Origin of the sequence: Citrobacter sp. RHB36-C18, from assembly GCF_013814485.1 — a bacterium.
Classification (GTDB): domain Bacteria; phylum Pseudomonadota; class Gammaproteobacteria; order Enterobacterales; family Enterobacteriaceae; genus Citrobacter; species Citrobacter braakii.
Genome location: NZ_CP057125.1, coordinates 1 through 56747, shown reverse-complemented (window position 1 = coordinate 56747; position 56747 = coordinate 1). Strand labels below are relative to the sequence as shown.

56 protein-coding genes and 1 other annotated feature (1 of these 57 running past the window's edge) are annotated in these 56747 nt (G+C 52.5%); of the genes, 19 read left to right on the top strand and 37 right to left on the bottom strand.

Features of this window, described 5'->3' with window-relative positions; all coding sequences use genetic code 11:
• Positions 1 to 360: the 5' portion of an autotransporter outer membrane beta-barrel domain-containing protein gene (locus HVZ52_RS00280; protein ID WP_181598733.1), read on the bottom strand. Its footprint begins 2403 nt before the window's first position; only the first 360 of its 2763 coding nucleotides appear in the window; its start codon is at positions 358 to 360; its stop codon lies off the left edge, out of view.
• Between the two features lie 75 nt (positions 361 to 435).
• Positions 436 to 1053 carry a helix-turn-helix transcriptional regulator gene (locus tag HVZ52_RS00275; protein ID WP_016157783.1) on the bottom strand — a complete coding sequence of 206 codons (618 nt, stop codon included), beginning with the start codon at positions 1051 to 1053 and terminating at the stop codon, positions 436 to 438.
• Positions 1054 to 1630: 577 nt separating this feature from the next.
• Between HVZ52_RS00275 and HVZ52_RS00270 the strand changes: the two genes are divergently transcribed.
• The 3 genes from HVZ52_RS00270 (at position 1631) to HVZ52_RS00260 (ending at position 4705) form a co-directional block, all read left to right on the top strand.
• Positions 1631 to 2404, top strand: a complete 774-nt coding sequence (locus tag HVZ52_RS00270; protein WP_181598732.1) for a winged helix-turn-helix domain-containing protein — start codon at positions 1631 to 1633, stop codon at positions 2402 to 2404.
• Positions 2401 to 2865: a hypothetical protein gene (locus HVZ52_RS00265; protein WP_016155024.1), complete on the top strand. Its 465-nt coding sequence runs from the start codon at positions 2401 to 2403 to the stop codon at positions 2863 to 2865. The genes HVZ52_RS00270 and HVZ52_RS00265 overlap by 4 nt, the downstream gene beginning before the upstream one ends.
• A 343-nt stretch (positions 2866 to 3208) precedes the next feature.
• Entirely contained in the window at positions 3209 to 4705 is a 1497-nt protein-coding gene (locus tag HVZ52_RS00260) for a C69 family dipeptidase (RefSeq protein WP_016155025.1), read from the top strand.
• Between the two features lie 36 nt (positions 4706 to 4741).
• On the opposite strand, the gene HVZ52_RS00255 is transcribed toward HVZ52_RS00260, so the two are convergent.
• Positions 4742 to 5644, bottom strand: coding sequence for a LysR family transcriptional regulator (locus HVZ52_RS00255; RefSeq protein ID WP_101700905.1), 903 nt, complete (start codon positions 5642 to 5644; stop codon positions 4742 to 4744).
• Between the two features lie 110 nt (positions 5645 to 5754).
• On the opposite strand from HVZ52_RS00255, the gene HVZ52_RS00250 reads away from it, so the two are divergent.
• The 3 genes from HVZ52_RS00250 (at position 5755) to HVZ52_RS00240 (ending at position 8090) form a co-directional block, all read left to right on the top strand.
• Complete coding sequence (locus tag HVZ52_RS00250) at positions 5755 to 6762, top strand: zinc-binding alcohol dehydrogenase family protein (RefSeq protein ID WP_016155033.1); 1008 nt, start codon at positions 5755 to 5757, stop codon at positions 6760 to 6762.
• Between the two features lies 1 nt (position 6763).
• On the top strand, positions 6764 to 7069 hold the full coding sequence (locus HVZ52_RS00245) for a putative quinol monooxygenase (protein WP_181598731.1): 306 nt from the start codon (positions 6764 to 6766) through the stop codon (positions 7067 to 7069).
• Between the two features lie 118 nt (positions 7070 to 7187).
• The gene (locus tag HVZ52_RS00240) at positions 7188 to 8090 is read left to right on the top strand and encodes a carboxylate/amino acid/amine transporter (RefSeq protein WP_016155035.1); all 903 of its coding nucleotides are present in this window, start codon (positions 7188 to 7190) and stop codon (positions 8088 to 8090) included.
• Positions 8091 to 8118: 28 nt separating this feature from the next.
• On the opposite strand, the gene nlpA is transcribed toward HVZ52_RS00240, so the two are convergent.
• Together nlpA and HVZ52_RS00230 are read right to left on the bottom strand one after the other, a co-directional pair.
• The gene (nlpA, locus tag HVZ52_RS00235; protein WP_016157795.1) at positions 8119 to 8937 is read right to left on the bottom strand and encodes a lipoprotein NlpA; all 819 of its coding nucleotides are present in this window, start codon (positions 8935 to 8937) and stop codon (positions 8119 to 8121) included.
• 171 nt (positions 8938 to 9108) lie between these two features.
• Positions 9109 to 9525: a GNAT family N-acetyltransferase gene (locus HVZ52_RS00230; protein WP_019078024.1), complete on the bottom strand. Its 417-nt coding sequence runs from the start codon at positions 9523 to 9525 to the stop codon at positions 9109 to 9111.
• A gap of 130 nt (positions 9526 to 9655) precedes the next feature.
• On the opposite strand from HVZ52_RS00230, the gene HVZ52_RS00225 reads away from it, so the two are divergent.
• A complete protein-coding gene (locus tag HVZ52_RS00225; RefSeq protein ID WP_019078023.1) occupies positions 9656 to 9949 on the top strand; it encodes a YicS family protein in 294 nt (97 codons plus the stop codon).
• Between the two features lie 92 nt (positions 9950 to 10041).
• Positions 10042 to 11424, top strand: a complete 1383-nt coding sequence (locus tag HVZ52_RS00220) for a glycoside hydrolase family 1 protein (protein ID WP_016157797.1) — start codon at positions 10042 to 10044, stop codon at positions 11422 to 11424.
• A 55-nt stretch (positions 11425 to 11479) separates the two neighbouring features.
• On the opposite strand, the gene nepI is transcribed toward HVZ52_RS00220, so the two are convergent.
• The 11 genes from nepI to rbsK form a co-directional block, all read right to left on the bottom strand.
• Positions 11480 to 12664, bottom strand: a complete 1185-nt coding sequence (gene nepI / locus HVZ52_RS00215) for a purine ribonucleoside efflux pump NepI (protein WP_016155040.1) — start codon at positions 12662 to 12664, stop codon at positions 11480 to 11482.
• Between the two features lie 118 nt (positions 12665 to 12782).
• Complete coding sequence (locus HVZ52_RS00210) at positions 12783 to 13082, bottom strand: helix-turn-helix transcriptional regulator (protein ID WP_016157799.1); 300 nt, start codon at positions 13080 to 13082, stop codon at positions 12783 to 12785.
• Positions 13083 to 13090: 8 nt separating this feature from the next.
• Positions 13091 to 13432, bottom strand: a complete 342-nt coding sequence (locus HVZ52_RS00205) for a type II toxin-antitoxin system RelE/ParE family toxin (protein ID WP_016157800.1) — start codon at positions 13430 to 13432, stop codon at positions 13091 to 13093.
• Positions 13433 to 13532: 100 nt separating this feature from the next.
• Positions 13533 to 13985: a DUF1198 family protein gene (locus tag HVZ52_RS00200; protein WP_016157801.1), complete on the bottom strand. Its 453-nt coding sequence runs from the start codon at positions 13983 to 13985 to the stop codon at positions 13533 to 13535.
• A gap of 148 nt (positions 13986 to 14133) precedes the next feature.
• Positions 14134 to 15525, bottom strand: coding sequence for a hexose-6-phosphate:phosphate antiporter (gene uhpT, locus HVZ52_RS00195; protein ID WP_003023929.1), 1392 nt, complete (start codon positions 15523 to 15525; stop codon positions 14134 to 14136).
• Between the two features lie 142 nt (positions 15526 to 15667).
• On the bottom strand, positions 15668 to 16996 hold the full coding sequence (locus HVZ52_RS00190; RefSeq protein ID WP_049042685.1) for an MFS transporter: 1329 nt from the start codon (positions 16994 to 16996) through the stop codon (positions 15668 to 15670).
• A gap of 9 nt (positions 16997 to 17005) precedes the next feature.
• Complete coding sequence (gene uhpB / locus HVZ52_RS00185) at positions 17006 to 18508, bottom strand: signal transduction histidine-protein kinase/phosphatase UhpB (RefSeq protein ID WP_075848948.1); 1503 nt, start codon at positions 18506 to 18508, stop codon at positions 17006 to 17008.
• Positions 18505 to 19098: a transcriptional regulator UhpA gene (gene uhpA, locus HVZ52_RS00180; protein WP_016155044.1), complete on the bottom strand. Its 594-nt coding sequence runs from the start codon at positions 19096 to 19098 to the stop codon at positions 18505 to 18507. The genes uhpB and uhpA overlap by 4 nt, the downstream gene beginning before the upstream one ends.
• 195 nt (positions 19099 to 19293) lie before the next feature.
• The gene (locus HVZ52_RS00175) at positions 19294 to 20307 is read right to left on the bottom strand and encodes an aldose 1-epimerase family protein (protein ID WP_181598730.1); all 1014 of its coding nucleotides are present in this window, start codon (positions 20305 to 20307) and stop codon (positions 19294 to 19296) included.
• 11 nt (positions 20308 to 20318) lie between these two features.
• The gene (gene fucP / locus HVZ52_RS00170; protein ID WP_181598729.1) at positions 20319 to 21635 is read right to left on the bottom strand and encodes an L-fucose:H+ symporter permease; all 1317 of its coding nucleotides are present in this window, start codon (positions 21633 to 21635) and stop codon (positions 20319 to 20321) included.
• Positions 21636 to 21662: 27 nt separating this feature from the next.
• The gene (gene rbsK / locus HVZ52_RS00165; protein ID WP_003827124.1) at positions 21663 to 22583 is read right to left on the bottom strand and encodes a ribokinase; all 921 of its coding nucleotides are present in this window, start codon (positions 22581 to 22583) and stop codon (positions 21663 to 21665) included.
• Positions 22584 to 22908: 325 nt separating this feature from the next.
• Here rbsK and HVZ52_RS00160 point away from each other — a divergent pair, with 325 nt between their 5' ends.
• Entirely contained in the window at positions 22909 to 23694 is a 786-nt protein-coding gene (locus HVZ52_RS00160; RefSeq protein ID WP_019078017.1) for a DeoR family transcriptional regulator, read from the top strand.
• A gap of 1 nt (position 23695) precedes the next feature.
• Here the strand turns inward: HVZ52_RS00160 and ilvN are convergent, their stop codons facing one another.
• From ilvN to ivbL, 3 genes are all read right to left on the bottom strand, one after another.
• Entirely contained in the window at positions 23696 to 23986 is a 291-nt protein-coding gene (ilvN, locus tag HVZ52_RS00155) for an acetolactate synthase small subunit (protein ID WP_003023914.1), read from the bottom strand.
• A 3-nt stretch (positions 23987 to 23989) separates the two neighbouring features.
• Positions 23990 to 25678 (bottom strand): acetolactate synthase large subunit, encoded by a 1689-nt coding sequence (gene ilvB, locus HVZ52_RS00150; RefSeq protein WP_016155049.1) that lies wholly within the window; start codon positions 25676 to 25678, stop codon positions 23990 to 23992.
• Positions 25679 to 25785: 107 nt separating this feature from the next.
• Entirely contained in the window at positions 25786 to 25884 is a 99-nt protein-coding gene (gene ivbL, locus HVZ52_RS00145; RefSeq protein WP_003827118.1) for an ilvB operon leader peptide IvbL, read from the bottom strand.
• A gap of 523 nt (positions 25885 to 26407) precedes the next feature.
• Here ivbL and tisB point away from each other — a divergent pair.
• The 3 genes from tisB to emrD all read left to right on the top strand — a co-directional run bounded on the left by tisB (position 26408) and on the right by emrD (position 28832).
• A complete protein-coding gene (tisB, locus tag HVZ52_RS00140) occupies positions 26408 to 26497 on the top strand; it encodes a type I toxin-antitoxin system toxin TisB (protein ID WP_003023909.1) in 90 nt (29 codons plus the stop codon).
• Positions 26498 to 26620: 123 nt separating this feature from the next.
• Positions 26621 to 27454, top strand: coding sequence for a DMT family transporter (locus HVZ52_RS00135; protein WP_181598728.1), 834 nt, complete (start codon positions 26621 to 26623; stop codon positions 27452 to 27454).
• A 193-nt stretch (positions 27455 to 27647) separates the two neighbouring features.
• Entirely contained in the window at positions 27648 to 28832 is a 1185-nt protein-coding gene (gene emrD, locus HVZ52_RS00130; RefSeq protein ID WP_016157807.1) for a multidrug efflux MFS transporter EmrD, read from the top strand.
• Here the strand turns inward: emrD and HVZ52_RS00125 are convergent.
• Both HVZ52_RS00125 and dsdC read right to left on the bottom strand, forming a co-directional pair.
• A complete protein-coding gene (locus HVZ52_RS00125; RefSeq protein WP_181598727.1) occupies positions 28759 to 29841 on the bottom strand; it encodes a cellulase family glycosylhydrolase in 1083 nt (360 codons plus the stop codon). The genes emrD and HVZ52_RS00125 overlap by 74 nt on opposite strands.
• Positions 29842 to 29919: 78 nt before the next feature.
• Entirely contained in the window at positions 29920 to 30846 is a 927-nt protein-coding gene (gene dsdC, locus HVZ52_RS00120; protein ID WP_016155054.1) for a DNA-binding transcriptional regulator DsdC, read from the bottom strand.
• Between the two features lie 229 nt (positions 30847 to 31075).
• Between dsdC and dsdX the strand changes: the two genes are divergently transcribed.
• Together dsdX and dsdA are read left to right on the top strand one after the other, a co-directional pair.
• Complete coding sequence (dsdX, locus tag HVZ52_RS00115; protein WP_016157809.1) at positions 31076 to 32413, top strand: D-serine transporter DsdX; 1338 nt, start codon at positions 31076 to 31078, stop codon at positions 32411 to 32413.
• Between the two features lie 17 nt (positions 32414 to 32430).
• Positions 32431 to 33753, top strand: a complete 1323-nt coding sequence (dsdA, locus tag HVZ52_RS00110; protein ID WP_103928770.1) for a D-serine ammonia-lyase — start codon at positions 32431 to 32433, stop codon at positions 33751 to 33753.
• 12 nt (positions 33754 to 33765) lie between these two features.
• Here dsdA and HVZ52_RS00105 read toward each other — a convergent pair whose 3' ends face one another.
• From HVZ52_RS00105 to HVZ52_RS00085, 5 genes are all read right to left on the bottom strand, one after another.
• Positions 33766 to 34878: an anaerobic sulfatase maturase gene (locus HVZ52_RS00105; protein ID WP_160312099.1), complete on the bottom strand. Its 1113-nt coding sequence runs from the start codon at positions 34876 to 34878 to the stop codon at positions 33766 to 33768.
• Complete coding sequence (locus HVZ52_RS00100) at positions 34875 to 35237, bottom strand: DUF202 domain-containing protein (protein WP_019078012.1); 363 nt, start codon at positions 35235 to 35237, stop codon at positions 34875 to 34877. Before HVZ52_RS00100 ends, HVZ52_RS00105 begins: the two co-directional genes overlap by 4 nt.
• Positions 35227 to 35574, bottom strand: a complete 348-nt coding sequence (locus HVZ52_RS00095; protein WP_016157812.1) for a DUF202 domain-containing protein — start codon at positions 35572 to 35574, stop codon at positions 35227 to 35229. Before HVZ52_RS00095 ends, HVZ52_RS00100 begins: the two co-directional genes overlap by 11 nt.
• Positions 35575 to 35672: 98 nt before the next feature.
• Positions 35673 to 37166, bottom strand: a complete 1494-nt coding sequence (locus HVZ52_RS00090) for a sulfatase-like hydrolase/transferase (RefSeq protein WP_046276199.1) — start codon at positions 37164 to 37166, stop codon at positions 35673 to 35675.
• Entirely contained in the window at positions 37163 to 38878 is a 1716-nt protein-coding gene (locus HVZ52_RS00085; protein WP_046276207.1) for a solute:sodium symporter family transporter, read from the bottom strand. The genes HVZ52_RS00090 and HVZ52_RS00085 overlap by 4 nt, the downstream gene beginning before the upstream one ends.
• 167 nt (positions 38879 to 39045) lie before the next feature.
• On the opposite strand from HVZ52_RS00085, the gene HVZ52_RS00080 reads away from it, so the two are divergent.
• The gene (locus HVZ52_RS00080; protein WP_029139706.1) at positions 39046 to 39939 is read left to right on the top strand and encodes an AraC family transcriptional regulator; all 894 of its coding nucleotides are present in this window, start codon (positions 39046 to 39048) and stop codon (positions 39937 to 39939) included.
• On the opposite strand, the gene HVZ52_RS00075 is transcribed toward HVZ52_RS00080, so the two are convergent.
• Positions 39936 to 41258 carry a 6-phospho-alpha-glucosidase gene (locus HVZ52_RS00075; protein ID WP_019078008.1) on the bottom strand — a complete coding sequence of 441 codons (1323 nt, stop codon included), beginning with the start codon at positions 41256 to 41258 and terminating at the stop codon, positions 39936 to 39938. The two genes, HVZ52_RS00080 and HVZ52_RS00075, sit on opposite strands and share 4 nt — an antisense overlap.
• A complete protein-coding gene (locus HVZ52_RS00070) occupies positions 41255 to 42874 on the bottom strand; it encodes an alpha-glucoside-specific PTS transporter subunit IIBC (protein ID WP_047415679.1) in 1620 nt (539 codons plus the stop codon). The genes HVZ52_RS00075 and HVZ52_RS00070 overlap by 4 nt, the downstream gene beginning before the upstream one ends.
• Before the next feature lie 223 nt (positions 42875 to 43097).
• On the opposite strand from HVZ52_RS00070, the gene HVZ52_RS00065 reads away from it, so the two are divergent.
• Positions 43098 to 43814, top strand: coding sequence for a GntR family transcriptional regulator (locus tag HVZ52_RS00065; protein ID WP_046276201.1), 717 nt, complete (start codon positions 43098 to 43100; stop codon positions 43812 to 43814).
• On the opposite strand, the gene HVZ52_RS00060 is transcribed toward HVZ52_RS00065, so the two are convergent.
• On the bottom strand, positions 43815 to 45476 hold the full coding sequence (locus HVZ52_RS00060; protein ID WP_016155061.1) for a putative transporter: 1662 nt from the start codon (positions 45474 to 45476) through the stop codon (positions 43815 to 43817).
• 71 nt (positions 45477 to 45547) lie between these two features.
• Between HVZ52_RS00060 and HVZ52_RS00055 the strand changes: the two genes are divergently transcribed.
• Positions 45548 to 45769 carry a hypothetical protein gene (locus HVZ52_RS00055; protein WP_181598726.1) on the top strand — a complete coding sequence of 74 codons (222 nt, stop codon included), beginning with the start codon at positions 45548 to 45550 and terminating at the stop codon, positions 45767 to 45769.
• On the opposite strand, the gene ibpB is transcribed toward HVZ52_RS00055, so the two are convergent.
• Together ibpB and ibpA are read right to left on the bottom strand one after the other, a co-directional pair.
• A complete protein-coding gene (gene ibpB, locus HVZ52_RS00050) occupies positions 45758 to 46186 on the bottom strand; it encodes a small heat shock chaperone IbpB (RefSeq protein ID WP_003827096.1) in 429 nt (142 codons plus the stop codon). The two genes, HVZ52_RS00055 and ibpB, sit on opposite strands and share 12 nt — an antisense overlap.
• A gap of 92 nt (positions 46187 to 46278) precedes the next feature.
• Positions 46279 to 46692 (bottom strand): small heat shock chaperone IbpA, encoded by a 414-nt coding sequence (gene ibpA / locus HVZ52_RS00045; RefSeq protein ID WP_003023882.1) that lies wholly within the window; start codon positions 46690 to 46692, stop codon positions 46279 to 46281.
• Positions 46686 to 46758 (bottom strand) — a sequence feature (ROSE (Repression Of Heat Shock gene Expression) occurs in the 5'-region of heat shock genes and acts as an RNA thermometer to modulate expression.). Its footprint overlaps the gene before it by 7 nt.
• A gap of 238 nt (positions 46759 to 46996) precedes the next feature.
• Here ibpA and HVZ52_RS00040 point away from each other — a divergent pair.
• Positions 46997 to 47329, top strand: coding sequence for a YceK/YidQ family lipoprotein (locus tag HVZ52_RS00040; RefSeq protein WP_172864455.1), 333 nt, complete (start codon positions 46997 to 46999; stop codon positions 47327 to 47329).
• Position 47330: 1 nt separating this feature from the next.
• Here HVZ52_RS00040 and HVZ52_RS00035 read toward each other — a convergent pair whose 3' ends face one another.
• Positions 47331 to 48557, bottom strand: a complete 1227-nt coding sequence (locus HVZ52_RS00035) for a DUF3748 domain-containing protein (protein WP_181598725.1) — start codon at positions 48555 to 48557, stop codon at positions 47331 to 47333.
• Positions 48558 to 48656: 99 nt separating this feature from the next.
• Here HVZ52_RS00035 and cbrA point away from each other — a divergent pair, with 99 nt between their 5' ends.
• The gene (gene cbrA / locus HVZ52_RS00030; RefSeq protein ID WP_181598724.1) at positions 48657 to 49775 is read left to right on the top strand and encodes a colicin M resistance lipid reductase CbrA; all 1119 of its coding nucleotides are present in this window, start codon (positions 48657 to 48659) and stop codon (positions 49773 to 49775) included.
• Between the two features lie 4 nt (positions 49776 to 49779).
• Here cbrA and yidA read toward each other — a convergent pair whose 3' ends face one another.
• From yidA to dnaA, 5 genes are all read right to left on the bottom strand, one after another.
• Positions 49780 to 50592, bottom strand: coding sequence for a sugar-phosphatase (gene yidA, locus HVZ52_RS00025; protein ID WP_016155065.1), 813 nt, complete (start codon positions 50590 to 50592; stop codon positions 49780 to 49782).
• Positions 50593 to 50722: 130 nt separating this feature from the next.
• On the bottom strand, positions 50723 to 53137 hold the full coding sequence (gene gyrB, locus HVZ52_RS00020; protein ID WP_047498797.1) for a DNA topoisomerase (ATP-hydrolyzing) subunit B: 2415 nt from the start codon (positions 53135 to 53137) through the stop codon (positions 50723 to 50725).
• Between the two features lie 28 nt (positions 53138 to 53165).
• On the bottom strand, positions 53166 to 54239 hold the full coding sequence (recF, locus tag HVZ52_RS00015) for a DNA replication/repair protein RecF (RefSeq protein WP_016155067.1): 1074 nt from the start codon (positions 54237 to 54239) through the stop codon (positions 53166 to 53168).
• Positions 54239 to 55339, bottom strand: a complete 1101-nt coding sequence (dnaN, locus tag HVZ52_RS00010; protein ID WP_016155068.1) for a DNA polymerase III subunit beta — start codon at positions 55337 to 55339, stop codon at positions 54239 to 54241. The genes recF and dnaN overlap by 1 nt, the downstream gene beginning before the upstream one ends.
• Positions 55340 to 55343: 4 nt before the next feature.
• Positions 55344 to 56747: a chromosomal replication initiator protein DnaA gene (dnaA, locus tag HVZ52_RS00005; RefSeq protein ID WP_016155069.1), complete on the bottom strand. Its 1404-nt coding sequence runs from the start codon at positions 56745 to 56747 to the stop codon at positions 55344 to 55346.

Below are 56747 nucleotides of genomic sequence, written 5' to 3'. Positions count from 1 at the left end.
AATCGTCAGGTCGTCACCGAAAATAACGCCCGGGCTACCCGTCGTGCTGTTCTGAATAACGGTAATGGTGTGTTCGAAGGCTTCTCCTCCTGGCCCATTCAGCGTTAATCCATGACCATAAACGGGAATGGTACCGGCACTCCACTGATAAACATAATTCGGCGTATCGCTGGTTTTTTCGAAACTGGCATTCGCCTGTGCAGGAAATAAAGCCTGCAACTCCGGCGAAAGACTGCTCACCATTCCACTGGCAGGAAGACTATCAATATCAATCCAGGCCGCGTGGGTTGAAAATACCATTGACGTTAACGCGGTTGATACCGCTATCGCAATGCGTGAGTAATGCTTAGGTTTTCTCATAATAGCCTCCTGCTTTCGGGCGTAGGGCGTCCACCACATCGCAAAGATGTGAAAATAGTAAAAATCAAAAATACGTTATAAAATATTCGACAGTATTTGATGAATGCTATGGCCTAATTTATCTTCAAGCCTGAGCTTGTAGACATATATTTTCTTAATATCTATATTATCTATTTTGGTAATTTGCTGAATACTTTTTCCTGACACAAATCGCTTCAGTAATATCATTTCTGTATAGTTGAGTGTGCGTCCGCGTTTACTGTTCGCAAGGTGGCCGGTAAATAATCGGCGAATTTTCTGATGCTGAACTTCATCATCATCATCGGAATATATAATCCCTTGTATTTTATTGCTTTTCGACAGCCAGTAGTTGGCTAACGGCGCGAGATTCCTGTCCGCTATCAACACAATATACATACCGCTGTAGGCCAGCCGGTCAACCCATTGCGGATCGGCGAACAGGCGCAGGTTTGGGAAGGAAAAGTCCACAAAAATAAACCCACGCGACAAATGATTTTGATTATTAAGGAGAAGTTTTTCAATAATTCCTTTTTGCAGAAAACTATTTCCCTCTGGCCAGATCGCAAAAGTGGCTCGGTGACAGTAGTTGGCGCGTACCACAGTATCCGGAAATAATTGACAGGATAATTCACAGCTTATGCAACGAACACTCTGTGATGGTGATCTCTTCATCAAAAATGACTCCTGTTATTTTTCCATAAATATTTCATTGGTAAATAAATGTGTCAATCCGACACGTATGACATTCCTTGTCAGTTAATAACAGTGACACTTAAAAAATGTAATAAACTCCTGATACGCTATTATGTATAGGCTGTAAGCAATGCGATTGCGCTAAGCTTTTTTCTGCTTTATCTAAGAATAACAGTCTGGGCATTAGGAATTTTATGCATAAATCCAAATCCCAGAATAAAAATTAAAAAAGCACTATTTGCTAAAAATTAACCAATGAAAGGGGCTCTTATTAATTACACAATCCTGATAACTCAATCCCCCTTGAAGTGCTGTTGATAAATATAATGAGAATTCAGATAAAACTGTAATGAATTCTCATTATTTAACATTAGTTAATACTCACCTAAGAATTTACACACGTAACACATTGTATTTAAAGTGTTTTTAATCCTTAAGTGAAATTCTTATCTTCGATCACGTACAAAGAGTGAGGCATATTCACGATTTGGATGTAAAATTTAAGGTATGTGTAGGCACATGCGGTGATACGTTATAGTTACTGAGGGCTGGGCAATTGTACCTTATCAATCAGTTGGTCGAATTTAATCCTGACAGCAAAAGTCTGGTCAATCGTCAGACCGGGCGCGCAATACAACTTCAGCTCCCAGCTTCGCTTTGCTTTCTCTATTTAATTACTCACGCAAGTGACATTGTTTCGCAGAACACATTGATAAAAGTGGGTTGGGGTGAGAGAAATAATGTGACCACAACCAACACATTTTACCAGGCTATTCTGACGCTACGTAACGCGCTGGCGGATGTGGGTCTGCCACGTGATACGGTGAAAACTATTTCACGACGCGGACTCAGATTAAATGGAAATACGCAGGTAGAGGCGATAACGCATCCTCAGAGTGAAGTTTTCCAGTCACCGCTAATAGAGGAATACGCGCCCCCAAAGATAATTACTCTCGCGACACAACAAACGACGCGGGTCCCCTGGTGGAATATTATATTTAGCGCTGGCATCGTTATTGCCACATTGATTATCTGGCTGGTGTGGTATCAGACACGTCCTGTTATGCCGTTTAGTAAATTCATTTCTGTTTCTATGCAGGTCCCATCTCGGCAAAACTGTAAAATTTATTACTCACTGAATGATCACGATCAGGAAAATTATTTCAATCTGATGCAACTGCACCCTTCTCTCTGTGAAAACAACAAGCATGTTTTCCTTTCCGGCTACCGTAAAGCGGAGAGGATCGTAGCATTTGTTTGTGATAAAGATGCACGGGTAGATGCGTACGCGTTTTGTACTACCCATTATTACTGGATGCGCGGGCAATGAAAAAAATACACCACCTTATTTTAATCGTAATCGGCGTGGCGACATTGCTCGGCTCAGGCGGATGGCTATGGCATTCACGCTATGCCGAAAAGCAGCTAAATTGCGTTGGAAATGTCGAATGGAATATTGGCAGCAACCGCTTTGCAGGTACGGTTTCATTTCGGATGTACAAAGATGCAGGGCTAGCGACCATTACCGGAAAACTGTACGGACGTAATACCTCAGACATTAGCAGGAACATCTATTTCAGTTATACCCGGCAGCACGAAGCCCGAGTGCTACAGGCAATGCAGGTGGTCAAAACCTTCGCTGATAGCGCCGATGAAGCTGATATTAACAACACATTACCCGGATTTTACCGTCAAAGCGGACGAAACCTGAGCCTGGTCATGGAGGAGTATAAGGGCGCATGGATTTTTGCCAGCTCAAATGTCCCCTCGCTGTATTGCCGCAAAAGGTAACGTCATATCCGGATACAAAAAGCACGCCCCCTTCAATAGAATTCATATTTGCCATCATCGACTTACGCGACATGGGTCACTGAATCCACTCATATCCCATTGCTATTCTTCATCCCGAATCAGGAAACATCCTGAATACCACGATATCCATTGCGCAATAATTAAGCGAAATGGGCGTTTTATTTTGCCCAGAAGACTTCAACCTACGGATGGATATTTGGAGAAGACGTGGACAGGGGCGTTTATCTCTCTCGCGAGCAATGTCTGAGCGTTCAGGCGTTATCGCATTTCAGGAAACGGTGTGTTTCCGGTGTATTTTTGGCGTACATATGAGGGATACGTAATGTTTACTTTTAAAAAGTGCCTGATTGCACTTTCTATAAATTTGGCCGTTGTTTCATCAGGTTTTGCTTGTACGACCCTATTGGTCGGTAATGAAGCATCAGCGGACGGCTCCATGCTGGTAGCCCGTAGCGCTGACAGTGATGCCCTGAAAGCGCAGCATTTTGTCATTCATCCGGCCAAGCAGAATCAGACCGGGGTATACAGCACCAAAGCACATAATGGCGCAAATGACTTTACCTGGCCGCTACCCAAAAACTCTCTGCGTTATACCACCGTTCCAAACTGGAAAACCCAACTGCACGGCGCGACCGGATTTAACGAATTGGGCGTTGGCGTGAGCGGTACAGAATCTATTTTTGCCTCAGCAAAAGCGCTGGCTGCCGACCCCTATGTCGAGGATAAAGGGATCACCGAAGATGATATCCCGGATATTCTGTTGTCCCAGAGCAAAACCGCGCGTGAAGCCGTGGCGCTACTGGGTCATATCGTTGAGACCGTCGGCGCTGGGGAAGGTTTTGGCGTGGCCGTCGTCGACGATAACGAAATCTGGTACCTGGAAACCGGCAGCGGTCACCAGTGGATGGCGCAGCGCCTGCCGAATAACCAGTATTTTGCCACCGGTAATCAGGGCCGCTTACAGGATTACGACCCTAAAAACCCGGACATGATGGCGTCAAAAAACCTGATTCAATTTGCGACCGAAAAAGGTCTGTACGAACCGGCAAAAGATGGCAAATTCAACTTCTCCAAAGCCTATACCCGTGATGATGAGCGTGACCGCACGTATAACGATCCTCGCGTATGGACCATCCAGAAAGAGTTCAATCCTTCCGTAAATCAGGATATGGCCAAAGGACGCGAATTCCCGGTGTTCATGACGCCAGAGAAGAAGATGACGCTGGATGATGTGAAGGCCGTGCTGCGTAACCATTACGAAGGCACCAGCCATGACCCGTACACCAACGGTCTGAACGGCAAAGAGCCATGGCGTCCGGTTAGCGTCTTCCGCACCTATGAAGCGCACGTGATGCAGGTCCGTCCGTGGTTGCCAAAAGAGATTGGTGAAACGACCTACATTGGTCTGGGTATGGCCGACCTCACCGCGTTTGTTCCGTACTACAGCGGCCTGAAAGCGTATCCGGCAAACTATACGATGGGCACCGATAAAGCGGACGATCAGTCCATTTACTGGAAATACCGTAAGTTACAGACGCTGACGATGACCGATTATCCGAAGCTCGCGCCAATCGTCAAAAAAGCCTACAAAGCATGGGAAGATAAAGTGGCGAAGGAGCAAAAAGAGGTCGAAGCAAAATATCTGAAGATGGCAAAAACCGATAAACCTGCCGCAGATAAGATGCTGAATGACTTCAACCTGCGCATCATGGCCGATGCCGAGAAGCTGACGGAAGATCTGACTAATCAGCTGTTTACCATCCGCACTAAAGACATTCAGTCTGATATCTTCTTTGCAAACGCTGCGAAAAAAGACTGAGTAACGACACGATGACATGCTGGCGCAAAGCGCTTATTAGCTTTGCGTCAACGTGTCACACCGCGCCTTCACGGCGTCATGCAGCAGACGGACCGCCGTTGAAAGCTGCTTACGATGTGGGCAAATCATATTCAGCGGGGCTTTCTCGCCCAGGTAATCAGGCATCAGTAGCTGCAATCGTCCATCACGCACATCCTCGCTGACATCCAGCCACGACTTGTACGCGATGCCTTCTCCGGCAATCGCCAGCCGTCGGATTACTTCAGCATCGTCGCTCATAATGGTGCCGTTAACCTGCACACTGCTAACCTCGCCGTTATGCGTAAACGTCCAGCGATCGTGCAGGCGTCCGCGTAAGACGAAGGTCATGGCGTTGAGCTGTGTTAAATCATCCGGAGTTTGCGGCGCGCCGTTTTGCACAACCCATTCCGGTGATGCCACCAGCACGCGTCGGTTACCCGGTGCGACAGGCAGCGCAATGTAAGATGCGTCTTCGGTGTTGCCATAGCGAAACGCAACATCGACGGGGTCTTTAAAGACATCCGTCACCTGGTCGGAGAAAAAAATCCGCAGGCGCAGCGCGGGATAGCGGCGTCGAAACGACTGAAAGACCGGCAGCAGTAGGTTCCGACCGAGATCGGAAGGTACGGCGATTTGCAGCGTGCCTGAAACTTCATCTTCCGGGGTCTGAATTTTTTGCAGTCCGGCATGCATCACGTCCAGCATCTGGCGGGCATAGGGTAGCCAGACCTCACCTTCCGGCGTCAGGCGCAGACTGCGCGTGGAGCGGGCGAACAAGCGGATAGCCAGCGTAGATTCCAGGCGCTTAATAGCAGAACTGACCTGAGCAGGCTGAACGCCGACTTCGCGTGCGGCATCGCTAAAACTATTTAGCGCCGCGGCGCGGACAAACAACGTGAGATCTTCAAGCCGGAACATTTTCACTCCCCGAGTATAAGTCCTGTCGCCGAAGGGCTATTTTTCCCGTTCTGCTACCGGTTTACCATCGAATTATTCAACAGATAGAAGGTTTATTAACCGGAGAGATTATGAAAGCCATCGCTATTACCCGCGCCGCAACCGACGGCAGTAACATTGAATTTTTACAAGAGATTGACCTGCCCATGCCCGTCGCCTCCGGGCACGATCTGCTGGTTGAAGTGAAGGCCATTTCCGTCAACCCCGTTGATACCAAGGTCCGCGAAGGTTTTAACGCTGATGTGCCCCGCGTGCTGGGTTGGGACGCCGTTGGCGTAGTGAAGTCCGTGGGTGAAGCAGTCACCCTGTTCGCTCCTGGCGATGAAGTCTGGTATGCCGGTGCGCTGGGTCGTGCTGGCAGTAACAGTGAATTTCAGCTGGTTGATGAACGTATTACCGCGCTGAAGCCGCAATCGCTGGACAATGCTTCTGCCGCGGCACTGCCGCTGACCGCCATCACCGCCTGGGAAATGCTGTTCGACCGTCTGGGCGTTGAGGAAAATGGCAATGAAAATGATGTGTTATTGATTGTTGGCGCTGCTGGCGGCGTCGGTTCTATCCTGACGCAACTGGCCAGTAAGCTGACCAAAATGACTGTCATCGGTACCGCTTCACGTCCACAGAGCCAGAAATGGGTACGTGAAGCAGGCGCTCATCATGTGATTGACCACAGCAAGCCGCTGATGGAAGAGCTGGCTCGGATAGGCATTAAAGAGGTGACGCACGTTGCCAGCCTGAACAATACCGAGCAGCACTACCCGCAAATTATTGCCGCCCTGGCGCCGCAGGGCAAACTGGCGCTGATTGACGATCCGCAAACCCTCGATGCACGTCCACTGAAGGCCAAAAGCATTTCGCTGCACTGGGAATTTATGTTTACCCGTTCGATGTTTACCACCCACGACATCATTGCGCAGCATCAGCTATTAACCCGCGTGGCACAGTTGATCGATGACAACACCATTCGCACCACGCTGGGCGAGCATTTTGGCGCAATCAACGCGGCGAATCTGCAAAAAGCGCACGCGCAAATTGAAACCGGTCGTTCAGTCGGCAAGATTGTGCTGGAGGGGTTTTAACATGTCTGATTCAGAGGTGATTTCAATTATTGCGGTACTGAAAGCCAGACCGGGGAAAATCGACGCACTAAAACAAGCGCTGCAGGCTCTGCTGCTGCCCACGCGCCAGGAGCCGGGCAATATTGACTATGCCCTGTTCCAGTTGCGCGACACACCGGATGTCTTCTACGTTCGTGAATCCTGGCGCGGTCAGGCCGGTCTGGACGAGCATATCGCCCTGCCCCATTTCCAGACGTTTATTCTGCAAATGAACGAGCTGCTGGCCGAACCGCTACGACTGGATTATCTGACGCCGATTACGCCGTAAGATAACTGCAGAAGCCCCCTGCGGTGTGGGGGGCTGTGCCCGTCATGTCTCACTCGCTTCGCTATCTCTGCTATGATGCCTGCACACAAATAAAACAAAACAACATGCAGAGGGAAAGATGAGTTCCACCAGAAGAGGGATGATGAACGTCCTGATTGCCGCCGTATTATGGGGAAGTTCAGGCGTTTGCGCGCAGTACATCATGGAACAAAGCCAGATGTCGTCGCAGTTTCTGACCATGACGCGCCTGATTTTCGCGGGGCTCATTCTGCTGATGCTCTCTTTCGTTCACGGCGACAACGTATTCTCCATTATCAAAAACCGCAAGGACGCCATCAGCCTGCTGATTTTTTCCGTGGTCGGGGCACTCACCGTACAGCTAACCTTCCTGCTGACCATCGAAAAATCCAACGCCGCCACCGCGACGGTGCTGCAATTTTTGTCACCGACCATTATCGTGGCGTGGTTCTCCGTGGTGCGCAAAGCGCGGCCGGGGGTTTTAGTGCTGACGGCGATCTTCACCTCGCTCATCGGTACTTTCTTACTGGTCACCCACGGTAACCCGACGTCGTTATCTATCTCAGCTGCCGCGCTGTTTTGGGGAATAGCCTCGGCGTTTGCCGCCGCGTTCTATACCACCTACCCCTCAACGCTCATCGCGCGCTACGGCACGTTGCCGGTCGTCGGCTGGAGTATGTTAATCGGTGGAATGATCCTACTGCCGTTCTATGCCGGGCAGGGAACTCATTTCGTGGTGAATGGCAGTTTAATTCTGGCGTTTTTCTATCTGGTGGTCATCGGCACGTCGCTCACGTTTAGCCTGTACCTGAAAGGCGCGCAGATGATTGGCGGACCGAAAGCGAGCATTTTAAGCTGCGCGGAACCGTTGAGCAGTGCGTTGCTGTCCCTGCTGCTGTTAGGCATCACCTTTACCCTGCCAGACTGGCTGGGTACGCTTTTGATCCTCTCATCGGTCGTGCTTATCTCAATGGACTCACGTCGCCGCGCCAGAGCGGTTTAACCCCAACCGGCGCGGCAACGGGTGATGATTACCAGCCCGGAACTGCGCCGCCGTTAAAGATAGTTTCTGCCGCCTTCGCCACTTCCGGTGACTGATAAGATTGCAGGAATTCTTTCACATTCTCGGCATCTTTATTGTCTTCTCGCGCCACCAGAATGTTCACGTACGGTGAATTTTTGTCTTCGATAAATACGCTGTCATGTACCGGAGAAAGCCCGGTTTGCTGGATGTAGGTGGTACTGATAATCGCCACATCCACTTTTTGATCGTCCAGCACGCGCGGTAGCTGCGCCCCTTCCAGTTCCATAATTTTCAGATGTCGCGGATTATCCGTAATATCCAGCGCCGTTGGCAGCAGGCCGGTATCCGCTTTCAGAGTGATTAACTTCTCTTTTTGTAGCAGCAACAGCGCCCGCCCAAGGTTGGTCGGATCGTTAGGTATCGCAATCGTCGCACCGTCTTTTAGTTCAGCAACAGTTTTGATTTTCTTCGAATAACCCGCCATCGGGAACACAAAGGTATTGCCCACCGCTACCAGCTTATAGCCGTGCGCTTTATTATCTTGTTCAAGGAACGGACGATGCTGGAAGACGTTGGCATCCAGCTCACCATGATTAGTGGCATCGTTGGGCAGCAGAGAACCGCTAAATCCCACCAACTCCACCTCCAGGCCATATTTTTCTTTAGCGACTTTCTTCGCGACTTCCGCCACATCCTGCTCTGCACCGTTAATCACGCCCACTTTAATATGCTTTGCATCATTGTTCTGCTGATCGCATCCTGCCAGCAATAATCCCGCCAGTAATAACGCCGCCCCAGCCCCGAAATAAGGTATCTTCAGTTTCACGTTTTTTCCTTTTGCAATAACCGCCTGATGAGTAATGAAATGACTATAGCGGGAAGGCCGCTGCGGTTTAAAAAACGAAAAAGCATCAGCAAGAAGAAAAAAGCATAATGCGAAAAGGAAAATGAGTCGGAAGGTGCCGTTAGGTCATCCCTTTTGCAGTCCTTCCGGTCATCAAAACGTTTTCGACAAATAATGGCGCGCGGAACCGGTTTCTGGAAAGTTATCGAGGGTCATTTGCAACTGATAGCCATTTTTCTGATAAAACGGCAGCGCCTGGAAACTCATCGTGTCCACCAGCGCATGCAGGCATCCTCTCTCACGCGCCGTCTGTTCAGCGGCCTGCATCAACTTTGTGCCGTAACCGCCTTTACGCAGCGAGTCATGCATCCACAGGAAATCAATGCACAGCCAATCGCCTTTGATTTTACCGATCAGCCCGCCCAGTATTTGATTGTGCTCATCGCGCCAGTACACCGCCAGGTCGCCAAAATTGGTGGTCCTCAGGAACTGGCGATTGTAGGCGCGCAATCCAACAAGCAGAGCATTTTGATCGTCTTCAGTAATGGTATCTGTAATCTGTATTTGCATCCTATCCTCCTGAAAAACTAAAACTTCTGGCTGATTTTCTTTTTAGAAATTAACACAGGCTGATGAGTGAGGCGCATGCCGTCTACACTTACTCTTGAGATGATGCGCATCGACAACAAGGATTATTATCATGAAACAAGCCGTTTTACCGCTTATTGCCATTCTTTTCATGCTGCCGGGTTTGGCGCAGGCCGATTCGGCTTATGGCTCTCTACAGTCCGTTCATGAAAAAAACACCGTATTGAAGGATTTACGCAAGATTTGTACCCCGCAGGGGTCGCCATCGGATGAGGTGTGGGAAAAAACGATTATGGCTGATACGCGTAATCAGCAACACATCCGCGAAGCCATTCTGGCAATACAAAGAAACAATCAGAACAACTACTGGGAAGCGCTGGGCAAAGTTGAATGCCCGGATTTGTAACTATCGCATTGAAAAACGAGTGCTGTAACCGGTTTCTGTTTTGCAAAATCGCCTATTGTGTAGGGAAATGAAACACATCAAGGAGCAAGATAATGCGATACCGTTTTCCCGAAAACTTTTGGTGGGGCAGTGCCTGCTCGGCGCTGCAAACCGAAGGGGATAGTCTGAACGGCGGCAAAAGCCAGACGACATGGGACGTGTGGTTCGACCGCCAGCCTGGGCGTTTCCATCAGGGGGTTGGCCCGGCGAACACCTCGACCTTTTATCAGCACTGGAAACAGGACATCGCACTGCTCAAACAGCTGAAGCACAACAGCTTCCGCACTTCAATCAGTTGGTCACGACTGATCCCGGACGGTACTGGCGACGTCAACCCGCAGGCAGTTGATTTCTATAACAACGTCATCGATGAGCTGCTGGCGCAAGGCATTACGCCATTTATCACCCTGTTCCACTTCGATATGCCGATGGTGATGCAGGAGAAAGGTGGCTGGGAAAACCGTGATGTGGTTGAGGCGTTTGGTCGCTACGCACAAACCTGTTTTACCTTGTTCGGCAATCGGGTGAAGCACTGGTTCACCTTTAACGAACCGATTGTCCCGGTAGAAGGCGGCTATCTGTATGACTTCCATTACCCTAATGTGGTGGATTTCAAACGCGCGGCCACCGTGGCGTATCACACCGTACTGGCGCATTCCACGGCAGTGCGCGCATATCACGCCGGTAGTTATGACGGTGAAATCGGTGTGATCCTGAATTTAACGCCCTCTTATCCGCGCTCACAACACCCGGCGGATGTAAAAGCTGCGCACCATGCGGATCTGCTGTTTAACCGCAGCTTCCTTGACCCGGTGCTAAAAGGTGAATATCCGGCGGATCTGATAGAGCTGCTAAAAGAGTATGATCAACTCCCAGCATGTCAGCCAGGCGACAGTCAGCTCATCGCCGATGGCAAAATCGACCTGCTCGGTATTAATTATTATCAGCCGCGCCGCGTGAAATGTCGTGATACTGCCGTCAATCCTGACGCGCCGTTTATGCCGGAGTGGCTGTTTGATTATTACGAAATGCCGGGGCGTAAAATGAACCCTTACCGTGGCTGGGAAATTTACGAGCCAGGTATTTACGATATTATTACTAATCTGCGTGATAACTACGGCAACCCGCGCTGTTTTATTTCTGAAAACGGCATGGGAGTCGAAAATGAGCAACGTTTTATTCAGCAGGACCAAATCAACGACAGCTACCGTATTGAATTTGTTTCCGCGCATCTTAAATGGCTACATAAAGGCATTAGCGAAGGGTGTAATTGTCTTGGCTACCATATGTGGACCTTTATTGATAACTGGTCCTGGCTCAACGGATATAAAAACCGCTACGGTTTTGTCCAGTTAGATTTAGATACGCAAAAACGTACAGTGAAGAAAAGCGGCGAATGGTTTGCCCATACCGCCGAAAACAATGGTTTTGATTGATTCAGCCGTCAGATAGCGGTGTTGCCTGAAAGCTGCGCGCCATCAGGCAACAATCTCACTGTATTCTGACCTTCATCGTGACCAGAAGCGCCGTCAGCAGCATCAGGCTGCCGGAAAGCATCAGGGGCGAAAGCAGTCCGAGGTTATCGAGCGCATAGCCTCCCACCGCTGCCCCGCAGGTATTGGCAAGCTGGATCACGGCGACCTGGACGGATCCGGCTTTTTCTGCCTGATCGGCAAGCGATCGGGTGATCCACGTCGACCAGCCGACCGGAACCAACGCAAACGCCAGGCCCCAGATAATCGCAATACCTGCCGCCACAACTTTGTCGCTACCCCACAGGATCAGGACCAGCGCGCTAAGCGCCAGCACCAGCGGCGCACCGGCTAAGGCCAGTTTGACCGAGCGCTTCAGAACTACCGAGGAGAGCGACGTCCCGACAAAGCTGGCGATACCAAAACTCAGCAGCACCAACGTCAAGCCATCAACTTCAAAGCCTGCCAGATTCATATAGATCGGGCGAATATAGGTAAAGAAGGCGAACTGTCCGGCAAAGGACATAAAGATGGCAATCATCCCGGCCATCACCCCTGGGCGCTGCAACAGGCTGAACATATTTTGTTTCTGATGCGAAGGTTCACCTGGCAACGACGGCAGCGCTCTCACCACCCAAATCGTGCACAGCACGCCCATTACCGCCGCCGCATTAAACACGTTGCGCCAGCCGATAATACCGCCCAAAAAACTCCCCAGCGGCGCGGCAATCACCAGCGCGACAGAGACCGCGCCAAAAATCACCGACAGCGCTTTCGGTACCGTACGGGCGGGAACCAGACGCATGGTCAGCGACGCTGACATCGCCCAGAATCCGCCAAGCGCCAGACCGAGGCAGGCGCGGCCAATGAGCAGCAGTGAAAAAGAGTTGGCAAAGGAAACCAGCAGGCAGGAGAGCGTCAGCAGCACCGAAAACACGATCACCACGTAGCGACGATCGGTCGCCTGGATAATTTGCGTCACAAACAGGCTGGCGAACATGGCAACAAATGCCGTCACAGTCACCGATTGTCCGGCAACACCTTCAGAAATCCCCAGATCCTGCGCCATCGGCGTTAACAGGCTAACGGGCAGAAACTCAACGGTTATCAGGCAGGCAACGCAGAACGCCACAGCGAATACCGCCGACCAGTTCGGTCGGGCATTTGCCTCAGCGCGGGATTTTTGTTCAACAGCTTCACTCATTTTGTTACCTGCGTGGGGTTATTGCAGAAAAGTTACGCAGTGTAACACTAAATTTGTGACGCATTTAACGTTTTGGCAACTACTTTCATCTTACACAAAATCCAGGCCACACGGATTTTTAAAGATGAAACGCGACTCTTTTACCTGTCGGTAACTTAACATCAATGCTCAGTTCGCCACCTAACGCTGTGACATAACGCTTAAGCGTCGACAGACGAGGATCGTTATCCGCCTGTTCCATTTTTGCGATTGTTGGCTGCTTAACGCCCATTGCCGAGGCAAGTTCCGCCTGAGAGAGATTCAGTTCTTCCCGTAACATATTTAACGCAATCACCTGACGTAGCACTTCTACTTTTTCAGCAATGCGCTCCTGGCTTTCCGGGCTTTGTTTCGCCATCAATTCTTTAAGCGTCGCCATAATTTTCCTTACTTATTAAGGTGATTTCGGTACTCAGCGTCAGCAAGCCTGATCATCTCTTTATAGAATTTCTTCTCGTTTAACCCTGTTTTATCGCCTGCGCATAACACGATGCCATGGCGAGAAGGATCAAACACGAAGAACGCCCGAATCGGGTTGCCCTGATGCTGCACTCGCAACTCTTTCATATTTGAAAAAGCAGAAGCATTTACCGTATCAGCAAACGGCCTGCCTAACTGAGGACCATACTCGGATAAAATCATCATCGCTGCGAGCATATCTTCCTTGAGCGCCTCGGTCTGTACGTCAAACCATTTATCGAAAACATCCGTTGTTTCCACTTCCCACATCAACGATCCCTCATAGCTAATAAGCTATAGGTAAATTATAGCCCATTAGCTATTAAATCAATTTATATTTGCACAATTAATTCGCCAACAGGCATGACTGTCAGTGCAGCCAGTGCACGCCATCTTCGGGCTGGAAAAAGGCGTTATAGCGCATCTGAAACGCATTAAACTCCTGCATATCCGGCTCTATCTCGCGCAGAAAACCGAGCGCCAGACGCACCTGTGCGTCAGTAATCGGCGTGGCCAATCGGGCTTTTTGCAGCCAACGGTGCCATTGCAGCAGATTCGACTCACTGCCGTCGACAATAACGATTTGCCAGATCAACAACACCTGGGCAGCATTTTGCAGATGCGATTCATCTGGGCGGTGGAGGTACTGTAAAAAAGCCTCACCCTGTACTTTTCCCATCTGATCGATCATCGACTCTACCGGCACAACATCAATATTCAGTCGCTCGCTCAGACGGCGAATTGCCCGTCGAGATCCGGACGTCAACACCCGAAAACCCACTACAAAAACAACGACCAATGTGGCCAGCATTATCCAAATCATGCGCACATCCATTACCAGACAGGATGCCCATCATAACGGCAAATTCCTCTCTGTCGACGACTGAACGTATCAACACGATTCAGGATGGATCCGCGACATAAAAAAGCCCGCCATCCAGGCGGGCAAAAGTTACCAATGCACACTTAACTTAAGCGACTTTCAATTGTTGAATTTTTTTCTCGCGGCGAATTTTACGTTCTTCAAACACGGCCACGATGGCCATCAGGCAGATACAACCGATGGCGGCGGTATCCAGCGCGGCGAACGTGCCCGCCCAGCCGGTCAGACCAAAAATCGGCGTGCCGTCGGCAATCATCCCCAGACCCAGCTTGGCGAAGCTGTCACCAATCAGATATGCGAAGGTGCCTTTAATCCCGTCGGCTGCGCCGATCGCTTTTTTCGGTACGAATCCGACGGCTGCAACGCCGATTAACAGCTGAGGACCAAACACCAGGAAGCCCAGCGCAAACAGCGAAGCCAGATAGACATACTGGTTGCTGGCGTGCTGATAAACGCCCAGGGTCGCGATAATCAACGCCAGCGCCACACAGGCTACCAGCGCACGACGACCGTTAGCCAGGTCAGAGAGCCAACCCCACAGTAACGTGCCGACCAACGCGCCCACTTCAAACAGGGTAAAGCCCTGAATCGCCACCTCTTTGGAGAGCTTCAGCTCCTGGAAAGCGTAGACAGTGGACCACTGGTCGATACCGATGCGCACCACGTACAGGAAAATGTTGGAGAAGCACAGCAGCCAGATCACTTTGTTTTTCAGCACGTATTCAACAAAGATCTGCCATTTGGTCATCTCATTTTCTTCAGTCTCTTTGTCCTCTTCGCTTATCTCCTCGCCGAACAGCTCTTCAGCTTTACCGAGGCCATAAGACTCCGGGGAGTCGCTGCCGTAGCGCAGGCCGATAAAGCCGACAATCAGGGCGATAATTGACGGGAAGATAAACATACCAATGACGTGACCGTCGAACAGATAGTTGGCGCCAAACAGCGCCACGCCAGCCGCACCCGCACCACCGAGGTTATGGGAGATATTCCACATGCCGAGGTAAGAACCCCGCTTGCGACGCGGCGTCCATTTGGTGATGGTGGAATAGCTACACGAGCCACCGGTACTCTGGAAAAAACCGCTCAGCGCGTAGAAGGCGATCATCAGGAACAGGCTGGTTGAACCCGCCCCCATGCTGGCGCTGAAGCCGAGCATACAGATGGCGGAGAGGATCAGCATAAACGGCAGGAACTGCTTGGTATTTTTGCCGTCTGCGTAGTAGGAAACCAGCGTTTTACCCACGCCGTAGGTGATGGAGAAGCCCAGGCCAATCATCCCCAGCTGCGTCATGCTCAGCCCGTAGGTGGAGATCATGTCGTTCTGCGCGATGTTGAAGTTTTTGCGGATCAGATACATGGTCAGGTAGCCAATAAAGACCACCAGATAGGACTGCATGAACGGTTTGAACCACATTTTGCGCCGCACATCGAGCGGCAGATCCAGGGTCGGCTTGCGTACCTGGTTTAGAAAGGCCAGCATTTGACACTCCCGAGCTAATTTTTATACCTGCGAATGGCAGGCATTGTAAAAATCAGCCGGGAGACGCGCCTGAGACAGCGTCCAGGTGAAACCGGGAAAATTTCTTAGTTTTGCCCTACTCAGGGCAAAAAGGTGAGGTGCATCACGCTTCGTTGAGTTCGCGTGGAGCCTGGGCGTTCAAAAACGGCAGCAGCAGCAGCGCGGAAATCCCCGCCGCAATGGCGATCACCACAAAGAATCCGGTCCAGTGCCAGACCTCCATCACCTTCGCCAGCGGCCAGCCGGAAAGCGATGCCCCCAGATAGGCAAACAGCCCGACAAATCCGGTTGCCGCGCCCGCTGCCTCTTTGTGCGAGCACTCCGCCGCCGCCATGCCGATCAGCATTTGCGGGCCGAAGACGAAGAATCCGGTGGTGAAGAAGCACGCCGCCTGCATCACGTAACTGGCGAACGGCATCAGCCACAACGAGCCCACGGAGAGCAAAATTCCGGCAGCAAAAATCAGGTTCATTGGACCGCGGTTGCCGTTAAACAGTTTGTCCGAGCCCCAGCCTGCGACCAGCGCGCCGATAAATCCGCCCAATTCGAACATGGTCACGGCGGTATTGGCGGTCACCAGATCCACGCCGAGCGTCTCCGACATATACAGATTGCCCCAGTCGTTGATGGCGGCGCGGACGACGTACACCAGCACGTAACACAGCGACAGCAGCCAGATATAGGGATTCAGCAATACATAGCGGGTGAGGATCTCTTTACGGCTCAGCCCTGCGCCTTCCTGCTGCTGGGCGATTTCCAGCTCATCATGGCGCCAGTCGCCAATCGGCGGCAGACCAATCGCCTGCGGCCTGTCGCGCAGCCGCCAGCAGAGAAAAACCCCCACCACAATCGCCAGCAGCCCGGCGATCATCATCCCGGCACGCCAGCCGTAGTGCAGCGCCGTCGCCGCCATCACGATAGGGATCAGCGCCCCGCCAACATTGTGCGCAGTATTCCACAGCGCCCACCAGCCGCCGCGTTCGGTACGCGAATACCACGCAGTCAATAAACGCGCGCAGACCGGCGACCCCCAGCCCTGGAAAAAGGCGTTCAGCGCCCAGAGCACCGCAAAAGCCCAGAGCGAGGTGGAGAAGCCAAACAGAATGTTCACCACGCCGGTGGCGATAAGCCCAAACCCCATAAAATAACGAGCGTTGGAACGGTCACTGACGATACCGGAAACAAACTTCGACAGGCCGTAGGTGATGTAAAACAGCGTCGCCAGCAGACCAATGTCGCTGCGGGTCAGCACGCCGCTGGTGAGGATATCCGGTACGGCGGCGTTGAAGCTCTTGCGTGTGAAATAGAACAGCGCGTAGCCGAGCCAGATAGTGGTCAGAATATGCCGCCGCCAGTAGCGGTAGAGGGCATCCACTTCACGCTTATCGGTGATGAGCGGCGCGCTGACTGGGGCTTTTAAAAACGAAAACATGACCGCTCCTTACACATAACGCTGGGGTAACGACACGCTGACCCGCGTGCCGTGCGTACAGGAAATCGAGAGCGATCCCCCGAGGGCGGTAATACGTTCACGCATCCCGGTGAGGCCAAATCCCTGCTGATTCGACCCCGGCGGCAGGCCGCTGCCGTCGTCCTCAATCACCAGCATCAGCCGTTCATCCTGCTGCCAGCCCTGAAGCGTCACCGCGCTGGCGTTGGCGTGCTTAACGATGTTGTTCAGCCCTTCCTGACAGACGCGAAACAGCGTCACCCGCTGACTTTCGCTGAGTGCAGATTCGTCAATTCGCCAGTCAAGGTGGCTGACAATGCCACGGCTTTCCAGCTCCATTTCACGCATCAATGAGCGGATCGCTTGTTCCAGCGTGAGATCATCCAACTGGCGCGGACGCAGACGACCCAACAGACGACGCACAGAATCGTACACGCCAAGAGAAAGTTGTTCGATATGCGCCCCGCTACGCTTCACCCCTGCGTTTTCCGGCGCCAGTCGCTGGACAATGCCCGCCTGGGTGCGAATGGCGGTGATGGTCTGACCGATATCATCGTGCAGTTCGCGCGCCACATCCCGGCGCACGCTCTCTTCCGTCTCCAGCAGGCGTTCAGCCAGACGGTGGTTGCGCGCTAATTCGTTTTGCAGCGACTGGTTAAGCTCGCGCAGACGCTGGATCCCCGCGCCGAGCAGCAGCCCGGTCAGGCTTTGCACCAGCAGGGAGAGCAACAGGTCGACGGGATGATCGTGCCAGGTCTGGCTGGCAATCAGCGCAATGGCGTTCATTAACGTGGCAATCAGCGCTCCCTGCCAGCCGTAGTGCCAGGCGAGCGCAATGATCGGCAGCGCGAGGCAAAACGGCGTGAAGCGCGACAGTTCATCGGGCAGGCCAAGCTGCAACCACAGGCTGACGCTAAACAGTAGCAGATACCAGACCAGATGCCGCCCGCGCCAGTTCACCGGCTGAGACACCACCGCCGGGCCCAGCGGCAACCAGGTGGTGCTGGTAAGATAGTGCCAGAAAACCAGACAGATCGGGGCCAGCGTTAATCCACCGGTGAGCGTCAGCAGTAGGGCATTCCACGCCTCTTCGCCTTGCCCAAGCCAGGGCAGCGATTGCAGCAACGCCGCCGCCGTCAGCGCCGCGCCCTGCAACAGCAGCGTGCGCCAGTCGCGCTGATGGCGGTAGCGCGAAATCAGCATCACCGGGAGTAACGTGAGGAAGCTCCCGATCATCAAAAGTAGCAAGTGAGCCAGCGCCACTTCCTGCGCCAGCCAGAAAAGAAGCAGCCATTCCGCACCCAGCAGCACCGGCCAGTAGCCGCGTGGACATTGCAGCATCAGCCCCAGACGCAGGCCAAACGGAAACAGCAGTACCGCCAGCTCCGGGCGCTCAACCAGGTGCAGGCTGATACTCCACAAGCAGAACCACGCGGCAGAGAAGATAAAGAAGCAGGCAACAACGGTGATTAACCGGGAACAGAGCGTGTTCATTGCCAGCCGTCAAACATCCGGCGGGCCAGTTCGACATCGTTGCTAACGCCCAGTTTTTCCATCAAGTTAGCGCGATGCACGTGCACCGTTTTCGGCGACAGGCCCAGTTCGGCGGCAATCTCTTTTACCGCCATGCCTTGCGCCAGTTTCTCCGCCACCTGACGTTCGCGTTTGGTCAGAGGATCCTGACGACCAGCCGCCAGTTTGACGGCGATATCCGGCGTCAAATAGCAGCCGCCGGTCGCCACGGTATGCACCGCCGCGATCAGCTCATCAGGACTACAGCGTTTAGAAAGGAAACCACGCGCGCCCGCGTTGAGCGCCTGCTCCACCAGCGCCGGGCTGTCGTGGACGGAGAGCATGATAATCGCCATCCCTTTTGGCAACTGGCTTAACAGTTCAAGACCGGAGATATCAGGCATCGAGATATCACAGATACATACCTGCACGCCACGTCCCGGTAATCCCGCCAGCGCCTCGCTGCCTGAGCCGAACTCAGCCACAACCTGCAAATCAGGTTCCAGCCCCAGCAACTGGGCAAAGCCGGAGCGGACGATAGTGTGGTCGTCGATAAGGGCAACGGTGATCATGGGTTCTGTCCTGGGGGATAAAAAACGTGCTTACCTTAACGATATACACTTTATCCTTCAAGCAGCCTCTGCGTTGGCTTGGTCTGCTCACCCGAGTCACTGACTTGAGTAAGCTCCTGAGGTGAGCAGACTTGCCGCCTTATGCAGCTTGAAGGATTTTGTGTTCCGACGCGCTGCTGTTTAAGCCTTGAGCGATCAGGCGATGCCAGTTGTGACGGTAAATGTGCGGGTGTGCTGCGGTTCTAGCTGAATCAACGTGCCTTTTCGCTGTGCCGCCAGGAAGCCTTCAGGGCGACAGGTCGCAGGTAGGGCGAAGGCTGCCACCTGCTGATCGCCGTTATAGAGGATCCAACGGGTGACATAATTCAGCTCCGCGCTGAAGAAACGCGTCACGAACGTGGTGCCATCAGGTGCGATCATGCGAAATTCAGGCTTGTCCGTGTATCGGTCCAGTTGGTCAGCGAAGAAAACGATTTCCGGATCGTAAAAATCGGGCTCGTTGAGGCGCCCCAGCGAGGCCTCGCCCTGGATGATCCGCTGATTAAACGCCAGCCACTGCTCGGTAGGTTTAACATGCGCGGGTACCGACTCACGCAGCTTCATGGCTTCATCCGGGATATTCTGGCTGAAGGTCGCTTCCGGTACGTAGGCATAGTTCATATGGCACATATACTGTAAAGGCATTGCCACTGAGGCGAGGTTGGTGACCGCCATCTGAATATCAAACAGCGCACTCGCTTTGCGCATAACCACCGCAGGATGCGCCTGATAATGATGACCGAATCCCATCACATACTCGTAGCGTCCGCTCACGCGCAAATTCTCTCCCTCCAGCTCCAGCCAGGCCTCATCCATCGCGGCACAGGCCATTTCGCCATGCAACGGGTGAGAATCTTCCGGCGAAGGGCAGCCATTAGCCAATATACCCGAGTGGAAAGCAAAGCAGCCGTATGTCGCTACCACTTCCGCAGCCGGTTTCGGCTGACTGAACATGTTGCGCATGGTCAGTTCATGCCCGTCAAACTGAGCATCCCAGATCATCTGCCCCATCCAGGGCAGAATAACCAGATGTCCACGACTGTTTTCTACCTTCAGCCCTTCCACACCGCTGGCGTAACGAAATGTGGTAACCGTGAAGTCGCTATTCTTCAGTAAGATTCGCGGATGCTCTGCAAAGAGTTCCCGCCACAGCGTGATACGTGTTGTCATGATCGCTCTCCTCAGGAAACAGTCGCTTCAGCCAGGTTATTGCGCACTTTGCTTTCACACCAGAAGTAGATACCGACGTACACGAAGCACAACATGGAGACCAGGAACGAGAGTTGTAGCGAGTGGAACATATCGGCCACATAGCCCTGAATTGCCGGAACCACCGCTGCACCAACAATGGCCATGACAATGACTGCTCCCGCCATTTCAGTATGTTCGTTATCCACGGTATCTAGCGTACCGGCATAGATTGTCGCCCAGCAGGGTCCAAACAGGACGCTCACCAGTACGGCAACGTACACGGCGCTGAAGCTTGGCGCCAGCGCAACATAGACCAGAAACAGTGCGCCAATGATGGAGTAGAGGATCAGCACTTTTTCCGGATTGAAGCGTGTCATCAAGATGTTGGCGATAAACTTGCCGATAAAGAAGCAGGCAAAGCTATAGACCATGAAGGTTGAGGCGTCGCGCTCGTTGATATCACCCAATTCCAGCGCCAGACGGATGGTAAATGACCACACCGCGACCTGCATCCCCACGTACAGGAACTGCGCCACAATCCCACGGCGGAAACGGGCATTGCTGGCCAGATAACGCAGCGTATCCATCGCTGACGGACGTTTATGACTCGCCGTTTGCGCGACTTTACAGGTCGGGAAGCGGGTCAGCAGGAACAACACCATCACCACAACCAGCACCATAATCATGTACTTGTAAGGCTCAAGGGTATTTTCCAGCATCAACACTTTAAAGTTGTGGATCTGCTCCGCGTTCATCCCAGCCATCTGTTTTTCCAGACTCTCGCCTTCAGAGAAGACCAGATATTTACCCAGCAGAATACCGGCGGCTGCACCAATGGGGTAAAAGGTCTGGCTGATGTTCAGGCGCAGGGTGGCATACGCTTTTGGGCCAATCATGGAGCTGTAGGTGTTGGCTGCAGTTTCCAGGAAGCTCAGGCCAATCGCAATCGCAAAAATTGCCGCGAGGAACATGGTGTAGGTGGCCATGTGCGATGCCGGGAAAAAGAGCGTACAGCCAACAATATAAAGGGTCAGTCCCATTAAGATGGCGATTTTATAACTGGTCTTTTTAATCACCAAAGATGCCGGAATCGCAATTAAAAAATAACCGCCATAAAAGGCACTCTGAACTAATGCCGAAGCAAAGTTGCTGAGTGAAAATACGCTTTTGAATTGCGTAATCAGAATATCATTTAATGCGGCTGCGCATCCCCATAAAGGGAATAAACAGGATAACAAAATAAACTGGAACAGAGGCGTCTTATTCAGATAGCCGTCGGGCATCTGAATGATGTTTTTATCGTTCATAGTGCTACCTTTTACAATGCAGGAGTATTATTCGTTTAAGGTAAGAAACTCATTAAATTGTTCGATGCTTGGATAAGATGATTGAGTGCCTTTCCCGGTAACGCTGAATGCAGCGAAGAGAGCGGCTTTTTTCATGGCGGCTTCGACATCACCGCTTTGAACGTAATAGTGGGCAAAACAACCGATGAAAGCGTCACCTGCGCCACTGGTATCGACAGCGTTCACTTTAAACGCCGGGACATGGACTTCCTGGTCACGCGTCATCCACAGAGCACCTTTCTCCCCCATGGTGACGATAATATTGTTCAGACCTTTATCGACCAAAGAACGTGCCGCGGCGCGAATATGGTCATAGGTATCCACCGGCATACCGGTTAATATTTCGAGCTCGGTTTCATTTGGCACGAAGAAATCGCATTTACAGGCATAAGACATATCTAATTCCCGTAATGCAGGGGCGGGATTTAATAAGACTTCAATACCGTGTTTTTTACCGAATTCAATCGCGTGATAAACCGTTTCCAACTGTACTTCCAGCTGCAGGACAATAAGTTGACACTTTTTCAGATCTTCCGCCGCGCGATCGATATCTTCCGGGGAGAGAAACTTGTTGGCACCTTTAATAATCAGAATGCTGTTGCTGGAGTTTGCATTAACAAAGATCGGTGCAACGCCGCTGCTGGTGCAGGGTACCTTTTCGACATAGGTCGTATTAATCCCCCAGGATTCGAGATTACGAATGGTGTTATCCGCAAAAATATCATCACCGACTTTCGTCAGCATCAGCACTTTGGAATTGAGCTTAGCAGCCGCAACGGCCTGATTTGCCCCTTTACCGCCACAACCAATTTTAAAGGCGGGTGCTTCCAGCGTTTCCCCTTCTTTGGGCATCTGGTTGATGTAGGTGATGAGATCCACCATGTTGGAGCCAATAACCGCGATATCCATTTTACTACCTCTCAGAAACAATCACACAACAATGATATTAAAATAACATTATCATGTTACTTTCGTATCATTTGTGACTAGGATCGCGATTGGAGGATCATTTTATTGTTTATTTATTATGCTAAATGTTGCGTCTCTATCACACTCAAAATGATTAACTTGCTTACAATTGACTGAAAACTCGCTGCTTATAATCAATAAAACGTGTAAAAACACGCTTTTATTTCCCAATGGTCAGACGTATAGTAATGCAGCAATGTCATGTTCCCAGAAACACATAAATGTTACTGAAGGAACATGAAAACATGATTCGTGGAGAGTGTGCATGGAAACCAAGCAAAAAGAACGTATTCGACGTCTGATGGAATTGTTGAAGAAGACCGACAGAATCCATCTGAAAGAGGCGGCGCGCATGCTGGAGGTTTCCGTGATGACCATCCGTCGGGATCTCAGCCAGGATGACGAACCATTGCCGCTTACGCTACTCGGTGGTTACATCGTGATGGTGAACAAGCCCGCCACCCTCGTTAACGCTCCGCTCCCCGTGCAAAAGCAGTATCATCGCGACGATTTACCGGTTGCCATTCTGGCCGCGGGACTGGTCAGTGAAAACGATCTGGTCTTTTTTGATAATGGTGCCGAAATGCCATTAGTCGTCAGCATGATCCCGGACGATATTACCTTTACCGGAATTTGCTACTCACACCGGGTATTCGTGGCGCTAAATGAAAAACCCAACGCCACGGTGATTCTTTGCGGGGGCACCTATCGGGCGAAAAGTGATGCCTTTTACGACACCAACAATCCCTCTCCGCTGGATGCGCTCAACCCACGAAAAGTGTTTATCTCTGCCAGCGGAGTCCATGAGCATTTCGGCGTTAGCTGGTTCAATCCGGACGATCTGGCCACCAAACGCAAAGCGATGGAACGCGGATTGCGCAAAATTCTGCTGACCCGCCACGCCCTGTTTGATGAGGTTGCTCCCGCCAGCATTGGCCCGCTCTCTACTTTTGACGTACTGATAAGCGATCGCCCGTTGCCGGCAGATTACGCAACCCACTGCCGGAACGGTTCTGTCAAAGTCATCACCCCGGATTCAGACGGCGACTAACTCACTCAAAGAAAACCGTGATTTTGTTAAACATCGACGGGTCGGACTGGTTGCGGGCCACTTTCACCACATCTTCCAGCTTGTCGATCTGGCTTATCATCTGCTCAAGACGCTGATCGTCGTTGACCAGTAGCCAGATGCGGCTCTTGTCGCTGTCCTGAATCGGTAGACAGAGAATGCCTTCCACGTTGAACGCGCGGCGGGCAAACAGCCCGCAGACGTGGGTCATTACGCCCGGATGGTTGCGTACGGTGAGTTCCAGGATTACGTTGTCATGAGTCTGCTGTTGCATGGCTTATTCCCCCACCATTTCTGTGTTTGCCGCACCCGGCGGCACCATCGGGTACACTTTTTCTTCGGCATCGATGCGCACGTGGATCAGCGCAGGTCCAGGGCGATTAATAATCTCCTGCAACGCTGCCTGTGGATCCGCTTCGTTATTCAAATCGCAGGTTTCGAGGCCAAACCCGGCGGCTATCTGCATAAAGTTAATCATCCCCGGATATGTCGCTGCAAAAACGCCCTGCTTATAGAACAAACTCTGCTGCTGATACACCAGACCCAACGCTTCGTTATTCATCAGGATGATTTTAATATCCAGCTGATTTTCGCTGGCCGTCGCCATTTCCTGAATATTCATCATCAGGCTACCGTCGCCGGAGAAGCACAGCACCTTTTTGTCCGGGTTGACCAGCGCTGCGCCAATTGCCGCCGGCAGGCCAAAGCCCATGGTTCCCAGACCGCCGGAGGTCAGCCACTGACGCGGACGGTTCAGCGGGTAAGCCTGTGCGGCCCACATCTGATGCTGGCCTACGTCGGTGGTGATAATGGCATTGTCATCCACGCAGGCCGCTACGGCGTTGATCAGCCCATAGTGGCTGAGCGGGTCGCTTTCCTGCGGAATGCTGCAGGGGAATTCGCGTTGTAAATCGGCCACCATTTGATGCCACGACTCTCGCGGCTGCGCGTCAATTAATGGGATCAGTTGTGCCAGAACCTCATCGACATCCGCCTGAATCGCCACGTGTGGTTGTTTGATTTTACCCAGCTCCGCGCGGTCGATGTCCACGTGGATGATTTTGGCGTTCGGACAGAACTGCTCGGTTTTACCAATCGCCCGGTCATCAAAACGTGCGCCCAGAACAATCAATAAGTCCGCTTCTTGCAGAATAAAGTTAGTGCTGCGTGCGCCATGCATACCCAGCATGCCTAACGACAGCGGATGCGCTTTCGGCAGCATACCGAGCGCCATTAAGGTCATGGTGGTGGGCAGCATGGCTTTTTCTGCCAGTTCACGAACCCGCTCAGGCGCGTTAATCACGCCGCCGCCGAGATACAGCACCGGACGCTGTGCGGCGTTAATCATAGCTGCGGCATCGCGAATGCTGTCCTGGCTGAACGCCGGTGCCGCCATTTTCTGCGCGGGCTCCGGCATCTCTTCAATTTCAAAAACGGCGGTTTGAATATCCTTAGGAATGTCTATCCACACCGGGCCCGGACGGCCGGACTGCGCAATGCGGAACGCATCGCTCATGACCTGCGGTAATTCACTGATATGGCGGACCAGATAGTTGTGCTTGGTGATGGGGATAGAGATGCCGTAGGTGTCGACTTCCTGGAAGGCGTCGGTCCCGATCATTGAGGCCGGAACCTGCCCGGTGATACACACCAGCGGGATAGAATCCAGCCGCGCGTCGGCAATGGCGGTCACCAGGTTGGTCGCGCCCGGTCCGCTGCAGGCCATACAGACGGCGGGTTTACCATCGGTTCTCGCCATCCCCTGCGCGATAAACCCCGCGCCCTGCTCGTGGCGCGCCAGGATATGACGGATTTGCGTGCTTTGGCTCAAGGCGTCATACACGGGAAGAATCGATCCGCCAGGAATACCGGTGACCACCTGAATCCCCTGGCGTTCCATGAAATGAACGATGAATTCTGCGCCCGTAAAACGCGTACGCTTGGATGTTATGCCCGAACTTGCCATGCTCCAGTCCTTTTATTCTGGGCCTTTGCTTCGGGCAGGTCTCTTAAACGAAAAACCCCGCCCGGTTTGCGCCGGCGGGGTTTTGGAATCGTGTGTTGATCCGGACCCTACGGCGCATTGCCGACGACCACCACCACACGCACGACGACCGCTGCGCGAGATGGCGCAGTTTTTAGTAGGGTCGCAGTCAGCATGGAAGGGTTCATTAGGGACCTGTCTGTTTGTTGATTAACTGGATTTATACAAACACAGGTTTTTCAGCGTGACAATGGAAAAATTTTCATCTGCATAAAAATGCGTCAACGATCACATTTCGCTGTGCAGAGTCGGAAAACAAAAAACCCCGCCGGAGCGAGGTTTTTTTCAGCGCTGTGCGGTTGGTAGCCGCCGAACACACTGTGTTATGTCAACGGAAAAAGTATACGCGTTCTGCGAAGAACACGCAATTTCGGCACGAATTTTGATGGTTTTGAGTATGGAACATGAATGACACAACGTCCATAAAATACTGTTAATTTATACAGTGTTTATCTATAATGTCTCGGTACGCAATGTGTTATGCGGGGGGCCGCATCGTAAACCGGCGCATCAAAGTCCTGGCTGAAACGGGTGGTGCCGTCAGCGCCTTAACCCCCGTGTGAGCACACTGTGTTATGTCAACAAAGGTGCTGGCAACAGGCAGCGGCGAGGTACGTCAGCACCGTGCTCCTTGTACCAAAAGGAGAGCGTATGAGCCTCGTGGATATCGCTATTCTTATCCTCAAACTCATTGTTGCAGCACTGCAACTACTTGATGCCGTTCTGAAATACGTTAAGTAATTCGGATTCAAGTCGCACCTAAGGGGAGCGGGTAACACTCCGCTCCCCTTTCACCTTCTCCCTGGTGCTTGTCTCGCGCCAATATGTTACGTTTTTATGACATTCTCAGGGAAGAACGCCACCATGACGCTTTCTGTTTTCTGCATTTTGCTGTTTGCCGCGCTGCTGCATGCCAGTTGGAATGCCATTGTTAAAGCTGGAAACGATAAACTGTACTCGGCGATTGGCGTCAGCGGCTCCGCGGCGATTATGGCATTGATCTGCTTACCCTTCGCGCCTCAGCCTTCCGCCGCCAGCCTGCCGTTTTTGGCCGTCTCAACCGCGTTGCAAGTGGTGTATACGGTCCTGGTCGCCAAAACCTATCAGGTTTCGGATATGAGTCAGACCTATCCTCTGATGCGTGGAACAGCACCGCTGCTGGTTGCGATTATCAGCGTCTTGTTCCTTGGCGATAACCTGTCTGTGTTTGCCTGGGTGGGGATTGCTACGATCTGTCTGGCCATTCTAGGCATGGCATTTAACGGACGCAGCAGCTCACAACGCGGGATCGTACTGGCGCTCATTAACGCCTGCTTTATCGCTGGTTACACGCTGGTTGATGGCACCGGCGTACGCTTATCAGAAACCGCGCTCGGTTATACGCTGTGGACCTTCTTTCTGAACGGTTCCTGTCTGCTGGGCTGGGCGATGATCGCCCGGCGCCGGGAAGCGTCACGCTATCTGGTACAGCAGTGGAAGAAAGGTATTCTGGGCGGGATTGGCACGATGGGTTCTTACGGTCTGGCGCTGTGGGCCATGACCCAGGCTCCGTTGGCGGTGGTCGCAGCGCTGCGTGAAACCTCCATTCTGTTTGGTGCTCTGCTCGCCTGGCTGCTGCTGAAAGAAAAGGTTGCCGGAATACGCCTTATCGCGGCCGCCGGTATTGCCGTAGGCGCTGTCTTACTTCGCTTGTCATGATCGCGCCGTAAAGCCGATGCAATCCGGCAACATTTGTTGCCGCTTTTTGTTTACATTTCCTGCCGTTCATCGCGTAAACATTCCAGCCCACTATCTGGCCTTCTTTTTCTGTTGTGGTAGATTCCACGCGCATTTACGGGAAAGTACAGCACCTTATTCTTCTTTTTTCTCTTTTTTAAAAGTAATCAGCGAAATGAAAAGGCATAGAAGCGTCAATTTGTTGTTGATGTTGGTATTACTGGTGGCGGTAGGTCAGATGGCGCAAACCATTTATATCCCCGCGATTGCTGATATGGCGCGTGAACTGAACGTTCGCGAAGGAGCGGTGCAAAGCGTAATGGCCGCCTACCTGCTGACCTACGGCCTGTCACAACTGTTTTACGGCCCACTTTCCGATCGCGTTGGCCGCCGTCCGGTGATCCTCACCGGAATGTCTATTTTTATGCTGGCCACGCTGGTCGCGATTACCACCCACAGCCTGACGGTACTGATTATCGCCAGTGCAATCCAGGGCATGGGCACAGGCGTCGGCGGTGTAATGGCGCGAACCTTACCGCGCGATCTGTACGAAGGTACGCAGTTGCGCCACGCGAATAGTTTGTTAAACATGGGGATTCTGGTGAGTCCGCTGCTGGCCCCGCTGATTGGCGGCATGCTGGATACCCTGTGGAACTGGCGCGCCTGTTACATTTTCCTGCTGGTTCTGTGCGCGGGCGTCACGTTTAGCATGGCGCGCTGGATGCCAGAAACGCGTCCTGCGGGCGCACCGCGTCCACGCCTTATCGCCAGCTATAAAACGCTGTTTGGTAACAGTTCTTTCACCTGTTACGTGCTGATGCTGATCGGCGGCCTGGCGGGCGTTGCGGTCTTCGAGGCCTGCTCCGGGGTATTGTTGGGCGCAAGGCTCGGTTTAAGCAGCATGGTGGTCAGTATCCTGTTTATTCTGCCCATCCCGGCGGCATTTTTCGGCGCCTGGTTCGCCGGTCGCCCGAATAAGCGTTTCTCGACGCTGATGTGGCAGTCGGTTATCTGCTGTCTGGTAGCCGGTTTAATGATGTGGATCCCGGGCCTGTTTGACGTGATGAACGTCTGGACGCTGCTGATTCCCGCCGCACTATTTTTCTTCGGTGCCGGGATGCTGTTTCCGCTGGCAACCAGTGGCGCAATGGAGCCTTTCCCATTCCTGGCAGGCACTGCCGGTGCGCTGGTTGGGGGATTACAGAATATTGGTTCCGGCGTGCTGGCGTGGTTTTCTGCAATGCTGCCGCAGACCGGGCAAGCCAGTCTGGGCCTGCTGATGACCCTTATGGGACTGTTGATTTTTGTTTGCTGGCTTCCGCTGGCGTCACGCGTGTCGCATCAGGGGCAGGCGGTTTAAGCGTATGATGGCCCGGCTTATCGCCGGGCTTTTCGCATTCAGGCACGATCATCGTCGTAAGTAACGGCTCCAGCGCCGGACGCCAGGCGCCTTCCTCGCCATCATAAAACTGCGTATCCGCATTGATAGCATAGGGAATTTTCGCTTTTTTCAGTTCGCACGCCATAAATTGGGCAAACGCCATTTGCGAGGCAGAAGGCGCGTTCCTGATGGTTTCTCCTGGCGACCAGCCTCCCACCCAACTGACATGACCCGTTTTCTGCTGCCAGTGAAGGGCGGTATTGATACGGGCGCGAATAGCGGCCTTTTCTGCCGCTGTGCCTGAGGTCCACGGATATTTACCGTTATTTTTCAGCGGCCCCCACGGAAAAATATGCCATTGAGCCAGCACGGTATTCTGACTTTGCGGCGGCAGTTTCAGGTCAGGCAAATCTTCCGGCGCGGCGCGTAGTCGCGGCGCGATAAAAATCATCCGCTGCGGGTCGATGGTATGGACAGTACGAATGGTTTTGTCATACACCCGATTGAGCGATACCTGATTATGGTTGAGCTTATCAGAGGGTTCGTATATCAGGTCGAAACCCAGCAACGGCGAGCTTTGACCAAAGTAATGCGCCACCGCCACCCACCAGTTAACCACCTCTTTTTCGTTACCGGTACTGGGATCTTTTTTATATTCGTCAGCCTGATAGGCAATTATCGGGATCACGCCATACTGCTCGCAGGCTTCCACCAGCTTGCGCAGATGTATAAGCCGCGCCTCCGTAGGCTCTCCCGCCACGCGAATGCGCACGTGGGTTAACCCTTTCGCCTTGTAATCCCGCACCACCAGCGGATCGAATTCACGGATACCCCGATCGGTGCGCGCCCAGTCTACGTCCATCCCAACGCCAAGCTGCTGCGCATACTGCGCCGCAGTCAGCACAGGTTGCGCGGCACACACGGTGGCGCTGGCTAACAGTAAAAGGGAAACAATCGGCTTTAACACGGTCGTCCTTACGCAAATCATCAGGAGTGATATCACGTATTTAGCATGCTTTTTCACTTTGCGTGTAGCGAGAAAGCGTAAAAAATATTCGCGGCCCGCTTATTTAACCTGTTCCTGAAGCCAGCGAATAAACGCCTCGATTTTCGGCCACTGTCTGCCTGGCAGGGTGGTGATGTAGTAGTGCTGATGGCATTTCAGCGCCATATCGCCAAAAGGCGCAACCAGCTCTCCGCTGTCGAGGCGTTTTTGCACCAGCCGCTTTCGGCCCATCGCCACGCCGATATGATTCATCGCCGCAATCACCGCCAAATCAGAACGATCGAAACCAATTCCCGACGATGTCGGCAGATTCACCGAAAAATGCTGCGCCCAACTGTGCCATTCATCGGTCCCGGAGTCGTTACTCCACGCCTGTCTGTCATGCAGCAACGTACAGTGCGGTAAATTCACCAGCGAACCGGTAAGGTCATGGCGGCGAGCGTAGTCCGGGCTGCATACCGGCAGGATCTCTTCATCCATCAGGAAGTGGTGCGTGAGCTGCGCGGAGGGCGCGTCGTCAAAATAGATGGCCAGATCGACCCCGGCACGCTGCAGATTGACGTTGTCGTTCCCGGTCAGCATGGTCAGCGAAATCGACGGATAGCGACGGGTAAAGTCGCCGAGCGCCGGAACCAGCCAGCACTGAGCGATAGAAGGCCGTGAGTAGACGGTGAGGGTCCCGGACAACTCCTGATTTTTAATATCAAGGATTTCCTGATTCAGCGTATCCAGCGATGATTTCAGCGCCCAGAACACCCGCTTGCCCTCGTGGGTGAGTTCCACTTTACGATGCGAACGAACAAACAGCTGAATACCCAGCTCATCTTCCAGCTGATTAATACGATGGCTGACAGCGCTGGGGCTTAATGACAGCTCATCTGCCGCCAGCGCAAACGACTGATGTCGGGCCGCCACTTCAAAGGTATACAGCTTTGACAACTGCCAGCCGTTGAGCAGCCGATTTCTGACCTCGCGTAAGGGATCCATGTTCACCTCCTGTCCTCCTGATTCATTCGCCGGAGTGTAAAAAAGTTCGCTGCAAAAATCAGCACAAAGATGAATCAAGGTGAACCATATCGCATAAACAAAGCGTAATTAGACGTAAATCACCTACTTGATGCAATCTGGCTCATGTGAAAGGGGATTTATATCGTTTGTCAGACCATGCCTTATTTTTGTCCAATAACCCTATATTAATCACAGGGCAAGGTGAGTTATGCACTCTCAAATCTGGGTTGTGAGCACGCTGCTGATAAGCATCGTGTTAATCGTTTTGACCATCGTGAAGTTCAAATTCCACCCGTTTCTGGCGCTGCTGTTAGCCAGCTTCTTCGTGGGTACGATGATGGGTATGGGGCCGCTGGATATGGTCAATGCCATTGAGAGTGGCATCGGCGGTACGCTGGGCTTCCTCGCCGCGGTTATCGGCCTTGGGACCATTCTTGGCAAAATGATGGAAGTATCCGGCGCGGCCGAACGTATCGGCCTGACGCTACAGCGCTGTCGCTGGCTTTCCGCTGACGTCATTATGGTACTGGTCGGGCTGATTTGCGGGATCACGCTGTTTGTTGAAGTCGGCGTAGTGCTGTTGATTCCTCTGGCCTTTTCAATTGCCAAAAAAACCAATACCTCGCTACTGAAGCTGGCGATTCCGTTATGTACAGCGCTGATGGCAGTACACTGCGTCGTGCCGCCGCATCCAGCCGCCCTGTTCGTGGCGAACAAGCTGGGCGCGGACATTGGCACCGTGATTGTCTACGGCTTACTGGTGGGCTTAATGGCCTCGCTGATCGGCGGTCCGCTGTATCTGAAATTCCTCGGTAACCGTCTGCCGTTTAAACCGGTTCCGGCTGAGTTTTCCGACCTCAAGGTGCGCGACGAAAGTACGCTGCCATCGCTGGGCGCTACGCTGTTTACCGTACTGCTGCCGATTGGCCTGATGCTGGTAAAAACCGTCGCTGAGCTGAACATGGCGAAAGGCAGCACGGTTTATACGCTGTTGGAGTTTATTGGTAACCCGATCACCGCGATGTTTATTGCCGTTTTCGTGGCCTATTACATTCTCGGCCTGCGTCAGCACATTGGCATGGGTGCGCTGCTGACCCACACCGAAAACGGTTTTGGCTCCATTGCTAACATTTTGCTGATTATCGGCGCAGGCGGCGCATTCAACGCTATCCTCAAGAGCAGCGGACTGGCGGATACTCTCGCGCTGATCCTCTCGAACATGCATATGCACCCGATTCTGCTGGCTTGGCTGGTGGCGTTAATCCTGCATGCTGCGGTGGGCTCTGCCACGGTGGCGATGATGGGTGCGACGGCAATCGTGGCCCCGATGCTGCCGCTCTACCCCAACGTTAGCCCGGAGATCATCGCCATTGCCATCGGTTCCGGCGCGATTGGCTGCACGATCGTCACCGATTCCCTCTTCTGGCTGGTGAAGCAGTACTGCGGCGCCACCCTAAATGAGACGTTCAAATATTATACGACCGCGACATTTATCGCGTCCGTTATTGCACTGGTTTGCACATTCCTGCTTTCCTTTATTATCTAAGCGCAAAGAGACTGACTATGGAAAACATTCAAACACTTATCGCCCAGCATCCTTTAGTGGAAGATCTGGTCGCTCTCAAGGAGACGACCTGGTTTAACCCTGGCACTACCTCTCTTGCGGAAGGTTTACCGTATGTTGGCCTGACAGAGCACGATGTTCAGGATGCCCACGCTCGTCTGACGCGCTTCGCGCCGTATCTGGCGCAGGCATTCCCGGAAACCGCAGCCACCGGCGGCATTATCGAATCTGAACTGGCCGCGATCCCAACGATGCAAAAGCGGCTGGAAAAAGAGTATGGGCAGCGCATCAACGGCGAAATTCTGCTGAAGAAAGACAGCCATCTACCGATTTCCGGCTCAATTAAAGCGCGTGGCGGTATTTATGAAGTGCTAACCCACGCGGAAAAACTGGCGCTGGAAGCCGGTCTGCTGACCACACAAGACGATTACAGCATTCTGCTTTCGCCTGAGTTTAAACAGTTCTTCAGTCAGTACAGCATCGCCGTAGGCTCCACTGGCAACCTTGGGATGTCGATCGGCATTATGAGCGCCCGTATCGGTTTTAAGGTGACGGTTCATATGTCTGCCGACGCTCGCGCATGGAAAAAAGCCAAACTGCGCAGCCACGGCGTGACGGTCGTGGAGTATGAAGAAGATTATGGCGTGGCGGTTGAGCAGGGCCGTAAGGCGGCACAATCCGATCCGAACTGTTTCTTTATCGATGATGAAAATTCCCGCACGTTGTTTTTAGGTTATGCGGTAGCCGGCGAGCGTCTGAAGGCGCAGTTCGCGCAGCAGGGGCGCGTGGTGGATGCCGACCATCCGCTGTTTGTTTACCTGCCGTGCGGCGTCGGCGGTGGGCCTGGCGGGGTGGCGTTTGGCCTGAAGCTGGCATTCGGCGATAACGTGCACTGCTTCTTCGCAGAACCTACCCATTCACCGTGCATGCTGCTGGGGATTTATACCGGGCTGCACGATACGATTTCTGTGCAGGACATTGGTATCGATAACCTGACAGCGGCTGATGGGCTGGCGGTGGGCCGCGCGTCCGGCTTTGTTGGCCGAGCAATGGAACGTCTGCTCGACGGTCTGTACACCCTGGACGATCAGACTATGTACGACATGCTGGGCTGGCTGGCGCAGGAAGAAGGCATTCGCCTTGAGCCATCGGCGCTGGCCGGGATGGCCGGTCCGCAGCACGTTTGCGCTTCTGCTGACTATCAGCAAATGCACGGCTTCAGCGCGGAGCAGCTCAATAACGCCACCCACCTGGTGTGGGCGACCGGCGGCGGCATGGTGCCGGAAGCCGAAATGGCGCAGTATCTGGCCAAAGGACGTTAAACGCCGCTGAACTTAACGCAGCATCGCCATCAGTTCCATCGGTGAGCGATGTTGCTTCAGAAGGTCACGCATCACGCGCATATGCGGCGCGGTATGATTGAAGAAAGCGCTGTATCCGCCGCAAATCGCACTCTTTCCACTGCTGTCGCGATGCTTTGGACAATCGCCATGGCAAAAGCGTAATAGCGAACACGCCTGGCATTCCGCGCTCAGCGTGGTTCTCTTGGACTGACCAAACGCCGCTGCCCACGGGCTGGCGTTGAGCTCACTCAACGACGTGCGATGAATATTACCCAGGCGAAAATCAGGGTGAACATAGTGATCGCACTGATACAAATCGCCATTCGCTTCCAGAGCAAAAGCATGTCCGCAGGTGGAGCTTAGTGAACACATCTGCGCCGGGTGTCCGCACCATACGCCCAGAGTTGAATCAAATAACTGGACGAATACGCGGCCAATATCTTCTCTGACCCAGATATCAAAGACGGAATTCAGGAAGGTTCCCCACGCCTGAGGCGGGACGGATTCGGCGGTAAGCTCGCCGTCTTCATCATATTCAACCAGCGGAATGAACTGCAAAAAAGGCGTGCCAAGCTGGCGTAGGTAGCGATACATCTGTCCTGGTCGCTGGCTGTTCAGAGAATTAACCACTACCAGCAGATTGAACTCCACCTGATGCTTACGGAGCCTGGCAATGGCGTCCACCACCTTATGGTGAGTCGGTTTTCCGCTGCGGTTAACACGATAAGCATCGTGCAACTCGGCGGGGCCATCCAACGAAATCCCCACCAGCCAGCCGTTATCGTGCAAAAACTGACACCATTCGTCGTTGAGCAAAATCCCGTTGGTCTGGAACGCGTTATGGATTTTCTTCCCTTCCCCGTACTGTTTTTGCAACGTCACTACGCGGCGGAAAAAGTCGATGCCACAGAGGGTTGGCTCTCCGCCCTGCCAGGCGAACATCACGTCAGCCCCCGGCTGTGCGGTGATATGCTGACGAATAAACGTCTCTAAGGTGGCGTCATCCATTTCGGGTTGAGTGGGTTTATCGATGTAAAAACAGTAACGACAATCCAGGTTACAACGAGAACTGGCTGGTTTGGCCATGACCTGACATCCTGTCATGCTAAATTCCCGATAAACGCAATAAGTTGGCGGACATGCGTTACAGCAAACAGTATTGCGAGGGATAACACCGCGAGGGAGATCATAAATTTGTCACGCACCGCGCGAGATTCAGAAAAATCGCTATGCGTAACATCCATCAGATTACGGCTGCGGGTATAGCGCCACAGAACGATTGCCACCATCGCCAGCACCACAATTGAAACCCAAAACAGGAAGCCCGCCTGATGCCAGTTGTGCTTCAGCGCCAACGCCATTAGCGCTCCATAACCCAGAAGCGTACGAAACCAGGCCAGCGATGTTCGCTCCGGTTGTAACCCCGGATCGGCGATACGTCGCGACTTACGGCTATCCGGCATACAGCACCAGTCCCATGACAATCACCGCGACAATAAACAAAATCAGACTGATGATTAACAGGCTATGGGTATAGGGCAAATCCTCTTTCAGGCGCATCGCCCTCTCATTACGCAGCCAGCGCAGGTAGCCATAAATCGCCAGACCACCGGCAAACAGGCATAGCAACAGCGCCAAAAGCTCACGAATTACCGGCGTGGCAAAATCCGGGGCCAGTTGGTCGAGACCAACCCCCGCCGCCAGAAACCCCAGCGCGGTACGGATCCACGCCAGAAAGGTACGCTCATTTGCCAGTGAGAAGCGGTAATCCGGGGCTTCTCCAAGGCGGGAAATTTTCATTCAAACTCCTCTGGCTGTCATTGCCGGATGGCGGCTAATGCCTTATCCGGCCGACAGGTAAGTGCAAATATGAGTATCTGCGCCAATTGGCATTGTAGTCAGAACTTCTGCTTTTTCTCCTCCACTTTTACGCCCTGGGTTGGTAAACCGGTGTCGTAATCGCGTACCACGGGAGAATAGCCGTCTTGCGGGCGCGGGCGAAAAGCGCCCATCCAGCGCGGTACGGCGTCAGGACGCCAGGGACGCAAACTCCACTGATAGGTGCGGAATGGATCGCGGATTTTATCCATATAGTCCAGCAGCGCATCGTGCATCTGGCAGCGAACATCGGCTAATTGCGGCGAATCTATCTGGTTGTGTAGCTCATCGGGATCGTTTCGTCTGTCGTAAAGCTCATCACTGGTAAACAGGTTCAGCACCAGCTTCCAGTCATCCGTCACCCAGCAACGTACCGGTATAAATCCGCCAAAACTGTCATGTTCAATCTCATAACGATTGAACTCCACCATCACACCGCGTGGTTTTTCAACGGTAAGGATGTTTTCACCCGGCAGGATTTGTGGCTTCTCAATACCCGCCAGCGCCATCATCGTCGGCAGCAGATCGATATGGCTGACCGGCGTGTCTACCTGCATGGATTCTCCCTGAGGCGAGCGCATAATCAGCGGAATTCGCGTGATGTCGTCATACATCGCTGCCCCCTTACTGATGAGCTTATGCGCCCCCATCATCTCGCCATGATCGGAGGTGTAAATGACCCAGGTGTTGTCCCGCTGCATGGGCGTTAAGGTATTAATAACCCGGCCAATCTGGTCATCGACAAAGTCGTTGCAGGCAAAATAGAGCGGATGGTGATAGCGCCCATCATCACCTACCGGCGAAGGCATCGCTTCAGACCAAAGACGATGATGTTCAGGTTTGTTACTCAAAGAGTCGTGCGCCTTCATCCCCAGGTCATAATAAAAATCCTGATATTTCTGCAGATACTCCACGGGACAGGTAAACGGGTGATGCGGCTCGTCGTAGGAAACTACCATCAGGAAGGGTTCTTCATCACGTGCAGGGTGGCGGAGGAAATCAATCGCCCGGTTACTGATGCGGTGCGCCCAGGTAAAGGTTTCATTGATATTGTTAGCCAGCAAATCCTCCACGCTGTTCAGACCGTTACGCCACAAACCGATCTCTTTGTCCGTCAGTTCCGCGAGGTAATTTGCCCCGTCATACCAGTAGTCAGCATCCCATTCGGGCGGGCACTCGCCGGTACCAAAGTAATCGTGCCCGTCGAGATGCCACTTGCCGATGTAGCAGGTGTGATAGCCCGCATCCTTAAAATAGCGTCCCATGGTGGAGATATTTTTCCCCGGCGCGACGTTATTGGTCCACGGGCCGGACTGGTTGGCATAAATCCCAGTAAACAGCCCAGCGCGGGCCGGAGTGCACACCGGTGAGCAGGTATAAGCAGAATTGAAGCGAATACCTTCCGCCGCCAGGCTATCAATGTTATTGGTATTCAGCGACTTACCACTATAACAGCCGACCATATTGGTCGCCTGAGTATCAGTCATAATGAACAGGAAATTAGGGCGGGTCATGCTTTATCCTTAGCGTCAGAGACAGAAAGTGCAGTGGCCAAACGACGCGTCTGCCAGGTGCTGTAAATTAAATACATCATCACTGCCGCCGTAATTGAGTAGCAGAGAATCGTCAGCCATTGGGTGTTGTACCCTCCAAACTGCGCCAGTCCAGCATAGACGCCGAGCATCGCGGTCAGGATACCGACAGAGGCAAGTTTGGCGTTTTTCCACGGCTTCATGTCTACCGCAAAAGCATCATGGAATTTAAACGGCGTCGCACGCGGCTTGATAATGCCGATAACCAGCATCACCACCACGTTGATGCAGAAGGTACAGGCCAGTACGTAAAGGAAGTGAAAGTCGAACTTCACCAGATAATTAATGGTGATGTAGCTGACGATACCGAGTCCCATAGCGACTTTCGCTGCCAGCGCAGGAATGCGCGGGAAAAAGAATCCCATGATGATGATGGTCACCAACGGCACGTTATAAATACCGTTGAGCTGTTTCATCCAGCTGTAGAGTCCTTCCGGTGCATTAGCGATCCACGGTGCTACCAGCACGGAAATTACCGCGATAAAGAATCCGAACTTACGCCCAACCCGAACCAGCTGTTCCGGTTGGGCGTGTTGATTAATAATCCGCCGATATATTCCCATGCTAAATAAGGTACTGGCGCTGTTTAAAAATCCATTGAATGTACTGATTACCGCGCCGAATAAAACGGCACCGAAAAACCCCACCAAAGGGACAGGAAGCACGTTATTTACCAGTGTCGGATATGCCATATCCGCCTTTGGCAGATCCTGGTATAGATGAAAAGCAATTAAACCTGGTAATACCAGCACCAGTGGATCGAGCATTTTCAATACCGCTGTGAGCAATGCTCCTTTCTGCCCTTCGGCGAGGCTTTTGGAAGCCAGCGTACGTTGTACGATGCCCTGATTAGTACACCAGTAGAAGGTATTCACCAGAATCAAACCGGTAAAGGCTGCACCTATCGGCAGCGGATCGTTCGCTCCACCAATTGAGTTTAATTTCTCCGCATGTACGGTGGTCAGTTGCTCAACACCTTGTAAAAAACTGCCTTTTCCCATCGCAATCAGGCCGAACACGGGGACCATCAATCCACCAATCACCAGCCCTATACCATTGATAGAATCGGCCACCGCCATCGCACGTAAACCGCCGATCACCGCATAAATAATCCCGGCAAGGCCCAGCAAAATAACCAGTAACCAGATTGCTGTACCCTGAGAAATATTCAGCGATTCACCGATGTGAAAAAGGCTATTCAGCGCCAGCGCCCCTGAATAAAGCACAATCGGCAGGAAGCAGACGCCAGTGGCAATAAGAAAGCAAAAGTCGATAATGATTCGCGTGGTTTTATCGTAACGCTCTTCCAGAAAATCTGGGATCGTAGCGATACCACGTTGCAGATAGCGAGGTAGAAAAATCAGCGCCAGAAAGATAAGCGTCACCGCAGAGGTGACTTCCCAACCCATAACCGACATTCCGCTTTTGTAAGCCTGACCAGACAGACCAACCAACTGTTCGGTTGAAAGGTTAGTTAACATCAATGACGCGGCAATCACCGGCGCTTTCAATGAACGCCCGGCAAGAAAATACCCTTGTTGCGATCCGGTATCCGTTTTACGTACCTTCCACCAGGTGATTAGCGCCACCAGCAGCGTAAAGCCCACAAAGCTCAGAATTTGTAGCGTATTCATCTCATAGCCCTTATTTTTCATTATGTCCCGGCAGCTGTAGGGGGAATGCAAGGTAATGTGCGCCGGGTCAGGCAGTCAGATTTCTTAAAATAAAAACGTCATATCCCTGAACAGATTTTTTCTGTTAAGTTCAGGTTGTGGGCATAATTCTCCGGTGGGAAATTAAAATGAATGGAAAGATGCAAAGTTCGCATGTAAAAAACGAAACTACGTACAATATTCCCCTGTTGATTCATGAAAGTGTGATCTCCAGCGGGATTTCATTGATCTCGCTGTGGCACACCTATGCCGACGAACATTATCGGGTTATTTGGCCACGTGATAAGAAAAAACCGCTGATTGCTAATTCATGGGTTGCGGTCTACACCGTCCAGGGCTGTGGAAAAATCCTTCTTAAAGGCGGTGAACAAATCACGCTTACCGGAAACTGTATAATCTTTTTAAAACCAACCGATATACAGTCTTATCACTGTGAAGGGTTGGTATGGGAACAATACTGGATGGAATTCACACCAACCAGCGTAATGGATATTCCGCTACGACAACAAAGCATTATTTATAATGGTGATATTTATAATCATGAGCTGACCGAAGTTTCGCGATTAATTACATCCCCAGATTCAATAAAAAATAATCTGGCAGTCGCCTTTCTCACAAAAATAATTTATCAATGGATTTGTCTTATTTACGCCGAAGGTAAAAAAGACCCACAGCGAATACAGATTGAAAAACTGATTGCCACTCTACATGCCAGTCTACAAAAACGGTGGAGCGTGGCGGATATGGCAGCCACTATCCCCTGTAGCGAAGCCTGGCTACGTCGTCTTTTTTTACGCTATACCGGAAAAACACCGAAAGAATACTATCTGGATGCGCGGCTGGAACTGGCGTTATCGCTGCTAAAGCAGGAGGGAAATACGGTCGGGCAGGTCGCTGATATACTTAACTTCTTTGACTCGTTTCATTTCAGCAAGGCGTTTAAACACAAATTTGGCTATGCGCCGTCGGCGGTATTGAAACATGCGGACCGGCACCCAGAGGATGCCGGTCAACTGGGTTAGCGCAGTTCCGGCCAGTACTCTTTGTTAGCGTCGATCAAATCATCCAGAATCGCTTTAGCTACAGACGCACTCGGCACGGTTTTCGACAGGGTGATAGCCTGCCACAAACGCTGGTAAGAGCGGTGCTCCCAGGCATCGACCACCAACTTCTCAACCGCCACCTGCTGGCTCATCAACCCTTTCTGGAACTGCGGGATATCCCCCACCGTCAGCGGCTCCGGGCCGTTATGCCCCACCAGGCATGGGATCTCGACCATCGCTTCATCATCAAAGTTATGAATCGCACCATTATTTGGCACAATCAGCAGCATCCGCTCCTGAGTGTTAAAGGCGATGGCCGCCGCCAGATCGACAATGTAGGAAGCATGTTCGTCAATCTCCAGTTCACCGGCCGCAGAATGGCCCGCCTCAATAATGGCCCGGCAGGAACCGAACACCTGTTTTTCGCGGTGATCCATAACCTCGTTGGCACGGGTACGCTGCGGATTGGAGTGCTGGACCACGTAATCCGGGAACAGATAGTATTTCAGGTAGGTATTTGGCATAGTGTCCGGATCCAGCGCCTGCACATCCTTCGCCTTAGCGAAGGTATCGTTCCAGCTCGCCTCCGTATGCGGGTCGTTCGATGGCGGCACATAACCATGCTTCGCCACGTATTCACGCAGCTTCGGCATCAAATCGTTACCCTGGAGATCTTCAATTGATGTCCACCAGCCAAAGTGGTTCAGCCCGTAGTAGCGCACGCGCATCTGTTTACGATCTTTAAGGCCGACGATCTGCGCCATCCGTCCTTCAATACCGATGGGCATATCGCAAATATTGAGGATTTTCGCATTTGGACGCAGTCTACGCGTGGCTTCAGCCACAATTGCCGCCGGGTTAGAGTAGTTAAGCATCCAGGCGTTTGGTGAATATTTTTCCATATAATCCACCAGTTCCAGCACACCGCCAATAGATCGCATGCCGTAGGCAATCCCGCCCGGCCCACAGGTTTCCTGGCCTAACACCCCGTGACGTAATGGGATTTTCTCGTCTTGTTCACGCATTGGGTATTTACCCACGCGGATATGTGCCATCACAAAATCAACATCGGTAAACGCAGTTTTGGGATCGGTGGTGTAACTAAACTCTATCTCCGGCGCCTGCTCTTTGAGGATGATTTTACACGCCTCGGCAATCACCTCCTGACGCGCGCCATCGTTGTCATAAAATTTCAGCGCACGAAGCGGGAAACGGTCCTGATTTGCCAGCAACATCAACACGATGCCCGGCGTAAAGGTACTACCACCACCTGCGATAACCACTGAGAATTTTTTCATGATACTGCCTCCGTCATGGGGATCTGTTCGTTTGATAAAGTAGATTTCATTAGCGTTTCGAGCTGGTCGCGTACCTGAGGGACGTGTAAACCAACAATGACCTGAATACCATTGCCGCGACGCACAACACCGTGTGCACCCAGCGCTTTGAAGACGTCATCGCTTTGCGTTTTCGCCATGTCGTGAAGCGCAATCCGCAGGCGAGTGGCGCAGTTATTAATACTTTCGATATTGCCTGCGCCGCCTAACGCTTGCAGAAAACCGGCCGCCTGCCCCAGTTTGGTGTCTGGCGCAGCAGCGGTGGTTTGCCCACGCGCGGCTTTATAGTCAGCTTTGGTGTAGAGTTTGATTTCGCTATCTTCCCGGCCCGGCGTTTTCAGGTTGAAGCGCAGGATCAGCGTGCGGAAGATGGTGAAATAGAGCGCGGTAAAGGCCAGGCCAATCGCTATCTGGGTGAACATCATTCCGGCATGGTTGTGGAACATTGGGATCCAGTTTTGCGGCAAGAACTGGTCAAGCAGGCCGCCACCCATATTGCCTACCACGCCGCAGAGATACATTACCGTCGCCATGGAGGCCGCCAGCACGGCGTGTACCGCAAACAGCAAGGGCGAGATAAACAGGAAGGTGAACTCCAGCGGTTCGGTAATCCCAACCAACACGGCCGTTAGCGTAGCGGGGATCAATAATCCCGCCACCTTCACCCGGTTTTCCGGAGAGGCAGTGAAGTAAAGCGCCAGAGCAATACCTAATGAACCAAAGATTTTCGAATTGCCGTGCAGAGCAAAACCCCCTTCCGGGAACAGCGTTTTCAGCGACTCTGTGCTTTGGCTGAATTCCTGCAAGTGCTGCGCCCAGTAGACCTGGATGCCGCCTTCCACCGCCGCAGGGCCGAAGATAAATGGACCATAGACGAAGTGATGCAGCCCGGTCGGAATCAAAATACGCTCAAGGAAGGTATAAACCCATACCCCCAGCGCACCCGCAGAACGCAGAAAAGCTTGCAGAGATTCAATCCCCATCTGCACCTTTGGCCAACCCAGCAGCGTCAGCCAGGCACAGGGAATCATCACCAGGAAGGCAATGATCACCACAAACGATGTTCCCTGAAAAATACCGAGAAATACTGGCAAGGGTTTGTCGAAATAACGGTTATGCAAGGCAGTAACAATACCGGAAATGACAATGGCGCCGATGATGCTGGTATCAAGTGTTTTAATCCCGGCCATCATCGTTAAGCCGCTACCTGCCGTCGGGTCTGCGCTAAAATCCACGCCGAAGAAATCTCCCCAGGTCATGCCCATGGCATTGATGAAGTAATTCCACGTAAGAAAGCTGACCAGTACTGCCAGACAAGCGCGCCCCTGAGCCTGTTTCGCCAGACCGATCGGCAGACCAACGGCGAAAATCAGCGGCATATTGCGAAATACCGTCCAGCCACCTTCTTCGATGATATGAACGATTTGTGCGAACAAACTGTTGGGATCGGTAAGCGCTTCACCCACAAACAGCGGGTTGCGCAGCATAATAGCGATACCGACGACGATACCGGCAAAGGGAAACAGCAGCACCGGGGTGAACATCGCGCCGCCAAAGCGTTGTATTTGACTGAGCATTTTCACATCCTCATATAACAACCAGTAGGGGAGAGGCCTTTTTTGTAGTGATTGCTGGCCTGATACGAGAATAGAAAGTTGCGATCCTTCAGACATGGCATGCCGCTGCGATTCGTGATCGCTTTCATGGTTTTAATTTCGGCAATGAGGTCTACTTTTTAAGTAAAAGTTAGACATCAAAAGGTTTATCGTGCAGTAATTAAAAGAAAAAAGAGGTCTGGTAGTGATCTACAAATCAATTGCGGAACGACTACGAATTCGCCTGAATTCGTCTGATTACAACATCGGTAGCCCGTTGCCTGGTGAAAAAAAGCTTGCCCAAGAGTTCGCGGTTTCACGAATGACGATCCGTAAAGCAATTGATATGTTGATTGGCTGGGGATTGGTCGTACGCCGTCATGGGAGTGGAACTTATGTGGCGCGCAAAGATGTCCATCATGAAACCACAAACCTGACCGGACTGGCGGAAGTACTGAAGCGACAAGGGAAAGAGGTCACCAGTGAAGTACTGGTATTTGAAGTGATGCCCGCACCACCAGCAATTGCCAGCCAACTGCGTATCCAGATTAATGAACGCATCTACTTCTCACGTCGCGTTCGCTATGTGGACGGCAAGCCGCTGATGCTTGAAGACAGCTACATGCCGGTAAAATTATTCCGTAATTTATCGCTGGCGCATCTGGAAGGGTCAAAATTCGATTACATCGAGAAAGAGTGCGGAATAACTATCAGCGGCAACTATGAAAGTCTGACTCCCGTTCTTGCCGATAAGCAGCTTTCCGCGCAGATGAACGTACCTGAACAGACGCCATTGCTGCGGATTACCTCACTGTCCTACAGCGATAGCGGGGAGTTTTTGAATTATTCGGTGATGTTCAGAAACGCCAGCGAGTACCAGGTGGACTACCACTTACGGCGCGTCCACCCAGACTCAGCCTGACTAACCCATCCCCCAAAAAATCACCGCCAGCAGTTGCGGCGTGATAATTCGCAGGAACATCACCAGCGGATAAACGGTCGCATACGAAAGCGCCGCCGCCCCGCTGGTGGCATGCAGGTTGTTAGCAAATGCCAGTGCAGGCGGATCGGTCATTGAGCCAGCCAGCATGCCGCACAGCGTGAGGTAGTTCATTTTGACGAAAATCCTCGCCAGCAGCCCCACGGTAATCAGCGGAATCGCGGTGATGAAAATACCGTAGCCCACCCAGCTCAGGCCATCTCCCTGCGTCAGGGTATGAACAAAATCACCGCCTGACTTCAGACCAACCACTGCGAGAAACAGCACGATACCCAACTCTCGCAGCGCCAGGTTAGCGCTGGGGGGCATAAACCAATACAGCTTACCAATGCTGCCAATACGCCCCAGGATCAACGCCATAATCAGCGGCCCACCGGCCAACCCCAGTTTAAGCGCCACCGGGAACCCAGGAATGAACAGCGGGATTGAACCCAGCAGAACACCCAGCCCGATCCCGATAAATACCGGCAGCATCTGCACCTGCTGCAGTTTTTGCTGCGCGTTACCTACCACATTGGCAACAGCATCAATCGAGGAAGGTCGACCGACCAGATTGAGGATGTCGCCAAACTGCAGGCTGGCGTCGCTGCTGGCTACCAGCTCAACCCCCGCACGGTTCAGACGGGAGATAACCACGTCGTAACGTTCTTTGAAATGCAGGTCACGGATTCGTTTCCCCAGCACCTGTTCGTTGGTCACCACCACGCGCTCAACGCGTAAATCGGTGCCTCGCGTCGACAGAGATGTGTCCACCTCCTGCCCAATCACCACCTGCGCGTTGTGCAGATCAGCAGGCTGACCAACCAGGTGTAGCAGGTCGCCCATCTGAATAATCGTCCCCGGCGACGGCACCATCAATGTTTCTTCACGTTTTAAACGTGAGCAGATGATTTTGTCGCTGTTCAGGATTGGGACATCCTGAATCGCCATATTGTTGAGGTTCGGGTTTTCCACACGGATATTCATCGTCTGAATCAGCGCGTGTCCGTTGGTCAGCGTGGATTCATGCTGATGGGCTTCGGCATCGACGTTAACGCGAAAAATTAGGCGCATCAGCCACATAGTGAGCAAAATACCGCAGATACCAAAAGGATAAGCCATGGCATAGCTCATCCCCATCTGATCCACCACATCAACAGGAGTACCCAGATCGCGCAGAATCTGCTGCCCCGCGCCTAACGCCGGAGTATTGGTGACCGCACCGGAAAAAATGCCCAGCACCACGGGAAGGGGAATGGCAAAAATCTTATGCAGGATCGCGGTGACCAGGCCACCCATGATAACAATCAGCACGGCAAACAGATTCAGCCGCAGGCCCGAAACGCGCAGTGACGCAAAAAAGCCCGGCCCCACCTGAATACCGATGGTGTAGACGAAAAGAATCAGGCCAAATTCCTGAATAAAATGCAGCATGTCACCGCTCAGGGTCATCCCTGCCTGATCGACAAAATGCCCGACAATAATACCGCCGAACAGCACGCCTCCGATGCCAAAACCAACACCACGTATTTTTATGTTGCCGATCCATAATCCGACAACTGCCACCATTGCCAGAACGCTGACCGTCAATGCTATATCACTCATTTTCCTGTTCCCTGTGAATAACATTTTATTTAACGAAGATTATGACTGAACCGTTCAGGCATGAATGCAGAGTGGCGCACATTATCATGCTACAGAGCGCCCAGGAGCGCTTAAGAAGAGCGTTCTTTACTGTTTTTCTTCACGTCGATTTGAAATTGCTGAATGCTTTTTTCTGGCAATGGCAGCGCTTCCGGCATCCTGCCCTCCCAGATCATAGTTTCATATGGGCTGACGCACAAAAAAGCCCCGTCATTTCTGGCGGGGCAAAGGCATGGAGCTATTTAACTGTCTAATGCGGGACGCTCGCTGATGGCGATACGTTGTGGAGCGATGGTTTCAGGTTCATTCCGGGTCAAATCGATATGCAGCAAGCCGTTAGTGAAGCTTGCGCCGGAGACTTCCATATTTTCAGCCAGCGTAAAGCTCAGGCTGAACGGCTGAGTGACCAGCCCCTGATGCAACCATTTGGTCTCTTTTTCCGGCTGCTGCGGCGTACCTTTCACGGTCAGGCGCGTGCCTTCCAGTTGAATATCCAGATCTTCCTGGCGGAAACCGGCTAACGCAAGGGTAATGCGGTAGTGGTTATCATCGCTCTTTTCGATGTTATAAGGCGGGAAGCTCTGGCTTTCGCCCGTGTTTTGCAAGGCATTGGCCAGTTTGTCAAAACCGATCCATTGACGCAGCAGTGGGGATAAATCGTAGTTACGCATAATAATCTCCTTCTAAGAAGCGAGTAAGTACCTTTTGGCTCCCTGACGGCAAGCCGATTGCTTAGCAGGGCCGCCTGAAGCGGCCCACAGAATTAGTTGATTTCGATGCGGCGCGGCTTATTCGCCTCGGGAATCACGCGTTCGAGATCGATATACAGCAGACCATTCACCAGGTTCGCGCCGCGAACATGAATGTTCTCCGCTAACTGGAACTTACGTTCGAAGTTGCGCTCGGCAATCCCCTGATACAGGTAAGTACGTTCTTTTTGATCGTCCGCATGGGCGCCTTTCACCACCAGCAGATTGTCCTGGGCAGTAATTTCCAGTTCGCTTTCAGCAAAACCAGCAACGGCAATCGCAATTCGGTAATGGTTTTCGTCTACCAGCTCAACGTTATACGGAGGGTAGCCGCCATTGCTCTGGCCCTGATTGTTTTCCAGCAGGTTAAACAGGCGATCAAAACCAATAGCAGAACGGTACAGCGGGGATAAATCAAAGTTACGCATAATCAATAGCTCCTGAAATCAGCGAGAATAATAGACCTTCCATCATGGACAGGTCAGGTAGCCAGGACACCCATCAGGCATGCCCTTCATTTGTCTACACTCTAAAAATGGGTCTTAATACAAACTTTTCAAGCGTATTCATCTGACTTTTTTTGCAGTTTGTTGTCTATTGCATACACTGGTGGGAGCAGTTGTTATCGTTAAATCGCGATAGCCGCCACAGTGTGACGAAATGGTGATGTTATTTTCGCAACGGATCGCTTTAACTCACCATGCAAACACAATAAATACAGATGAAAAAATGATGATAAAAAAAATGTTGGTAACACTGACAATGTGCAGCGGGATGGCGTTTGTGAGCGGCTGTTCCAGCATTATGTCGCATACCGGGGGCAAAGAAGGGACGTATCCTGGCACGCGCGCCAGCGCCACAATGATTAGCGAAAGTGATACAAACTGGGGAACCAAGTCACTGGCGATTCTGGATATGCCGTTTACCGCAGTACTGGATACAGTATTACTTCCGTGGGATCTCTTTCGCAAAGATAACTCGGTGAGATCCCGTGTAGAAAAAAGCGAGGAGAGAACGCAGGCCGCGAACGCCGTTATCCCTCCGGCTGAAATGCCTGCTCCTTAAGTTAACGCCCAGTCTCTGTTACCCACAGCTGGCGGAAACCCTCGACGTCTTCCATCCACGCAACCTGTCGACCATCAGGAGAAAAGATGATCGCATCGCCCGATGGTGGGTTGCCGTGACGGTCCGTTAGAAAATCAACCTCTCCCGTCTGAGCATCACAACAAGCAATTTTGTTATCCAGTACAAACCCCAGCCATTTCCCTGACGGATGCCAGTTGAATGCTGACTGAATATCCGTGGCGCAGCGGGTAAGCTGACGCGGTTCTCCTCCTTGTGGGGAAATCAGCCACAGTTGCACAATGCCGACGTCATCACGCATTAAAAATGCAATCTCAGATGCCTTTGGATTACTGCGCACCCAATGGCGCGGCTGATTTACCAGACCGGGAAAGGCGCGCGCATGAGTAAACGTCAGGCGGCGTTGATTAATACCAAATGGCGGCGCAGGCATTGTCGCCTCAGTGCCCTCCAGCGGAGCGTCGCCCGGCTGTTTCCAGCCGCTTTCATCCTGTGGTAAATCAACAATAAATAACTCCGGCACTTTCTCGCCCGTGACTGATAACGTATCACCGATAAACGCCAGTCTGTTTTCCCCTACCCAGCCCTCTTCATAGGCGCGGTTAATCTCATCGCTACCCGGTTTAGGCGTGGGTGTCGTCTGGGTTACCAGCACGCACCAATGGCTCCCGCTGTACTCACGGGGATGCTGCGCGGAGACCATCACCGGACCATAGGGCGCAGCCACACCGACATTGCGTAGATCCAGCGCCGGTGAGCGCTCATGCAACACATGGTCGTTATAGGTGAAACTGACAAACTCGCCGCTCGGGCTAAATACATGCACATGGCTACCACCGCGCAGCGCACCCGGCGTATATGGGGCGGTAATATCCATCGCATCCAGATTCTCCACTTTTGCCTGCGTAGCTATCACCCCACGCCGATGATGGAAGTCGTAATGCCATGTTTCATCAGGATTTTCAGGCCCATGGATAAAGACATATTTTTCCGACTTTGGATGAACGGTCACCACGCCAACGTGCGATCCCTGCATGGCCCGATAAATCACCTCCAGCTCGCCAGTATGAATATTGACGCGCTCAATTGTGTCGCCGGTAAAAGAGGCACCGGAAGGGCGCACATCAAAGACCAGCCACTGGCTGTCCGGTGTCCAGGTATTGATATTGGTAAGCTGATGATTACGCGGCGTAAAGGTGATTTGCTTCATGGAATGCCCTGATACAAGACGATTTCAGCAATCATACTTCACAAGCACTTCACTTTCAGGCTTTAGCGTATCGCCATCTTCATTTTTGCGGACAGAAACATGGAACATTTTGACGTAGCCATTATCGGGTTAGGCCCGGCAGGCGCAGCGCTGGCGCGGCAGTTGAGTGGAAAAATGCGCGTGATCGCGTTGGATAAAAAACACCAGTGCGGCAACGAAGGTTTCACCAAACCCTGCGGCGGTCTGTTGGCCCCGGATGCCCAGCGTTCGTTTATCCGCGACGGGATAACCTTACCCGTTGATGTCATCGCTAATCCACAGATATTTAGCGTTAAAACGGTTGATGTTGCAGCCTCTTTGACGCGTAACTACCAGCGCAGCTACATTAATATCAACCGCCATGCTTTTGATTTATGGCTTAAATCTCTCATTCCTGATGATGTACAGGTGTACCACGACAGCCTGTGTCGGAAAATCTGGCGCGAGGGCGATAAATGGCATGTTATCTTCCGCGCCGACGGTTGGGAGCAGCAGATCACCGCGCGTTATCTGGTGGGAGCCGACGGCGCGAACTCATTGGTACGCCGTCATCTCTATCCCCGGCACCAGATCCGTAAATATGTTGCTATTCAACAATGGTTTGCGGAAAAACATCCCGTCCCGTTCTATTCCTGCATTTTTGATAACGACGCAACCGACTGTTATTCCTGGAGTATCAGCAAAGATGGCTATTTTATCTTTGGCGGTGCCTACCCGATGAAGGACGGTCAGGCGCGCTTTGACGCGCTGAAAGCGAAGATGGAAGCGTTCCAATTTCAGTTCGGCAAACCGGTGAAAAGTGAAAAATGTACGGTGCTGTTTCCTTCACGCTGGAAAGACTTCGTCTGTGGCAAGGACAACGCATTTTTGATTGGCGAAGCGGCCGGTTTTATCAGCGCCAGCTCACTGGAGGGGATTAGCTATGCGCTGGACAGCGCGGAGGCACTCAAATCTGTATTGTTGCGGGATGCACCAGATATGAATCACGCTTACCGCAAAGCCACCCGCAAGTTACGTCTCAAACTGTTTGGCAAAATCCTGAAAAGTCGGGCCCTGACGTCGGCGTTTTCCCGCAAATGGATAATGCGCAGCGGCGTAGCGCATATTCCTCAAGGTGACCACTCAGTATCACAAATAATTGCTGAAACAGGGCAATTGCGCCAAGGCATTTGCCCATAACATCTTATTTCAGCGCAAACTTCTCTATGGCATACGCGACGCCATCTTCAAGGTTAGATTTCGTCACAAAGTTGGCGATTTCTTTGACTGACCCAATAGCGTTGTCCATGGCAACGCCCACGCCTGCGTATTCAATCATCGCGATGTCGTTTTCCTGATCGCCAATCGCCATCACCTCTTCGGCTTTTATACCCAACGCATCGGCCAGCGATTTCACGCCAGTCCCTTTATTGACGCGTTTATCGAGGATTTCGAGGAAATACGGCGCACTTTTCAGCACGGTGTACTTCTCTTTTACTTCCGCAGGTATGCGCGAGATAGCTTTATCGAGGATCTCCGGCTCGTCAATCATCATCACTTTCAGGAACTGGGTTGCGGGATCCATTTTCTCGGCTTCACAGAACACCAGCGGAATCGTCGCAACAAACGATTCATGCACCGTGTAGTAGCTGATATCACGGTTCGCGGTATACAGGGTGTTGCGATCGAGAGCGTGGAAATGCGAGCCAACGTCCCGGGAGAGCTGCTCCAGATAACGATAATCATCATAGCTCAACGCGGTTTGCGCGACAGTACTGCCATCCCCTGCTTTCTGCACTAGCGCGCCATTGTAGGTAATGCAGTAGTCACCGGGTTCTTCCATATGCAATTCTTTCAGATAGCTGTGGACGCCGGCATACGGGCGCCCCGTGGTCAGCACCACATTTACGCCACGCGCGCGCGCTGCGGCAATCGCCGTTTTGACCGCGGGTGAAATGGTGTGATCGGGCAGCAGAAGTGTGCCATCCATGTCGATAGCAATAAGTTTGATAGCCATGAGTTCCCCGGATTAAATGAGTCCGTCCTCATGCTAACGCGATTCCGCTCAAAAAACAGCTACGAAAAGGGGGATAGAAAGGGGAATCGAGATTCCCCTTTTGCAGGACGGTTGTAGACCTGGGTGCAAGTTAGATATCGATGTTCGCCGCTTTCAGGGCGTTTTCTTCGATAAACGCGCGACGCGGTTCAACGGCATCGCCCATCAGCGTAGTGAAGAGCTGGTCGGCGGCAATCGCATCCTTCACGGTAACGCGCAGCATACGACGGCTTTCCGGATCCATGGTGGTTTCCCACAGCTGATCCGGGTTCATCTCGCCCAGACCTTTATAACGCTGGATAGCGAGGCCGCGACGTGACTCTTTCTGCAGCCATTCCAGCGCCTGCTCAAAGCTGGCAACCGGCTGGCGGCGCTCGCCACGTTCGATAAACGCATCGTCTTCGATCAGCCCGCGCAGCTTCTCACCGAGCGTACAAATACGACGGTATTCGCCACCGGTCACAAACTCGTGGTCCAGAATATAGTCGGTATCCACACCGTGAGTACGGACGCGCACAATCGGCTCAAACAGGTTCTGCTCTGCGTTGTGGTGGATATCAAACTTCCACAGGCTGCCGTGCTGTTCTTTTTCGTTCAGCTCGGTAATCAGCGTATTAACCCAGCGGGTAACGGTCTGCTCGTTCGCCAAATCAGCTTCCGGCAGCGTCGGTTGATAAACCAGTTCTTTCAGCAGCGCTTTCGGGAAACGACGTTCCATACGGCCAATCATTTTCTGCGTCGCGTTGTATTCAGAAACCAGTTTTTCTAACGACTCACCTGAAAGAGCAGGTGCGCTGGCATTAGTGTGCAGCGTTGCACCATCCAGAGCGATAGAAATTTGGTACTGATCCATCGCTTCGTCATCTTTAATATACTGTTCCTGCTTACCTTTTTTCACTTTGTACAGCGGTGGCTGTGCAATGTAAACGTGGCCGCGTTCCACGATTTCCGGCATCTGACGATAGAAGAAGGTCAACAGCAGCGTACGAATATGCGAGCCGTCGACGTCCGCATCGGTCATGATGATGATGCTGTGATAACGCAGTTTGTCCGGGTTGTACTCGTCACGACCGATGCCACAGCCGAGCGCGGTGATCAGCGTCGCCACTTCCTGAGAAGAGAGCATTTTATCAAAGCGCGCTTTCTCGACGTTGAGGATTTTACCCTTCAGCGGCAGAATCGCTTGGTTTTTACGGTTACGGCCCTGCTTCGCAGAACCGCCCGCGGAGTCCCCTTCCACAAGGTATAGTTCGGACAGCGCCGGGTCGCGTTCCTGACAGTCCGCCAGCTTGCCCGGCAGGCCCGCTAAGTCCAGCGCGCCTTTACGACGGGTCATTTCACGCGCGCGACGTGCCGCTTCACGGGCACGTGCAGCATCAATAATTTTGCCAACGACGATTTTCGCGTCAGACGGGTTTTCCAGTAGGTATTCGCTCAGCAGTTCGTTCATCTGCTGTTCTACCGCCGATTTCACCTCAGAGGAGACCAGCTTGTCTTTGGTCTGTGAGGAGAACTTCGGATCCGGTACTTTCACGGAAACAACGGCAATCAAGCCTTCACGGGCATCATCACCGGTGGCGCTGACTTTGGCTTTTTTGCTGTAGCCTTCTTTGTCCATGTAGGCGTTCAGGGTACGGGTCATCGCCGCACGGAAGCCTGCAAGGTGAGTACCGCCGTCACGCTGCGGAATGTTGTTGGTGAAGCAGTAAATGTTTTCCTGGAAACCATCGTTCCACTGCAGCGCAACTTCAACGCCGATACCGTCTTTTTCGGTGGAGAAGTAGAAGATATTTGGGTGGATCGGCGTTTTGTTTTTGTTGAGGTATTCAACAAACGCCTTGATGCCGCCTTCGTAGTGGAAATGGTCTTCTTTACCATCGCGCTTGTCGCGCAGACGAATAGAGACGCCGGAGTTCAGGAACGACAGCTCGCGCAGACGCTTAGCCAGAATCTCGTATTCAAACTCAACGACGTTGGTAAAGGTTTCGTGGCTTGGCCAGAAACGTACCTGAGTACCCGTCGCTTCTGTTTCGCCGGTTACCGCCAGCGGCGCCTGCGGCACACCGTGCACGTAAGTTTGCTGATGCACTTTACCTTCGCGGCGAATCACCAGCTCCAGTTTCTGTGACAGGGCGTTTACTACGGAAACACCTACGCCGTGCAGACCACCGGAAACTTTATAGGAGTTATCATCGAATTTACCGCCTGCGTGCAGAACGGTCATGATAACTTCCGCCGCCGAAACGCCCTCTTCCGGGTGGATACCGGTTGGGATACCACGGCCATCATCGGTAACGGACACGGAGTTGTCCGCGTGAATCGTTACAACGATATCTTTACAGTGACCCGCGAGCGCTTCGTCGATAGCGTTATCTACCACCTCGAATACCATGTGGTGCAGACCGGTGCCGTCATCCGTGTCGCCGATATACATACCCGGGCGCTTACGCACCGCATCCAGTCCTTTCAGGACTTTGATACTGGAGGAGTCATAAGAATTCGACATCAACGTTTCTCGCTCATTTAAACTTGGGTTAATCCGTTATTTTACCCTTTTCCACGGTGAACATCTTCGAATTTTTGTCCGACATGTCCAGAACGTGTTCAGCGCTGATTGCGCTGACAAAGACCTGAGATTGCGTCGCTTTTAAGCGGCTGGCTAACAGCCCACGACGGGCATCATCAAGTTCAGAGGCAAAATCATCTATCAGGTAGAGACACCGCCGCCCACTTTCGCGGGTGAGGAACTCCCCTTGCGCCAGACGTAAGGCGCACATCAGCAGCTTTAGCTGCCCACGCGACAACGTGTCTTCCACCGGCGCACCGTCAGCGCGAATGCGAAAATCCGCTTTGTGCGGACCGTGCGCGGTGTAGGTCAACATGCGATCGCGTTCAAAACTGCGTTCCAGCACTTCGGCATAATCGGTCTCTTTCTCCCAGCCACGCTGGAATGAGAAGGAGAGAGAAAACTCGGGTAGAAACTGCTGACAGGTATCCGCCATATCCTGCGCGATACCGGCGCTGTACTCCGCGCGCCAGGTGCTGATTTGTTCCGCCAGCGGGATCAGTTCTTTATCCCACGGACGCAGTTGCTCATAACGACTCACCTGGCGCAGGGCCGCGTTGCGCTGCTTGAGCAGTCGCTTCAGATTGCTCCAGGCGGTGAAAAATCCGGCTTCATTGTGAAAGCATCCCCAGTCAAGGAATGCTCTTCTGTATTTGGGGCCGCCATTGAGTAAAGTAAACCCCTCTGGCGTGATCAGTTGCATTGGCATCAGGTGCGCCAGTTCCGCGACCTTGTGCCCGTCAGTGCCGTCAATGCGCACTTTGCTGTCGCCCAGTTTGTCTTTCGTCAGGCCAATCGATGTCTCACGCTCTTCCCCCTGCAAACGCCCGTGTAAAACAAACGACTCCTGCTCGTGGCGAATTACGCGGCCAATCTGCAAACTGCGAAACGCCCGGCCGTGGCCGAGCGTATAGATGGCTTCCAGCACGCTGGTTTTGCCGCTGCCGTTCGCGCCAACCAGGAAGTTAAAGCCAGGGGATAAAGCGAGATCCGCGCTTTCGATATTGCGAAAGTCGCGGATCAACAGACGGGTGAGCGACATTACAGTCTCATTGGCATAACAACATAAGCCGCGCTCTGGCTGGCTGCATCTTCAATCTGTACGCTCGATACGGAATCGGTCAGCAGAATACGAACGTTCTCGCACTTCAGCGCGTTTAGTACGTCCAGTACGTAGCTAACGTTAAAACCGATTTCCAGTTCAGTGCCAGGATAGGAGACATCCAGAATTTCTTCCGCTTCTTCCTGCTCCGGGTTGTTGGCGGTTATTTTCAGCTGGTTTTCACTGACATACAGACGCACGCCGCGGAATTTCTCGTTAGAGAGGATCGCCGCACGAGCAAATGCCTGTTTGAGGATATCGCAACCGGCTTCCAGATGTTTGTCCGGATTCTTCGGCAATACGCGGCGATAATCCGGGAAACGGCCATCAACCAGCTTGGAGGTAAAGATGAAGTCACCCACGTGCGCACGAATGTTGTTGCTGCCAATCTGCACGCGCAGCGGGTTGTCGCCGCCGTCGAGCATACGCATCAGTTCAATTACGCCTTTACGCGGAACGATCACCGAATGGCTGGGTAACTGCTGACCGACAGGCATTGAACAGACCGCCAGGCGGTGACCGTCGGTCGCCACGGTACGCAGCTCTTCCCCTTCGGTTTCAAACAGCATGCCGTTTAAGTAGTAACGCACGTCCTGATGCGCCATCGAAAACTGCGTGGCTTCAATCAGGCGCTTCATCGTGGCCTGCGGCAGAGTGAATTCGACTTCGCTCTGCCAGTCGTCCAGATTCGGGAAGTCGGCGGCAGGCAGCGTAGACAGCGAGAAACGGCTGCGGCCAGACCGCACCAGCATGCGATCGCCTTCCAGTTGAACGGCAATTTCCGCGCCTTCCGGCAACCCACGGCAAATATCGAAGAATTTACGCGCCGGAACGGTGGTCGCACCAGGTTCATGAGGCTGGATCAGCGCCACGCGCGCCACCATCTCCATTTCGAGATCGGTACCGGTCAGAGAAAGCGCACCGTCAGCAACCTGCAGCAGCAGATTTCCGAGAATAGGCAGTGTAGGACGTCCACCCAGCGGGCCGCTGACCTGCTGAAGCGGTTTTAATAAATGTTCACGTTCAACGGTAAATTTCATAGCGTCACGAAGATAATGTTCTGATTAAATTGGAGAAATCTTCTTTAATATCATGGCTTTCTTCACGCAACTGCTCAATCTTGCGACAGGCATGAAGCACGGTAGTATGGTCACGCCCACCAAACGCGTCGCCAATTTCCGGCAGACTGTGGTTAGTGAGCTCTTTTGCCAGCGCCATCGCCATCTGGCGCGGACGAGCTACCGAGCGAGATCGACGCTTAGAAAGCAGATCCGCAATTTTGATTTTGTAATACTCCGCCACCGTCTTCTGAATATTGTCGATGGTGACCAGCTTTTCCTGCAAAGCCAGCAGATCGCGCAACGCTTCGCGCACGAAATCGATGGTAATCGCCCGGCCGGTAAAATTAGCGTTGGCGATCACACGGTTCAGTGCGCCTTCCAGCTCACGTACGTTAGAGCGTAGACGCTTGGCAATAAAGAACGCCACTTCACCCGGCAGACGAATGTCGTTTTCGTCGGCTTTTTTCATCAGGATCGCGACGCGCGTTTCCAGCTCAGGCGGCTCGATCGCAACAGTCAGTCCCCAGCCGAAGCGGGATTTCAGACGATCTTCAACGCCGTTGATCTCTTTCGGATAGCGATCCGAAGTCAGGATGATCTGCTGATTGCCTTCCAGCAGGGCGTTAAAGGTGTGGAAAAACTCTTCCTGCGATCGTTCTTTATTCGCGAAGAATTGGATATCGTCAATCAGCAGCGCATCCACGGAACGGTAGTAGCGTTTAAACTCTTCGATCGCGTTGTTTTGCAGGGCCTTAACCATGTCCTGCACAAAACGTTCGGAGTGCATATACACCACTTTCGCGTTTGGCTTACGCGCCATAATACCGTTACCGACAGCGTGCAGCAGGTGGGTTTTACCCAGACCCGTACCGCCATAAAGGAATAACGGATTGTAGGCGCCGCCAGGATTGTCCGCCACCTGACGTGCCGCCGCGCGCGCCAGTTGGTTAGATTTACCTTCAACGAAGTTATCAAACGTGTGTTTGACGTTGACGTTAGAACGATAGGTAGGTTCTGCCGGTGCCGGGACGTTATCCCAGCCTGAGCGCGCCGCCGGAGCGGCACGTTGCGGTTGCACTTGCTGAGCCACGTAGGCGGGCGCAACAACGTTGTTTACCGGCGTTTTCAGCGTTTGCGTGACGGGTTTAGTACCGACTTCAAAGCGCAGCTGCGGGGCATCCGCTCCACAGAAGTTATTGAGTAATCCATTAATATTATTAAGGTATTTATCCCTTACCCAATCAAGCACGAAACGGTTTGGCGCATACAAAGCCAGCGTGTTATCGCTCAGTTCCGCCTGCAACGGGCGTATCCACATACTGAACTCTGTGGCTGGTAACTCATCCTGCAATCGGGCAAGACACTGCTGCCAAAGCGAAAGTGACAC

What these genes read in the sequence shown, in the direction of transcription:
- HVZ52_RS00220 (WP_016157797.1), top strand. Translation starts at nt 10,042, where the DNA reads ATGCGATACCGTTTTCCCGAAAACTTTTGGTGGGGCAGTGCCTGCTCG.
- HVZ52_RS00275 (WP_016157783.1), bottom strand. Translation starts at nt 1,053, where the DNA reads ATGAAGAGATCACCATCACAGAGTGTTCGTTGCATAAGCTGTGAATTA.
- HVZ52_RS00135 (WP_181598728.1), top strand. Translation starts at nt 26,621, where the DNA reads ATGACGCTTTCTGTTTTCTGCATTTTGCTGTTTGCCGCGCTGCTGCAT.
- HVZ52_RS00230 (WP_019078024.1), bottom strand. Translation starts at nt 9,525, where the DNA reads ATGCAAATACAGATTACAGATACCATTACTGAAGACGATCAAAATGCT.
- HVZ52_RS00080 (WP_029139706.1), top strand. Translation starts at nt 39,046, where the DNA reads ATGAATGGAAAGATGCAAAGTTCGCATGTAAAAAACGAAACTACGTAC.
- HVZ52_RS00160 (WP_019078017.1), top strand. Translation starts at nt 22,909, where the DNA reads ATGGAAACCAAGCAAAAAGAACGTATTCGACGTCTGATGGAATTGTTG.
- HVZ52_RS00265 (WP_016155024.1), top strand. Translation starts at nt 2,401, where the DNA reads ATGAAAAAAATACACCACCTTATTTTAATCGTAATCGGCGTGGCGACA.
- HVZ52_RS00190 (WP_049042685.1), bottom strand. Translation starts at nt 16,996, where the DNA reads ATGTTTTCGTTTTTAAAAGCCCCAGTCAGCGCGCCGCTCATCACCGAT.
- HVZ52_RS00125 (WP_181598727.1), bottom strand. Translation starts at nt 29,841, where the DNA reads ATGATTTGCGTAAGGACGACCGTGTTAAAGCCGATTGTTTCCCTTTTA.
- HVZ52_RS00210 (WP_016157799.1), bottom strand. Translation starts at nt 13,082, where the DNA reads ATGGCGACGCTTAAAGAATTGATGGCGAAACAAAGCCCGGAAAGCCAG.
- ibpB (WP_003827096.1), bottom strand. Translation starts at nt 46,186, where the DNA reads ATGCGTAACTACGATTTATCCCCACTGCTGCGTCAATGGATCGGTTTT.
- HVZ52_RS00105 (WP_160312099.1), bottom strand. Translation starts at nt 34,878, where the DNA reads ATGACAGGATGTCAGGTCATGGCCAAACCAGCCAGTTCTCGTTGTAAC.
- rbsK (WP_003827124.1), bottom strand. Translation starts at nt 22,583, where the DNA reads ATGGATATCGCGGTTATTGGCTCCAACATGGTGGATCTCATCACCTAC.
- HVZ52_RS00255 (WP_101700905.1), bottom strand. Translation starts at nt 5,644, where the DNA reads ATGTTCCGGCTTGAAGATCTCACGTTGTTTGTCCGCGCCGCGGCGCTA.
- emrD (WP_016157807.1), top strand. Translation starts at nt 27,648, where the DNA reads ATGAAAAGGCATAGAAGCGTCAATTTGTTGTTGATGTTGGTATTACTG.
- HVZ52_RS00260 (WP_016155025.1), top strand. Translation starts at nt 3,209, where the DNA reads ATGTTTACTTTTAAAAAGTGCCTGATTGCACTTTCTATAAATTTGGCC.
- HVZ52_RS00175 (WP_181598730.1), bottom strand. Translation starts at nt 20,307, where the DNA reads ATGACAACACGTATCACGCTGTGGCGGGAACTCTTTGCAGAGCATCCG.
- nepI (WP_016155040.1), bottom strand. Translation starts at nt 12,664, where the DNA reads ATGAGTGAAGCTGTTGAACAAAAATCCCGCGCTGAGGCAAATGCCCGA.
- HVZ52_RS00040 (WP_172864455.1), top strand. Translation starts at nt 46,997, where the DNA reads ATGATAAAAAAAATGTTGGTAACACTGACAATGTGCAGCGGGATGGCG.
- uhpA (WP_016155044.1), bottom strand. Translation starts at nt 19,098, where the DNA reads ATGATCACCGTTGCCCTTATCGACGACCACACTATCGTCCGCTCCGGC.
- HVZ52_RS00240 (WP_016155035.1), top strand. Translation starts at nt 7,188, where the DNA reads ATGAGTTCCACCAGAAGAGGGATGATGAACGTCCTGATTGCCGCCGTA.
- dnaN (WP_016155068.1), bottom strand. Translation starts at nt 55,339, where the DNA reads ATGAAATTTACCGTTGAACGTGAACATTTATTAAAACCGCTTCAGCAG.
- recF (WP_016155067.1), bottom strand. Translation starts at nt 54,239, where the DNA reads ATGTCGCTCACCCGTCTGTTGATCCGCGACTTTCGCAATATCGAAAGC.
- yidA (WP_016155065.1), bottom strand. Translation starts at nt 50,592, where the DNA reads ATGGCTATCAAACTTATTGCTATCGACATGGATGGCACACTTCTGCTG.
- dsdA (WP_103928770.1), top strand. Translation starts at nt 32,431, where the DNA reads ATGGAAAACATTCAAACACTTATCGCCCAGCATCCTTTAGTGGAAGAT.
- HVZ52_RS00200 (WP_016157801.1), bottom strand. Translation starts at nt 13,985, where the DNA reads ATGATTTGGATAATGCTGGCCACATTGGTCGTTGTTTTTGTAGTGGGT.
- uhpT (WP_003023929.1), bottom strand. Translation starts at nt 15,525, where the DNA reads ATGCTGGCCTTTCTAAACCAGGTACGCAAGCCGACCCTGGATCTGCCG.
- HVZ52_RS00245 (WP_181598731.1), top strand. Translation starts at nt 6,764, where the DNA reads ATGTCTGATTCAGAGGTGATTTCAATTATTGCGGTACTGAAAGCCAGA.
- HVZ52_RS00250 (WP_016155033.1), top strand. Translation starts at nt 5,755, where the DNA reads ATGAAAGCCATCGCTATTACCCGCGCCGCAACCGACGGCAGTAACATT.
- ivbL (WP_003827118.1), bottom strand. Translation starts at nt 25,884, where the DNA reads ATGAACCCTTCCATGCTGACTGCGACCCTACTAAAAACTGCGCCATCT.
- gyrB (WP_047498797.1), bottom strand. Translation starts at nt 53,137, where the DNA reads ATGTCGAATTCTTATGACTCCTCCAGTATCAAAGTCCTGAAAGGACTG.
- tisB (WP_003023909.1), top strand. Translation starts at nt 26,408, where the DNA reads ATGAGCCTCGTGGATATCGCTATTCTTATCCTCAAACTCATTGTTGCA.
- HVZ52_RS00070 (WP_047415679.1), bottom strand. Translation starts at nt 42,874, where the DNA reads ATGCTCAGTCAAATACAACGCTTTGGCGGCGCGATGTTCACCCCGGTG.
- dsdX (WP_016157809.1), top strand. Translation starts at nt 31,076, where the DNA reads ATGCACTCTCAAATCTGGGTTGTGAGCACGCTGCTGATAAGCATCGTG.
- ilvB (WP_016155049.1), bottom strand. Translation starts at nt 25,678, where the DNA reads ATGGCAAGTTCGGGCATAACATCCAAGCGTACGCGTTTTACGGGCGCA.
- HVZ52_RS00205 (WP_016157800.1), bottom strand. Translation starts at nt 13,432, where the DNA reads ATGTGGGAAGTGGAAACAACGGATGTTTTCGATAAATGGTTTGACGTA.
- HVZ52_RS00075 (WP_019078008.1), bottom strand. Translation starts at nt 41,258, where the DNA reads ATGAAAAAATTCTCAGTGGTTATCGCAGGTGGTGGTAGTACCTTTACG.
- HVZ52_RS00100 (WP_019078012.1), bottom strand. Translation starts at nt 35,237, where the DNA reads ATGCCGGATAGCCGTAAGTCGCGACGTATCGCCGATCCGGGGTTACAA.
- HVZ52_RS00060 (WP_016155061.1), bottom strand. Translation starts at nt 45,476, where the DNA reads ATGAGTGATATAGCATTGACGGTCAGCGTTCTGGCAATGGTGGCAGTT.
- HVZ52_RS00090 (WP_046276199.1), bottom strand. Translation starts at nt 37,166, where the DNA reads ATGACCCGCCCTAATTTCCTGTTCATTATGACTGATACTCAGGCGACC.
- HVZ52_RS00035 (WP_181598725.1), bottom strand. Translation starts at nt 48,557, where the DNA reads ATGAAGCAAATCACCTTTACGCCGCGTAATCATCAGCTTACCAATATC.
- fucP (WP_181598729.1), bottom strand. Translation starts at nt 21,635, where the DNA reads ATGAACGATAAAAACATCATTCAGATGCCCGACGGCTATCTGAATAAG.
- HVZ52_RS00085 (WP_046276207.1), bottom strand. Translation starts at nt 38,878, where the DNA reads ATGAATACGCTACAAATTCTGAGCTTTGTGGGCTTTACGCTGCTGGTG.
- ibpA (WP_003023882.1), bottom strand. Translation starts at nt 46,692, where the DNA reads ATGCGTAACTTTGATTTATCCCCGCTGTACCGTTCTGCTATTGGTTTT.
- cbrA (WP_181598724.1), top strand. Translation starts at nt 48,657, where the DNA reads ATGGAACATTTTGACGTAGCCATTATCGGGTTAGGCCCGGCAGGCGCA.
- HVZ52_RS00225 (WP_019078023.1), top strand. Translation starts at nt 9,656, where the DNA reads ATGAAACAAGCCGTTTTACCGCTTATTGCCATTCTTTTCATGCTGCCG.
- ilvN (WP_003023914.1), bottom strand. Translation starts at nt 23,986, where the DNA reads ATGCAACAGCAGACTCATGACAACGTAATCCTGGAACTCACCGTACGC.
- HVZ52_RS00095 (WP_016157812.1), bottom strand. Translation starts at nt 35,574, where the DNA reads ATGAAAATTTCCCGCCTTGGAGAAGCCCCGGATTACCGCTTCTCACTG.
- uhpB (WP_075848948.1), bottom strand. Translation starts at nt 18,508, where the DNA reads ATGAACACGCTCTGTTCCCGGTTAATCACCGTTGTTGCCTGCTTCTTT.
- dsdC (WP_016155054.1), bottom strand. Translation starts at nt 30,846, where the DNA reads ATGGATCCCTTACGCGAGGTCAGAAATCGGCTGCTCAACGGCTGGCAG.